At 39.5% G+C, this 57,671-nt stretch carries 53 protein-coding genes and 1 other RNA gene (2 of these 54 running past the window's edge); 11 read left to right on the forward strand and 43 right to left on the reverse strand.

Annotated features, from left to right (window positions below; translation table 11 throughout):
* The 16 genes from HCN_RS01995 to rnpB form a co-directional block, all read right to left on the reverse strand.
* Nucleotides 1-1,618, reverse strand: partial view of a M99 family carboxypeptidase catalytic domain-containing protein gene (locus tag HCN_RS01995; RefSeq protein ID WP_014666398.1) — the 5' portion only. It extends 482 nt beyond the left edge of the window; the window shows 1,618 of its 2,100 coding nt (coding positions 1-1,618); it begins with the start codon at nt 1,616-1,618; the stop codon falls past the left edge of the window.
* On the reverse strand, nt 1,618-2,505 hold the full coding sequence (glyQ, locus tag HCN_RS02000; RefSeq protein WP_002957099.1) for a glycine--tRNA ligase subunit alpha: 888 nt from the start codon (nt 2,503-2,505) through the stop codon (nt 1,618-1,620). The genes HCN_RS01995 and glyQ overlap by 1 nt, the downstream gene beginning before the upstream one ends.
* Nucleotide 2,506: 1 nt before the next feature.
* Entirely contained in the window at nt 2,507-3,469 is a 963-nt protein-coding gene (locus HCN_RS02005) for a damage-control phosphatase ARMT1 family protein (protein WP_014666399.1), read from the reverse strand.
* Nucleotides 3,466-3,951 (reverse strand): DUF3972 domain-containing protein, encoded by a 486-nt coding sequence (locus HCN_RS02010; protein ID WP_002957097.1) that lies wholly within the window; start codon nt 3,949-3,951, stop codon nt 3,466-3,468. Before HCN_RS02010 ends, HCN_RS02005 begins: the two co-directional genes overlap by 4 nt.
* 9 nt (nt 3,952-3,960) lie before the next feature.
* Nucleotides 3,961-4,455 carry a 5-(carboxyamino)imidazole ribonucleotide mutase gene (gene purE, locus HCN_RS02015; RefSeq protein ID WP_002957096.1) on the reverse strand — a complete coding sequence of 165 codons (495 nt, stop codon included), beginning with the start codon at nt 4,453-4,455 and terminating at the stop codon, nt 3,961-3,963.
* A 68-nt stretch (nt 4,456-4,523) separates the two neighbouring features.
* Complete coding sequence (gene thrC, locus HCN_RS02020) at nt 4,524-6,023, reverse strand: threonine synthase (RefSeq protein WP_014666400.1); 1,500 nt, start codon at nt 6,021-6,023, stop codon at nt 4,524-4,526.
* Nucleotides 6,024-6,115: 92 nt separating this feature from the next.
* A complete protein-coding gene (locus tag HCN_RS02025) occupies nt 6,116-6,958 on the reverse strand; it encodes a hypothetical protein (protein ID WP_002957094.1) in 843 nt (280 codons plus the stop codon).
* 11 nt (nt 6,959-6,969) lie between these two features.
* Nucleotides 6,970-7,578 carry a toxin-antitoxin system YwqK family antitoxin gene (locus tag HCN_RS02030; RefSeq protein WP_002957093.1) on the reverse strand — a complete coding sequence of 203 codons (609 nt, stop codon included), beginning with the start codon at nt 7,576-7,578 and terminating at the stop codon, nt 6,970-6,972.
* A gap of 35 nt (nt 7,579-7,613) precedes the next feature.
* Nucleotides 7,614-8,879 (reverse strand): UDP-N-acetylglucosamine 1-carboxyvinyltransferase, encoded by a 1,266-nt coding sequence (gene murA, locus HCN_RS02035; RefSeq protein WP_002957092.1) that lies wholly within the window; start codon nt 8,877-8,879, stop codon nt 7,614-7,616.
* Between the two features lie 21 nt (nt 8,880-8,900).
* Nucleotides 8,901-9,308 carry a hypothetical protein gene (locus HCN_RS02040; protein ID WP_002957091.1) on the reverse strand — a complete coding sequence of 136 codons (408 nt, stop codon included), beginning with the start codon at nt 9,306-9,308 and terminating at the stop codon, nt 8,901-8,903.
* 10 nt (nt 9,309-9,318) lie between these two features.
* Nucleotides 9,319-10,143, reverse strand: coding sequence for a UTP--glucose-1-phosphate uridylyltransferase GalU (galU, locus tag HCN_RS02045; RefSeq protein ID WP_002957090.1), 825 nt, complete (start codon nt 10,141-10,143; stop codon nt 9,319-9,321).
* 9 nt (nt 10,144-10,152) lie between these two features.
* A complete protein-coding gene (locus HCN_RS02050) occupies nt 10,153-11,781 on the reverse strand; it encodes a lytic transglycosylase domain-containing protein (RefSeq protein ID WP_002957089.1) in 1,629 nt (542 codons plus the stop codon).
* Nucleotides 11,782-11,789: 8 nt separating this feature from the next.
* Complete coding sequence (locus HCN_RS02055; RefSeq protein ID WP_002957088.1) at nt 11,790-12,089, reverse strand: YggT family protein; 300 nt, start codon at nt 12,087-12,089, stop codon at nt 11,790-11,792.
* Nucleotides 12,090-12,113: 24 nt separating this feature from the next.
* A complete protein-coding gene (gene gltX, locus HCN_RS02060; protein ID WP_014666401.1) occupies nt 12,114-13,496 on the reverse strand; it encodes a glutamate--tRNA ligase in 1,383 nt (460 codons plus the stop codon).
* A 2-nt stretch (nt 13,497-13,498) separates the two neighbouring features.
* The gene (locus HCN_RS02065) at nt 13,499-14,062 is read right to left on the reverse strand and encodes a flagellar FLiS export co-chaperone (protein ID WP_230197936.1); all 564 of its coding nucleotides are present in this window, start codon (nt 14,060-14,062) and stop codon (nt 13,499-13,501) included.
* A gap of 102 nt (nt 14,063-14,164) precedes the next feature.
* Nucleotides 14,165-14,490: RNase P RNA component class A (gene rnpB / locus HCN_RS10790), an RNA gene on the reverse strand.
* A 62-nt stretch (nt 14,491-14,552) separates the two neighbouring features.
* Between rnpB and HCN_RS02070 the strand changes: the two genes are divergently transcribed.
* On the forward strand, nt 14,553-14,993 hold the full coding sequence (locus HCN_RS02070) for a MarR family winged helix-turn-helix transcriptional regulator (protein WP_002957085.1): 441 nt from the start codon (nt 14,553-14,555) through the stop codon (nt 14,991-14,993).
* A 58-nt stretch (nt 14,994-15,051) separates the two neighbouring features.
* Here the strand turns inward: HCN_RS02070 and HCN_RS02075 are convergent, their stop codons facing one another.
* The 6 genes from HCN_RS02075 to tig are packed head-to-tail and all read right to left on the reverse strand — an operon-like array spanning nt 15,052 to nt 20,536.
* Nucleotides 15,052-15,324 (reverse strand): metal-sensing transcriptional repressor, encoded by a 273-nt coding sequence (locus tag HCN_RS02075; protein WP_002957084.1) that lies wholly within the window; start codon nt 15,322-15,324, stop codon nt 15,052-15,054.
* A 9-nt stretch (nt 15,325-15,333) separates the two neighbouring features.
* A complete protein-coding gene (locus HCN_RS02080) occupies nt 15,334-16,860 on the reverse strand; it encodes a YifB family Mg chelatase-like AAA ATPase (protein ID WP_002957083.1) in 1,527 nt (508 codons plus the stop codon).
* Nucleotides 16,860-17,399 (reverse strand): peptide deformylase, encoded by a 540-nt coding sequence (gene def / locus HCN_RS02085; RefSeq protein ID WP_002957082.1) that lies wholly within the window; start codon nt 17,397-17,399, stop codon nt 16,860-16,862. The genes HCN_RS02080 and def overlap by 1 nt, the downstream gene beginning before the upstream one ends.
* On the reverse strand, nt 17,350-18,537 hold the full coding sequence (locus HCN_RS02090) for a GGDEF domain-containing protein (protein ID WP_014666404.1): 1,188 nt from the start codon (nt 18,535-18,537) through the stop codon (nt 17,350-17,352). Before HCN_RS02090 ends, def begins: the two co-directional genes overlap by 50 nt.
* A gap of 16 nt (nt 18,538-18,553) precedes the next feature.
* Nucleotides 18,554-19,144 (reverse strand): ATP-dependent Clp endopeptidase proteolytic subunit ClpP, encoded by a 591-nt coding sequence (gene clpP / locus HCN_RS02095; protein ID WP_014667515.1) that lies wholly within the window; start codon nt 19,142-19,144, stop codon nt 18,554-18,556.
* Between the two features lie 9 nt (nt 19,145-19,153).
* On the reverse strand, nt 19,154-20,536 hold the full coding sequence (gene tig / locus HCN_RS02100; RefSeq protein ID WP_014666405.1) for a trigger factor: 1,383 nt from the start codon (nt 20,534-20,536) through the stop codon (nt 19,154-19,156).
* Nucleotides 20,537-20,608: 72 nt separating this feature from the next.
* Between tig and fliI the strand changes: the two genes are divergently transcribed.
* Entirely contained in the window at nt 20,609-22,027 is a 1,419-nt protein-coding gene (gene fliI, locus HCN_RS02105) for a flagellar protein export ATPase FliI (RefSeq protein WP_002957078.1), read from the forward strand.
* Between the two features lie 167 nt (nt 22,028-22,194).
* Here fliI and HCN_RS11850 read toward each other — a convergent pair whose 3' ends face one another.
* The 9 genes from HCN_RS11850 to HCN_RS02145 form a co-directional block, all read right to left on the reverse strand.
* On the reverse strand, nt 22,195-22,785 hold the full coding sequence (locus HCN_RS11850) for a methyl-accepting chemotaxis protein (RefSeq protein WP_014666406.1): 591 nt from the start codon (nt 22,783-22,785) through the stop codon (nt 22,195-22,197).
* Between the two features lie 55 nt (nt 22,786-22,840).
* On the reverse strand, nt 22,841-24,313 hold the full coding sequence (locus tag HCN_RS02110; protein WP_014666407.1) for a sensor histidine kinase: 1,473 nt from the start codon (nt 24,311-24,313) through the stop codon (nt 22,841-22,843).
* A gap of 87 nt (nt 24,314-24,400) precedes the next feature.
* On the reverse strand, nt 24,401-24,853 hold the full coding sequence (locus tag HCN_RS02115; RefSeq protein ID WP_004084412.1) for a hotdog domain-containing protein: 453 nt from the start codon (nt 24,851-24,853) through the stop codon (nt 24,401-24,403).
* Between the two features lie 2 nt (nt 24,854-24,855).
* Nucleotides 24,856-25,836 carry a tRNA 5-methoxyuridine(34)/uridine 5-oxyacetic acid(34) synthase CmoB gene (gene cmoB, locus HCN_RS02120; RefSeq protein ID WP_014666408.1) on the reverse strand — a complete coding sequence of 327 codons (981 nt, stop codon included), beginning with the start codon at nt 25,834-25,836 and terminating at the stop codon, nt 24,856-24,858.
* Nucleotides 25,833-26,882: a hypothetical protein gene (locus tag HCN_RS02125; protein WP_014666409.1), complete on the reverse strand. Its 1,050-nt coding sequence runs from the start codon at nt 26,880-26,882 to the stop codon at nt 25,833-25,835. The genes cmoB and HCN_RS02125 overlap by 4 nt, the downstream gene beginning before the upstream one ends.
* 23 nt (nt 26,883-26,905) lie before the next feature.
* Nucleotides 26,906-28,873 carry a methionine--tRNA ligase gene (metG, locus tag HCN_RS02130; RefSeq protein WP_014666410.1) on the reverse strand — a complete coding sequence of 656 codons (1,968 nt, stop codon included), beginning with the start codon at nt 28,871-28,873 and terminating at the stop codon, nt 26,906-26,908.
* 45 nt (nt 28,874-28,918) lie between these two features.
* Complete coding sequence (locus HCN_RS02135; RefSeq protein WP_014666411.1) at nt 28,919-29,137, reverse strand: hypothetical protein; 219 nt, start codon at nt 29,135-29,137, stop codon at nt 28,919-28,921.
* The gene (locus HCN_RS02140) at nt 29,130-29,969 is read right to left on the reverse strand and encodes a class 1 fructose-bisphosphatase (protein WP_002957071.1); all 840 of its coding nucleotides are present in this window, start codon (nt 29,967-29,969) and stop codon (nt 29,130-29,132) included. The genes HCN_RS02135 and HCN_RS02140 overlap by 8 nt, the downstream gene beginning before the upstream one ends.
* A 44-nt stretch (nt 29,970-30,013) precedes the next feature.
* Nucleotides 30,014-30,787: a hypothetical protein gene (locus HCN_RS02145; protein WP_014666412.1), complete on the reverse strand. Its 774-nt coding sequence runs from the start codon at nt 30,785-30,787 to the stop codon at nt 30,014-30,016.
* Between the two features lie 93 nt (nt 30,788-30,880).
* On the opposite strand from HCN_RS02145, the gene rpe reads away from it, so the two are divergent.
* Both rpe and HCN_RS02155 read left to right on the forward strand, forming a co-directional pair.
* On the forward strand, nt 30,881-31,555 hold the full coding sequence (gene rpe, locus HCN_RS02150) for a ribulose-phosphate 3-epimerase (protein WP_002957069.1): 675 nt from the start codon (nt 30,881-30,883) through the stop codon (nt 31,553-31,555).
* An 11-nt stretch (nt 31,556-31,566) separates the two neighbouring features.
* Nucleotides 31,567-32,331 (forward strand): 3'-5' exonuclease, encoded by a 765-nt coding sequence (locus HCN_RS02155; protein WP_014666413.1) that lies wholly within the window; start codon nt 31,567-31,569, stop codon nt 32,329-32,331.
* A 227-nt stretch (nt 32,332-32,558) separates the two neighbouring features.
* Here the strand turns inward: HCN_RS02155 and prmC are convergent, their stop codons facing one another.
* Nucleotides 32,559-33,395, reverse strand: a complete 837-nt coding sequence (prmC, locus tag HCN_RS02160) for a peptide chain release factor N(5)-glutamine methyltransferase (RefSeq protein WP_232501874.1) — start codon at nt 33,393-33,395, stop codon at nt 32,559-32,561.
* Nucleotides 33,379-34,599, reverse strand: coding sequence for a M48 family metallopeptidase (locus HCN_RS02165; RefSeq protein ID WP_014666415.1), 1,221 nt, complete (start codon nt 34,597-34,599; stop codon nt 33,379-33,381). Before HCN_RS02165 ends, prmC begins: the two co-directional genes overlap by 17 nt.
* A 130-nt stretch (nt 34,600-34,729) precedes the next feature.
* Between HCN_RS02165 and pyrG the strand changes: the two genes are divergently transcribed.
* Nucleotides 34,730-36,352, forward strand: coding sequence for a glutamine hydrolyzing CTP synthase (gene pyrG / locus HCN_RS02170; RefSeq protein WP_002957065.1), 1,623 nt, complete (start codon nt 34,730-34,732; stop codon nt 36,350-36,352).
* 20 nt (nt 36,353-36,372) lie between these two features.
* Nucleotides 36,373-37,965 (forward strand): single-stranded-DNA-specific exonuclease RecJ, encoded by a 1,593-nt coding sequence (recJ, locus tag HCN_RS02175; RefSeq protein ID WP_014666416.1) that lies wholly within the window; start codon nt 36,373-36,375, stop codon nt 37,963-37,965.
* 119 nt (nt 37,966-38,084) lie between these two features.
* On the opposite strand, the gene HCN_RS02180 is transcribed toward recJ, so the two are convergent.
* The 10 genes from HCN_RS02180 to HCN_RS02225 all read right to left on the reverse strand — a co-directional run bounded on the left by HCN_RS02180 (nt 38,085) and on the right by HCN_RS02225 (nt 53,347).
* Nucleotides 38,085-38,912 carry a cysteine ABC transporter substrate-binding protein gene (locus tag HCN_RS02180; protein WP_014667516.1) on the reverse strand — a complete coding sequence of 276 codons (828 nt, stop codon included), beginning with the start codon at nt 38,910-38,912 and terminating at the stop codon, nt 38,085-38,087.
* 172 nt (nt 38,913-39,084) lie between these two features.
* Complete coding sequence (gene accA, locus HCN_RS02185) at nt 39,085-40,029, reverse strand: acetyl-CoA carboxylase carboxyl transferase subunit alpha (protein ID WP_014667517.1); 945 nt, start codon at nt 40,027-40,029, stop codon at nt 39,085-39,087.
* 8 nt (nt 40,030-40,037) lie between these two features.
* Nucleotides 40,038-41,273, reverse strand: a complete 1,236-nt coding sequence (locus HCN_RS02190; RefSeq protein ID WP_014666417.1) for a beta-ketoacyl-ACP synthase II — start codon at nt 41,271-41,273, stop codon at nt 40,038-40,040.
* 124 nt (nt 41,274-41,397) lie between these two features.
* Entirely contained in the window at nt 41,398-41,628 is a 231-nt protein-coding gene (gene acpP, locus HCN_RS02195) for an acyl carrier protein (protein ID WP_002957060.1), read from the reverse strand.
* Nucleotides 41,629-41,694: 66 nt separating this feature from the next.
* The gene (gene fabG, locus HCN_RS02200) at nt 41,695-42,438 is read right to left on the reverse strand and encodes a 3-oxoacyl-ACP reductase FabG (protein WP_002957059.1); all 744 of its coding nucleotides are present in this window, start codon (nt 42,436-42,438) and stop codon (nt 41,695-41,697) included.
* A gap of 57 nt (nt 42,439-42,495) precedes the next feature.
* Nucleotides 42,496-44,802 (reverse strand): penicillin-binding protein 1C, encoded by a 2,307-nt coding sequence (pbpC, locus tag HCN_RS02205; protein ID WP_014666418.1) that lies wholly within the window; start codon nt 44,800-44,802, stop codon nt 42,496-42,498.
* Between the two features lie 36 nt (nt 44,803-44,838).
* The gene (locus HCN_RS02210; RefSeq protein ID WP_014666419.1) at nt 44,839-50,274 is read right to left on the reverse strand and encodes an alpha-2-macroglobulin family protein; all 5,436 of its coding nucleotides are present in this window, start codon (nt 50,272-50,274) and stop codon (nt 44,839-44,841) included.
* 93 nt (nt 50,275-50,367) lie between these two features.
* Complete coding sequence (locus HCN_RS02215) at nt 50,368-51,300, reverse strand: RluA family pseudouridine synthase (protein ID WP_002957056.1); 933 nt, start codon at nt 51,298-51,300, stop codon at nt 50,368-50,370.
* On the reverse strand, nt 51,300-52,793 hold the full coding sequence (locus HCN_RS02220; protein WP_014666420.1) for a 1-acyl-sn-glycerol-3-phosphate acyltransferase: 1,494 nt from the start codon (nt 52,791-52,793) through the stop codon (nt 51,300-51,302). Before HCN_RS02220 ends, HCN_RS02215 begins: the two co-directional genes overlap by 1 nt.
* Before the next feature lie 98 nt (nt 52,794-52,891).
* Nucleotides 52,892-53,347, reverse strand: coding sequence for a CoA-binding protein (locus HCN_RS02225; protein ID WP_002957054.1), 456 nt, complete (start codon nt 53,345-53,347; stop codon nt 52,892-52,894).
* 211 nt (nt 53,348-53,558) lie between these two features.
* Here HCN_RS02225 and HCN_RS02230 point away from each other — a divergent pair, with 211 nt between their 5' ends.
* From HCN_RS02230 to HCN_RS02250, 5 genes are all read left to right on the forward strand, one after another.
* Nucleotides 53,559-54,416: a substrate-binding domain-containing protein gene (locus tag HCN_RS02230; protein ID WP_002957053.1), complete on the forward strand. Its 858-nt coding sequence runs from the start codon at nt 53,559-53,561 to the stop codon at nt 54,414-54,416.
* Nucleotides 54,417-54,680: 264 nt separating this feature from the next.
* On the forward strand, nt 54,681-55,556 hold the full coding sequence (gene pstC, locus HCN_RS02235; protein ID WP_002957052.1) for a phosphate ABC transporter permease subunit PstC: 876 nt from the start codon (nt 54,681-54,683) through the stop codon (nt 55,554-55,556).
* On the forward strand, nt 55,556-56,476 hold the full coding sequence (pstA, locus tag HCN_RS02240; RefSeq protein ID WP_014667518.1) for a phosphate ABC transporter permease PstA: 921 nt from the start codon (nt 55,556-55,558) through the stop codon (nt 56,474-56,476). Before pstC ends, pstA begins: the two co-directional genes overlap by 1 nt.
* A gap of 9 nt (nt 56,477-56,485) precedes the next feature.
* Nucleotides 56,486-57,241 (forward strand): phosphate ABC transporter ATP-binding protein PstB, encoded by a 756-nt coding sequence (pstB, locus tag HCN_RS02245; protein WP_014666421.1) that lies wholly within the window; start codon nt 56,486-56,488, stop codon nt 57,239-57,241.
* Nucleotides 57,241-57,671, forward strand: partial view of a phosphate signaling complex PhoU family protein gene (locus HCN_RS02250; RefSeq protein WP_002957049.1) — the 5' portion only. It continues 142 nt past the right edge of the window; the window shows 431 of its 573 coding nt (coding positions 1-431); the start codon lies at nt 57,241-57,243; the stop codon falls past the right edge of the window. The genes pstB and HCN_RS02250 overlap by 1 nt, the downstream gene beginning before the upstream one ends.

Here is a 57,671-nt window from a genome sequence, read left to right on the forward strand (position 1 = left end):
TGGCGATGATAGTAGAATCTGTGCTAGGCTTTGCTCTTAAATTTAGCCCGAGATTTGATTTGACAGCAAGTATTGCGGGGGCTGTGTTTGTAGATTCAGATTCTATTATTTTTGGCTTGGGTTTTAAAGTCGCTTGTGAATCTGTTGTTTTTAAATCTATTGTCTTTGCTTGGGTTTGTTTTGAATCTGCAATTTTTGCTGTTTGCGTGGCTTTGGCAGTTTTAGAATGCGGAGCTGGCGTGTAATGCACTTGCCGAAAGGTTGAAACTCTTTTCTCTCTAGGCTTGGCAAAAGAGATGATAATCATACCGCTAAAGGCATTATCGCGGTAAAACTCCGCACGAAAATGTAAAGCATTAGTATCAAGGCTATATTGGGGCTTAAAGTCTTTTTTGTAGATTGTTACACCGCTTTCATTAGGCAGGGGATTATTATCATTAGGCAAGACAAAACCGATAACATTTACTCTATGATTGGCTAAAGGCTCAAACTCAACGCTTTGCTTAGCATAGACTATTGAGCCTATTGGTGCGGATTGTAGCTCTCCATCAACCTTGATATTGACATTTTCAAGTGAATGTTCAAACTCATACCATTGTGGGGAAAGTGTGCTAAGTTTGCGTGAGCCATAGTGTAAATTGAGCTTGCCATTTTTGCCCGGAACTATACCAATCAGATAGCTTGGGCTTTCAATCTTTAGCTGTTTTGGGCTGTTTTGCTTTGGCAGTGGAAAATAGGCAAGGTTAGTCCGCAAGGAATCTAGGGGCAAAAAGATAGAATCTTCAATCTTTGCGTATAAATCTGTTGTGTTAAGAAGCGTTTTAATCGTAGCGACATTCAGCTCAAAATCCCGCTCAAAAGTAATACCTAGCTGTCCTAGCAGAGATTCAATAGCTAAAAGATGATAAAACACACGCGTTGGCACATCAAGCTCTTTGCTTGTCTCATTTGTAAGGGCGGGTTTATTTAAAGAGAGTGAAAAGAAAGTGAGAGCTTTGAGTTGCCCAACATCATTTTTGGCTTTTGTTTGGGTATTATGCACGTGGAAGCGATGAATGGGATTTAAAATCCGCAGATTAATATCAGCCACCATTTGAGCCACAAAGGATTCTAATTCCCCATATTTTCCATCAATGCGTATTTGATCCACAACCGAGCAGTTGCCCCATTTATGTGGATTTAAAAGATTGCTTTCATACTTTGGACGCCAATATCCACTCCCATCGTGCAAGTGCATAGAGATGTCAATTTCCGGGTTGGCAAGGAGCTTTTTAATTTTTTGGATACTCTCATAATCTGGGTCATTGTGGCTCAAAGCAGCAAACTTGCGATTCATATCGCCATACACGCCACGCATATTGGCAAACATTCCGTGCGGATTCACCACAGGCACAACCCACACGCTCCCCTTTGTTATCTTATAATGTCGCAAAAATAAATCTGTGGAATAATACGCCCCGGGTTCATCGCCGTGAATCCCGCCCATAAGCAATAAAGTCGGTGCGTTTTTATCGCCATAATTAAGCTTGTAAAGCTCAAAATCCCGCACGAGATTCTCCGCATAAAGCAGATGTGTAAAGGTGCTAAAAGTAAGAAAAAAAGTAAGGATAAAACGCATTATAGCCCTTTTGCCTTTGTGATTCTATGCTCCCTTTCACTCTCCATTTCTTTATAGAGTAAGGCACAGGATTTGGCTAAATCTCTAATTTGCAAAATGTAGTTTTGCCTTTGAGCTACCGAAATGGCTTTTCTGGCATCAAGGACATTAAAGCAATGGCTTGCAAGCATTGTGTAGTCATAAGCAACAAGGGGGATTTTCTGCTCCAAGCAGTTTTTGACTTCATTAGCGTATTGATTAAAAATGCTACAAAGCATTTGTGTATCTGCCACTTCAAAGTGATATTTTGAAAACTCATATTCCCCTTGCAAATGCACATCGGCATAGAGCATTGGCGGATTAGTATTCCACACAATGTCAAAAATATTTTCCTTGCCTTGAATATACATTGCTAGTCTTTCCACACCATAGGTGATTTCTACTGCCACAGGGCGACAGGGGATACCGCCTACTTGCTGAAAATATGTAAATTGCGTTACTTCCATACCATCTAGCCATACTTCCCAGCCTAGCCCCCACGCTCCAAGTGTTGGGGATTCCCAATTATCTTCTACAAAACGCACATCGTGAGCCTTTATATCTAGTCCCAAAGATTCAAGACTACGCAAATACAGCTCTTGTATATTATCGGGGCTAGGCTTTATAAGCACCTGGAATTGATAGTAGCTCCCTAGGCGGTTTGGATTTTCCCCATAGCGTCCATCTGTGGGGCGGCGAGATGGGGCGACATAGGCTACACTCCACGGCTTTGAATCTAGGCTTCTTAATAAAGTCGCAGGGTGGAATGTCCCCGCTCCTGCGGGAATATCATAGGGCTGCACGATAAGGCAACCTTGATTTTTCCAAAACTCCTGCAATTGTAATAAAATATCTGAAAAACTAAGCATATCACTCCTTTATATAATGTGTATTGTGTAAAAACATCATCGTGCCTTTGGCTTTGTTGCAAAACTTTGCCACAACATCGCATTTAATCTTAAAAAGCAAAAAAAGTCGTTCATCTTTATAAGATTCTAAACATTCAAAATTCCCCATACCTTTGGCTAGAATCATATCCGCAGAATCATAAAGGCTTTGCGTTTGAGTATTCGCATCAGCATACACAAAGCCCGGACTTCTCACACCTGAGCTTAAAACTTCACAAGATTCTGCCAAAGGCTGTGCTAATGGGTGAAGCATATCCTGCAATGTCAAATCATTAATAATCGCCCTGCCACGCACCGCATAGCTTATGCTAAGATGTGGATAAATAGCTTTAAGCGTGGCAATAAGTAGAGTATCAAAGATATTTTCCCCCGCATTATCCGCAATATATAAAAGACTTCTAGCAGATTCTAATTTTGAGATAAAAGGCTTTAAGTCATACGCCCCAAAGTGCAAAGATTTAAAATCAAAATCTGCATTGTCAAAGCTAAAGCTATGCTGTGAGCCATAGTCAATAACATTGCCTAAAATAGCCATTCTAACTGCCCAATCTAGCCGAGCAAAGATAGAATCTTCACCCCATACTATTTTTTCATTATGTATTGTTGGCTCAAGCTTTGGGGCAGGGTAGCGTGAGATAAGCTCTTGGCAGATATGAAAGGCTTTTTGTATGCTCTCTTGCTTGATGTGTGCGTATGGGTCATCATTTTGTAGCGTGGTGGATAAATCTTTATAAATATCAATAGCAATTTGTGGGGGTGTGAGAAGATTATCTTGCTTATTTGGTGTGATATAGCTTTGTTTAAGAGGTGAAAGTTTTTTTTCAACGCATTCTTGCAAGGGTTGTAAATTATGCGTTGGAAGCATTTTTGAAAAGTTTTTAATCTGCCTTTGTAAGCAGTCAAAACACATCTCTTGTGCTATCATTTTGTCTCTGTCATATTGGAGACTTTGCCCCACATCAAGCGATATTTGCGTTTCATAAATTCAATTTCTTCCCTTGAACGCTCTAATTCCAAACGCAAAGTCTCCATTGTCTTTTTATCATCATCATACACTTCCTGCATAGAAATAAGCGCATCTTTTAGAAATGAGTTTTCATTTTTAAAAGCACTGATGGTTTCATCTTTTGCTGAAATAACTTTATCGTGCAGCCCAAGGATAGTGGAAATTGTCTTTTCTACAAAGACAGGATCAAGCTCCTTGCCATTCATATCCGCAGACACTAGCCCAGATTCTACCTTTTTCACAAGGGCGGAAGTCCCAGAAGTCGCATCAACAAAAATCTTATTTTCCTCTTCCTTGCTTTTAATACTCCCCTCATTGATTAAGTCCATAATCTTTGTTTCATCAAGCCCAGAGAGCTTAATAAACTCGTGGAGTTCTAGCCAAGTTGTCGTATTTTCCATAAATCCCCCTTAGATTCTCACTTCAATCTCTGCCGAATCTAGCTCTACCTTTTTGGCTTTCATCACGCGATCTTCAATGAGTTTCCCCGCTAGCTCATCATTTTTAAGACTTAGAATCTGCATAGCTAAATACGCCGCATTAATTGCCCCAGCTTTACCGATACTCACCGTTGCCACAGGCATAGAGCTAGGCATTTGCACCGTTGAAAGCAAGGCATCAAGTCCGTCCATTGCCCCACCACTTAAAGGCACACCAATCACAGGCCTACAAGTTTGAGAGGCAATCGCCCCGGCTAGATGTGCTGCCATTCCCGCTGCACCGATAAAAACTTGTGCGCCACGAGATTGTGCGTCTTTGACATATTCTTTTGTGCGTTCCGGTGAGCGATGAGCCGAGCTTATAATCACCTCATAAGCCACATCAAATTTTTTAAATACTTCTATACATTCACTCATCACACTCCAATCGCTCTTGCTCCCCATAATCACGCTAACAAAGTCCATTTTCACTCCTTTTGGCTCTTTTAAAATGTGCGGATTCTAGCATATTTGTATTAATTCCTTGTGTGCCTTTAGAATGTCTTTAGCCACTCTATAATGCAAGATTCTAGCTTTGCCACATCAAGCACATCTTTTTGCACTTCATCTTTGCTAAAAAGATCTGTGATTTGTTTTGAGATTGTGCAGTTGGCTTTGGCACAGATTGTTTTAATGGCTTCTTCATCACAAATATTTTGGGAAGATTCTAGAATCTGCCCTTGTGTTAGAGCGGTATTCACACTTGGGGCGAATTTACTCCATTCCGCTGTGGCTAGGATAATGCTTTTATCTATCACGCCTTTTTCCTGCAATGTCTTTGCTACATAATAGCCAATAGCCGTGTGTGGGTCAAGCACATAGCCATTTTTAAAGCATTCTGCGATACTTTGCAGACATTGTGTATCATCGCAACTCATCGCACTAAAATCTTCTCTCACAAGAGCAAGTTCAGAATCTAAAAGGCTATATTTGCCTTGCGTTGAGAGATTCTCCATTAGCTCCTTTGTGCGTTTAGCCCCAAAGTAAAAATACAGCATTCGCTCTACATTTGAGCTTTTTAGAATATCCATTGCTGGGGATTTTGACTTGATAAGATGACGAAAAGAAATATCATATACACCCGTATTTATAAAATCGCTTAAAATAGTATTGACATTAGAGGCAACCACAAGCTTGTGTATGGGTAAGCCCATTTTTTTAGCAAAAAATGCCCCTAAAATATTGCCAAAATTCCCACTAGGCACGACAATGGATAGCTTCTCTCCAAAGGTGATATTGCCATTTTTTACCGCACTCATATACGCCCAAAAATGATACACAATTTGAAAAACAATGCGTCCTATATTCACAGAATTAGCAGCGGAGAGCGAGATTCCAAGATTGTTAAGCTTATGGATAAAATCTTTGTTGGCAAGGAGATGTTTTAACGCACTTTGAGCATCATCAAAATCCCCCTTAATGCCAATAACCTTGCAATTTTTAGATTCTTGTGTTGTCATTTGCAGTCTTTGCACATCACTTGTGCCGCCACTTGGGTAGAGACATACAACTTTTATATATTCTTTATTCGCAAAACTTTGCAGTGTCGCAGGACCGGTATCACCACTTGTAGCAGCTAGAATCATAAAAGGGGTTTTATTTGTTTTGGCAAAGGAAGAGAGTAAAACACCAAAGGGTTGCAAAGCCATATCCTTAAAAGCTCGTGTAGGACCAGAATAGAGATTGAGCATAAAGAGATTTTTGCTTAAAGTGTGGAGCGGGGCGGGATTTGTAGGATTATCAAAGCTATCATAGCTTTGCAGGGCTTGTTGCAAAAGATTTGGGTTAAGATTGAGATTCAAAGAAGAAAAGAGCCTTTCGCATAATTGTTTATATGAGAGATTTTGAAAACTTTGTAGCATTTCTTGACTAAACAAAGGAAGTTTAAAAAATGTATAAAGTCCGCCTTGTGGGGCATTTGGATTAAGTATTGCGTGTTGAAAAGTAACGCCTAAATCTTTATTATCATCTCGCGTAGAAATAAACATACTCATTGTAGAATCCTTTATATGTTGTGATAATTTTTGTAAAAATCTTTACTTGTGAAAATTCTTGTAGCAATCCCCGCATTCTAGCATATTTTGTTTTAACGCTTTATTTCCATATCTTGGTTGTAAAACACTTCACGCACAATCTTGCCGGATTCATCAAACCCTACTGCCTTGCCTTCTTTTTTGCCTTGTTTGTAGTGGAGCTGATGCCAAAGTTTGCCATTTTTTATGTCATAAATATTCATCTGTCCTTCTTGCAAACCATAGGCAAAGTTCATCTCACTTTTAATCTTGCCACTTGTTACATCAAAAAGTCTGCAAGGTCCGTGAAGTAGCCCATTACGATAATGGGCTTCATAAATCAGCACACCTTTTTGGCTAAACATTTGAAATAACCCCTCCATTTTGCCATCAATATAAAATGCTCTCTGTGCCACTCCGCCATCAAGGTAGTATAGAATCTCTTTGCCGTGCTTGATTTTTGTGCCATTTTTGTAAGTGATTTGGGCGTTATATGTGCGTCCATCTTCTTGTATTTGCTCGTTTTTTTCCTCTCCTGTGATGTTTTCAAGCATTTCTTGCGTGTAGGTTTTTTTGTGAGTTTGGCTTTCTTGTGGAGATAAAGGCTCTGTGGAAGCTACAAAATCTTGCTCTTTTTGACTGCTTGGAGTGCTTGTGTTTGGCTCATTTATGGGGCTTTGGGCAGGGTTTGAGATAGAATCTTTGATAGCATTTTTAGCAGAAGTTTGAGTAGGTTTTTGAGTGGGCTTTTGCTTAGGCTTTGTATTTTCGTTTTGTTTGTGTGTGGGTGTTTTTGCGGGGGTTGAAATTGTGGTTTCTTGCGGTGTTGGCTCTCGTTGGCAGGCGGTCAAAAACCCTAACACATAGCAAAAGATAAGAAAGCTACAAGCTTTTGTTATTATTTTGCCCTTTGTCATTTTCCCTCCTTTTAGTAGCACGGATTCCAGCGACAGCTTGTTTCATTAATGACATTACCTTTTGTGTCGTATTGCTTAATCCATTGCTTCTTGCCTTGTTTATACATTGTCTCAAAAGTGAGCTTTTCATACTTGTCAAATTCCTGCCTTACGCCCTCACGCATATCATTTTTGTAAAAAAACTGTTCTTTTATTTTGCCAGATTCATAGTATTTTTTGCCCTCGCCCTCGCGTTTATTATCCACATACATTTGTGAGCTTTCAATCTTGCCATTTTCATAATAAAGTGTGCGGGTATTTGTCTCTTTGCCCTCAATATATTCTCGGGATTCTTTAAGTTTGCCGCTTAAGTAATATGAGCGGACAAGTCCATCGTATTTATCATTAATGTAATTTGCACGGAAAATCACAACGCCATTTGGTGCGATTTTAATTTGTTTGCCACATTTGAGCGTTGTGCCTTTGCAGTATTGTGTCTTTATGGTGATAGGTGAATCTTTGCTTCCTGTGTAGGAGATTCTTAATTCCAGCTCATTTACTTCACTCTGTGTTGCAAGTGCTGTGAAAGCAAAGACTACGCTTAAGACTAAAAAGATTCTTTTTATCACATTTTTTATCACTTGTCCCCCTTAGATTTTCCCCATAGACTTAGAATCTAGCTCTTTAGGCGTGTGATATTGACACCTAGATTAAGAAGCTTTTTTTCAATTTGTTCATAGCCTCTATCAAGGTGGTAGATTCTGTGGATATTTGTTACCCCTTCACTCACAAGGGCAGCAACGATGAGGGCGGAACTTGCCCTTAAGTCTGTCGCCATTACATCGGCTCCAACAAGGGGGCTAATGCCCTTTATCGTGGCGTGATTGCCTTTGAGTGAAATATCTGCACCCAAGCGTTGCAATTCACTCACATGCATAAAGCGATTTTCAAATAATCGCTCTTCAATCACGCTTGTGCCTTCACATTGTGTCGCTAGAGCCATAAATTGTGCTTGCATATCGGTTGGGAATCCGGGATATTCAGTGGTAATAATCTCAAAAGGTTTTAGCTTCTGTGCTGGAAGCAAAGTGAGTGAAGAATCGTGCCTGTTAAAACTAAAGCCAATCTCTTCTAGCTTATCAGTAATCGCTCCAAGATGAGCATTTTGCACCCTTTCAAGCGTGATAGAAGAGTTTGTGATTGCCGCAACACATAGATAGGTCCCAGCTTCAATTCTATCAGGTATAACTTCAATAGGATTAAAATCAAGTAATTCTCCGCCACTGCCTGTAATAGTTAGCTCATTTGTCCCAATACCTATAATCTCAACGCCACTTTGGGCTAGAATCTCGCATAGTTGCACGACTTCAGGCTCTTTAGCAGCATTAATAATACGCGTTGTGCCTTGAGCTAAGGCGGCTGCCATAATGACATTTTCACTGCCTGTAACGGTGATCTTATCAAATAAAATATCAGCCCCTTTTAGTCCGCCTTTGGCTTCAGCAATAATATATCCACCCTTAATTTGAATTGTTGCACCCATTTTTTCCATAGCCTTGATATGCAAATCCACAGGACGCGCACCAATAGCACAGCCACCGGGCAAACTCACCTCGCAATGTCCAAATCGCGCTAAAAGCGGTCCAAGCACAAGAATAGAAGCACGCATTTTTCGCACAATATCATAAATGGCTTTAGTATGCACGATATTTTGGGCTTGAGCTTTGAGTGTGTTAGGATTACACCACTCAAGATTCACGCCTAGATGTTCTAAAAGTTTAGCTAGAGTTTTGACATCAGCTACATTAGGCAGATTGCTGATTGTTACTTCGTTTTTACTAAGAAGTGTGGCTGCAAGTATGGGTAGGGCGGAGTTTTTCGCACCAGAAATGCTAATGCTTCCTTGAATCTTTGGAGTTTTGTGTATTTGTAAAAAATCCATTTCTTATCCTTTTGTTTGTGCTTATTTGCTTTCGCGTTTTTGTAAGGCTCTGCCAATTGCCTCTTTGATATTTGCTTTGCTTTCAGGGTTGGCAGATTCAAGGCTATCTTGAAAATTCACTACTTCATCAACCTCCATAAGATTCATATTTACAGCAAAGGCAGAAATAAGCTCAATCCACAAGCCATACTCTTCGCCATTCTTTGGATAAGTCTTAAAAGAGCGTAAAAACTCATCAAGCAATGGCTTAAGTTTAGCTTTGTCATTTGCAAACTCATTGAGTTCTTTAAACAGGATACTCAAGCGACTTTCTTGTATCTCTGTCTTATCATTTTCAAGTGCAACAGCCAAAAGCCCAGCAAAGATAACAGGTAAGCATAGCAGAAAAAATACCAACCAACAAACAACATAAAAGCTAATATTAAACATTTAAGGGCTTCTAGTGCTTAAAATGCTCATAAAAATCAATTGTTGCTTTTACATAGCCATCAATACTTCCGCAGTCATAGCGTTTGCCTTGAAATTTATAGGCTAATACTCTGCCTTGCTTGGCTTGCTCCAAAAGGGCATCGGTGATTTGAATCTCCCCTTTTTTGCCCGGCTTTGTAACACGCAGAATATCAAAAATATCAGGCGTTAAAATATAGCGACCAATAATGGCAAGATTGCTAGGGGCTTTATCAATGCTTGGTTTTTCTATCATATCGCTTACACGATACACGCCAGATTCTATCTCTTCACCTTGGATAATGCCGTATTTATTCACTTCATTCTTATCCACTTCTTCAATAGCCACAATGGAGCAACGATATTTTTTGTATAAAGCTACCATTTGGTTAAGCACCCCTGCACCTTTTGCATTATGACACAAGTCATCAGCAAGGATTACGGCAAAGGCTTCATTACCAATGAGTGTTTCGCCTGTCAAAATAGCGTGTCCTAAGCCTTTCATTTCATTTTGCCTTGTGTAAGAAAAGGTGCAAGAATCTGTGAGTTTCCTAATGCTAGAGAGTAGTTCTTCTTTATCTGTGCCAGAGATTTGATGTTCTAGCTCATAATTTATATCAAAATGATCTTCAATACTGCGTTTGCCCCGCCCTGTAACAATGCCGATATTGTGGCAACCAGATTCTAAAGCTTCTTCTACACCATATTGAATAAGGGGCTTTGTAAGAATAGGGAGCATTTCTTTTGGCATAGCTTTTGTTGCGGGTAAAAATCGTGTGCCATACCCAGCGGCGGGAAATAAGCATTTATGTATCATAGAATCTCCTTAATTGATAAGTGTTTGCTTGAGATATTCTTCAAGATTGATAGTATTGCCAAAACTCTCTTGATAAACAATATAATTTGCTAAAACTCTAAAGCCATAATCACGGGATTCTTTATAGGGGATAAGTTCCATAGAGAGCCACGGCTCGTAGTTGCGATTTTTCAAAAAGAATTTTTTTGTTTTTAATGTGCGGCGTAAAAAGCCCGGACCACCATTGTAAGCATAAGATACAAAAAGCGGATGTTTAAACTCCCTGCCCAAATCATTAAGATAGAATGTCCCAAATTCTAGGGCGGTTATGGGGTTAAACATATCTTCAAGCGTGATATTGTCGCGTTTTAAGCTTTTGGCAAAAGGCTCTACATTAAAAGGCATAATTTGCATCATACCCAAAGCATAAGAAGTCGAGACAAGAGCGGGCAAAAGGGTGCTTTCCTGCTTGGCAATAGCATAGGTAAAGGCTTTTTCGTGATCACTTTTCCACTTAAGCTTGTCGCTAAAAGGCGTGATAAAATAGTGAATCTTAAATTTATTGAGCTGATTTAAAACATACGCAAGATGTGCGCTTGTATCTTCATAGGTGAAATGTTTGCTTAACTCTTCTAAGTCTTTATCACTCTTAACTTGCGAGAGATTATCTTTTAAAAGTTGCCATTGGAATGGGTCTTTAATGTCAAAATCAGGCTTTTTAGGTGAGAGTTTGCCTAAATCTGTTACTACTTCGTAGCTTGGTTTTACGCCTAACTTTTGATTAGCATAAATGGTGTAGAGATCCACATTTGTGCTTGAAGCAAGATTCTCTAAGACTTTGTTATCGTGGCTTAGGGAGTATTCCCAAAACAAAGCACGATTTTTTTGCATAGCTGTTGGGGCATTTTTACTTGAAAGTCTAAAATATTCTAATGCCGCTTTGGGCTTTTGATGTAAAATCTCATTAAGCCCTAGCAAAAAAAGTGTGTAAGAATCTGCTCCTGTAATTTTTGCACCGATAAGCGATTTTTTAAACTTTGCATAGCTGTTATCGTGGGTAACGATGATTTTTTGTAGCATATTGTTAAAAGATTTATTATTTTCATCAGCAAATTTTTTAAGGGCTTGGGGTTTAATGGTTTGATTGATAATCTGTAAGCGTTGGTTATCTCTTAGTGTATAATACAAGGCTGCAAAAGTCGCCGCATCGCTATTTAGCATACCTGTTAGGATATTTGGTTTGCTTAGAATCTCAATGCGTTTTTTGTATGTAGGATCATTTTGAAAGGTTTTGAGCAAAAAGTCTTTATTTTTCTGTGGCATTGTGGGGACATTAGCGAGATTTAGCCCTGATTTTATACAATCTTTGTCTTGCTTTTTTAGACTTTCAAAGCTCAAGCGTTGGCAATAAAGTTTGCGTGGGAGTTCGCTGACTTTTCCTTTGGCACTCATAAGGCTATCAAGCTTTGAAGTTTTGCGGTGGATAAGCTCATAGGCTTTGAGTGCATCTTGCAATGAAGTATGCTCATTTGATAAAAATTGCCAGATGTAAAAATCCCTTGCCAAGCCTTTTGGCTTAGATTCTAAAAATTCAAGTATAATATCCGTTTTGGCAAAACCAATACAAAGGGCTAAAAGCAGTAAGATTAAGCTTCTCATTTTTATCCTTAAATTTGCAAAGTTTTAGCGTAGTTGGCTAGAATCTGCACGAGAGATAAATCAATAAATTTAAGTAGCACCGCCACAATAAGTGGGGCAAAGTCAATACCATTTATCGCTGTTGGTATAATGGAGCGTAGCCTAGCATAAAGGGGCTGTGTTAGGCGATTTAGCACTTGCACGATGGGGTTGTATGGATCAGGTCTTACCCAGCTTACAAGTGCGGCAATCACAATCACCCACACATAAAGATTTATAAGCATACTCAAAATCATAGCAACCGCATTTAAGAGAGTGCCTACTACCATCATCTCCTCCTAGTCTTTTGTAGCTTAGTCTTTTATAGCTTGTGTTGAATCTGCATTTGAATCCGCAATGGCATTTCTATCTAATCGCACAATATCTTTTAGGAAAAATCGCAAATAGGGGTAAATCTCGCTTAATTCTAAGCCGTGCGTTTGTCCGGTGAGCAGAATCCTTAAAGGCTTAAAGAATTTTTTGCCCTTTAAGTTTGAGCGTTGCATTAGGGCATTTTTCAAGCTTTCATAATCTTGCAAATTTAAGTCCTTAGATTCTATCATCTCGCATAAAATCGCATATAAAATTTTACATTCCTCCACATAGTTTTCTCCGCTCTCTCCATTTTCAGCAGTCTCTATACACTTTGGAGCAAAAATCTTATCTAGCTTTTCTCTTATCTCATTAAGTGTGCTTGCCTCTTGCAAATGTAGCTTTGCTAATGCCCCCACACTTGAATCTTTGCTATCAACAAGCAGAGCAAATTCCTGCTCGTTTAGTATTTTTAAATGTTCTCTATTTAAGAATCTTAATCGCTTGATGTCAAACTTCACAGGCGATCTAGCGATATTTTTTATATCAAACCACGCAAAGCTTTCTTGCAGTTTAAACACTTCTTGGGGCGTATGATTCCCCATTGAGATGAGATAGTTGATAATCGCTTGTGGTAAAAAGCCCTGCTCTAACAGCCACGCCACAGATGAGGCACTATCTCGCTTACTCATCTTACTACCGCTTTCTCCCAAAATAATAGGCAAATGTGCGTAGCCTAAGACTTTTTCATAGCCCAAAGCACGATGGATTAGAATCTGCCGTGGAGTGTTGCTTGTATGATCTTCTCCACGCACTACAAAGCTTACATCATAGAGCATATCATCTACCGCACAAGCGAAGTTATAGGTTGGGATTCCATCTTCTTTGATAATCACAAAGCTATCAATCTCGTGGGGTTCAAAGCTTAGATGTCCTTTGATTGAATCTTCAAAGCTAATGGTGGAGCTTGCTCCTTTAATGCGGATAACGGGATTTTTATTTGTATGTTTTTCAAGCTCCGCCCACTGCATATCGTAGCGAAAAGGCTTTTTTTGTGCTTTTGCCTCTTCTCGCTTAGATTCTAAAAACTCCTTAGAGCAGTAGCAGTAAAAGGCTAAATCTTTTTCTATGAGATATTGTGCGAGTTGGCGGTGCTTGTCAAAATTATGACTTTGATAGATAAGATTATCCCACAATAAGCCAAAAAGATTTAAAAGAGAGAGAATCTCCTTATCTTTGCCTTCAATATTTCTTGCTAAGTCTGTATCTTCAATGCGGATAAGGAACTTTTGGTTAGTTTGTTTGGCAATAATGTAGTTAAAAATCGCAGCCCGCAGGTTGCCTATATGTATATCACCTGTGGGAGATGGAGCAAAACGCAACATTTCTATCCTTTAAGCATTTGGCTAAACGCCTTGGCGTTAAACTCATTAAAGTTGTAATTCTCGCTTGATGTGCTAGGTGTGCTAGATTCTATTAACGCATCGCTAAGAGTTAGAAGCATCTGCGTGATTTCCTGTGATTTTTCCTCTATGTAGGCAATAAGGGCTTGTGTATTTGAATCTGCTTGAAGCAGTGGCATAGGATTATCAATACAAAATATGTAAGAAGTCGCATTGAGTGTCGTGCTAAGCTGTGTGTTAAAGAGCTTTACCCCCATAAAAGCGGTGTTTTCTATAATGTCCTGCAAGTCTTGCGAATCTTGTGAAAGGCTGTTTGCACCCAAATCTTTTGCTAGTTTCAAAATCTTTCTACACGCTACATTCGCCGTTTGCAATGCTCCTATAAACTCATTTGCCCCTTTCATATCCTCGCTAAATTTATGTATGCTTTGCGTATTAGAATCTTGGCTAAATTGCTTTTCTATGTCCTTTTGGTGCTTTTGCATCATGGCGATTATATTTTGCATATTTACCTCTTCACTTTGGAATCTTGTTGATTGTTTAAGCATATTTTGTTCCATATAATGCGTTCTCTTTGTAATTTAGTTCTAAGCGGTTTTAGCGAGTTTGGATTCTAGCTTGAAAGAATGTATAGTCATTAAATATGCGTCAAACTAGGCATAGCGATAAGCCGAGTTCTGTCGTGGGTGGCTATTTATCTAGGGCATATTTCACAATATGTCTCAAGCGAAGAGTTTGAAGTGTAAGACGATAACCATACTCTTCTTGCTACGGATTGGGTTTGCATTGACATTTTGCATTGCTGCAAAATCGGTAGGCTCTTACCCCACCTTTTCACCCTTACTTTCTTGCAAAAGCGGTTGTTTTCTGTTGCACTTTCCCTTAAGTTACCTTAGCCATTTGTTAAATGGAATCCTGTCTTTGTAGCTCGGACTTTCCTCTTTTGTTAAACAAAAGCAACCACCTACTATGCCTAAGTGCAAATTATAGCAAAATTTGTTACAATACCCACAATCTAACTTTAAAAAGGCTTAAATTTTGCAGAATGATACGCAATATCTCATCGGGCATCACATCGGTAGAACGGCTAGAAGTTTTCAGGAATTTTTCATTAAAGAGCTTAAGGCTCATAATCTTAGCTTTGAGCAAGGTGTGATACTTTTTATGGTATCAGAAAATCCCAAAATTCACATTAGCCATATCGCAAGGGAGCTGCATAAGGATAAGGCGACTATTTCACGCGAGGCTAATTCCCTTGTCAATAAGGGCTTGTTTGTAAAAACTCAAGATTCTTGTGATAAACGCACTACACTCCTTGTGCTTACCCCAAATGGTGAAAATGCACTTAATCTTATTAAAGATAAAATCAAAAAATTAGAATCTTTGCTTTTTTCGCGTTTTTCACAAGATGAGATTAACACCTGCCTAAATGTGCTTGAAAATATGCGTTTGGCGATTAAGGAAAGTTTGCAAGAGTAGAGGCTTTTTTTTAAGATTCTGCTTAACACACTTTGTTTATTAAGCAATAGAGATGCTTCTAACTCATACGACCAAAATGCTCTAGGGCTTTGGCAAGATCACTAAGTGCCGTGTCAATATCGCTTTTAGAATCTGCGATACTATCTCGCACACAATGATTAATATGCCCCTCAAGCACAATCTGCCCCACTTTGTGAATGGCACTTTTTGCGGCATTAAGCTGGATAAGCACATCAGGGCAGGGAGCGTCTTCACTTATCATCTTATCAATGCCATTAAGCTGACCTATGATTTTTTTTAAACGGCGATGCAGGGCTTGTTTATCGTGCATAGTCTCTCCTTAGATTTTCCTATAACTCAACGCTTCTAGGATATGGGCTTTTTGTATCTCCTGCTCCCCTGCTAAATCGGCAATGGTTCGTGCGACTTTTTTAATCTTATTTAGCCCACGATATGAGAGTGAGAAACGCTCACTTGCTTGGGTAAGTAAGGCAAGTGATTGTGAATCTAGCTTGCAATATGTCTCAATCTCTTTTTCATTTAACTTGCCATTGAAGGCGTTTTGCCCCCTTTGCTTTTGCATTGTAAAGGCTTGAAATACAAGCTCTTGCATACTCTTAGAATCTAGCCCTTTTGGTAGATTCCTATCTTTTTCATACTCATTCATCTGCACGAATAAATCAATCCTATCTAAAAATGGCTGGGATAATCGCCCACGATAGAGACTAATCTCTCGTTCTTGACAGCGGCATTCCTTTGTTTTACTAAGCAGATTCCCGCACGGGCAGGGATTGAGTGCGGCGACAAATAGGAAGTTTGTATCATATTCAAGCTTTGAATGCACGCGTGAAATGCTAAGTTTATTATTTTCAAGTGGCTCACGCAGAGATTCTAAAATATCTTTTTTAAAATGCGGTAATTCATCAAAAAATAAAATGCCATTATGGGCTAATGCCACTTCCCCGGGCTTGACTTCATACTGCGTAGCAGAGCCTAGGATACTTGATTTACTCGCACTTTGATGGGGATTGCGGAATGGGCGAAGTGGCGTATAAGTGGCAGTTTGCTTGTTTAGGGACTGATATTTTATGGTTTCTATCATCTCTTGCAGTGAGCTAGGCGGGAGAATATAGGGCAAACGCTTGGCTATCATACTTTTGCCACTACCCGGTGAGCCTTCCATAATGAAGTTATGAAGCCCAGCAGCAGCAATAAGGGCAACACGCTTAGCAATATCCTGCCCCTGCACTTCGCTAAAATCAAAGTCAAAATTTTCATTATAAAAATATTTCTCCCCTTGCACTTCAAAGTTTGCAAAGCCAAAATGCGAGATAGAATCTATGCTATGGGGCGTTGTGCTATGCGGATTAGATTCTAGATTATTCAAAATATCTATGGCTTCTTGCAGGTGCGAGACAAAATAAAATTGCAAATGCGGAATGGGGGATAGAAGCTCTTTTGCAGACAAGGGGACAATGACTTTTGCGTCCTTATGCAAAAGGGTAATGTCAAGCAGGAGTGGATAAATAGAATCTGTGTATTTCACACTCCCATCAAGCCCTAGCTCCCCAAAGGCAAAAATATCCTTGAGCTGCGTTTTTTGCAGTGCTAGGGCGATTGGCAAGTCAAAATGCCCTCCATTTTTGGGAATATCTGAGGGGGAGAGATTGATATTAATTTTTTGCGGTGGCAGGGTGATACCGATATTGGCAAGTGCAGCTTGGACGCGTTGTTTGGATTCTTGGATAGAGCTATGGGCTAGACCTGTGATATTAAAGCTAGGCAGTCCCCTAATGAAAGTGGCTTCTACCTGAATGATTTTTGCACTCGTGCCAAAGCTTGTCGCACTAAGGATTGTATTAACCATTATGTTTTTTGATTTTTTAGTTTTTTGAGTTCTTTTTCAAACTTCTTGCGTCTAAGAATGGGGAGCTTATCTACAAATAAGATTCCATTTAAATGATCTATCTCGTGTTGTAATGCCACGGCTAAAAAGCCCTCTGCTTGGAGAATCTTATCATTGCCAAATCTATCTTTATAAGCGACTGACACTTTATTAAATCGCTTCACACTTTCATAAAACTCCGGCACAGACAGACAGCCCTCCTCCCACTCTATATCATCTTCTTGGGTTAAAAAAGTGGGATTAATTACTTCTAGTAAATCTTCTTTGTATTGTTGCTTATCCTCATCTCGTGGGAGATTGATAACAAGAATCCGCTTGGCAATGCCGACTTGAATTGCCGCCAGTCCCACACCGCCACTTTCTATCATCGTCTCATACATATCATCAAGTAGGGTATGTAGAGATTCATCAAAAGATTCTACTTTTGTAGATTTTTGACGCAAAATGGGGTTAGGATATTTCAAAATCGCCAAAGTCGCCAAAATCATCTCCAAAGCCATCTTTAGATATATCTAAATCATCTGAATCTGCACTGCCAAATGTCCCGCCCCCGCTGCTATTTTCTGCTTGTTTAAATTGCAAGTGTTTGTTTTCGCTCAATGCTTCATCAAGTGCGGCTTTTGCCTCTTCTAGCATAGATTCAGGCGTTTTATTGACATCAAATACAATCCCGCCCATAACGATATGCAAATGCAAATCCAAATCACCGATAAAAATATTGGTCGTCTTGCATTTTTTAATCACTTCTTCGCACAAGTCTATCGCACCTTGGGCTTGAACATTTTTAAGCAACATTCCAAATCGCCCACCGCCAAGATAGCTGACAAGGTCCTTTGTGCCGATATTCTTTGAAACGATTTTAGCGATATTTTTAAAAGTCGTAACAAGCTTTGTTTGGTCTGTGAGTTGTGCGCCAAGCTCCTTTGACGGAGAAAACACTACAAGTGCAGAGTGGCGTGGAAACTCTTTGCCATTTTTACATTCAAGTTCCAAAGATTGCAGGAAAAAGCTTTTGCTGTGGATTCCAAGTGTTGTGTCATACATAGCACTTGTTTTGGCTGTGGAGGACTTTGCATACATATCTCGATATGAGCGAGAGATACTATCAGCTTGTGTAATAAACTGCTTGTGAAAGCCCTTAATCTCGTTTAGCAACACCTTAATGGCATTCTGTGTGCCAAGGGGATTTGTGATAGCAGCAATTTCAGCAAGGCGTTTGTTTGTATTGCTCTCCATTGATGAGAGTTGCTTACAAAGGGTAAGGAGCTGCTCCAAAACGGATTTAAGCGTTGTAAAATTATCATTGAAAGTTTTTTCAAGGGCAATAAGCCTAGAATCGTGATTTGCACTCTCTACCATCGCCTTAATCTTTTCTCGCACATTTTCCTCTTGTTCTTGTGAGAGTATTTTTTCAAAATAAGCTTCAAAGTTTTCGGGTAAAGGCAAAATGTCATCTTTTTCAAGGGCTTCCATTGTCTGTTTGGAAATAGAGCTGAGCTTTTGTGTCGTATCTGTCGGGGTTATGGACACAGAGGGGATAGACTGCGTTTTTGCTTTACCGCCTTCTAGCCCCACGACATCAAGATTCCCAAAAAAATCATTATTGCCAATATCTAAGTCTAATCCACTTAAATCCATAAAATACCTCCAAAACCTATTTCAAACTTTTTGTAAGAATCTTATCAACCAATCCGTAATCTTTCGCTTCTTCTCCACTCATAAAAAAATCTCGTTCCGTATCTTGTGTGATCTTTTCCACACTCTGCCCTGTGTTTTCCGCCATAATCTCATTAAGAATCTTTTTCAAACGCAAAATCTCTTTAGCCTGAATCTCAATGTCTGTGGCTTGTCCTTGTGCGCCACCAAGTGGTTGGTGAATCATAATGCGAGAGTTTGGCAGAGAGAAACGCTTACCCTTTGTGCCAGAGCTAAGTAAGAATGCTCCAGCAGACGCAGCTTGTCCAATGCAAATGGTGCTTATATCAGAGCGGATATAATTCATCGTATCATAAATGCTAAACGCACTTGTGATAACCCCACCGGGCGAGTTGATATAAAAGTTAATATCCTTATCCGGGTCTTCAGCTTCTAAGAATAGCAGTTGGGCTACGATTGAAGAAGCGATATGGTCATTTATCTCGCCACTTAGCAAAATAATGCGGTCTTTAAGCAAACGCGAGTAAATATCATAACTTCGCTCACCTCGCCCCGTGCGTTCTATAACAAAAGGAATATATCCACTCATTGCTTATCCTTATTTAGTTTTTTTGCTAGATTCCGTTTTGCCTGAATCCGCCTTAGATTCTGCTTTGGAATCCGCTTTTGAAGTTGTGCCTTTTTCTTTGCTTTTTGCAAACTTTTCATCAAGCAAATAATGTAACACCCTATCTTCAATCATTGTCATTTTAATAGCAGGGACAAGGTTATTTTGTTGATAGTATTCTAAAACTTCTTTTGGATTCTGCCCCATCATCATCGCTTCATAATAAATCGTTTGTAAAACTTCATTATCTTGGATAACGATATTATATTGTTTTGCTAATTTATCCATAATGAAAGTGATTTGCACACTTTTACACGCTTCATCTCGGTGTGTTTCACGCACCTTTTTTGCCTCTTCTTGATTGTTTTTCATTTTTTCAATCTCTTCTGGGGCAAGTTGAGATAGGGCATTTCTAAATAAAATATCCATTTCCTGCTCTACAATAAGCTCGGGCAGGTCAAAAGAGATATTTTTAAGCAATGCTTCCACAAGCTTTTCTTTAAGCTCTTTATTATAAAGCTCGGTTTTTTGCTCCATTTCAAGCTGTTCTTTAATCATATCTTTTAAGGATTCAAGGCTAGATTCAGCTCCGGCGATACTCTTTGCAAACTCATCATCAATTTTAGTTGAATCTTTTTGCAAAATCTTGTGAAGTGTTACATCAAACTTCGCCTTTTTACCCGCAAGATGTGTGGCTTGATAATTTTCTGGGAAAGTAACATCAATACTTCGCTTTTCACCCTTTTTCATACCAATAAGGGTATCTTCAAAGCCGGGGATAAACTGATTTGAGCCAATGACAAGGTTGAAATTCTCTCCCTTACCACCCTCAAACGCCTTGCCATCAACAAAGCCTTCAAAGTCAATATTTGCCGTATCGTCTTTTGCTAAAGCCCTATTTTCTGTAATTTCACTAAGCGGAGCGCGACTTTTAGCAATCTCTGCTAATCGCTCATCAATTTGAGCTTTTGTAATAGCTTCAAGCTGCACTTCAGGGACATATTTTTCTACATTATCGGTTTCAAAGCTTGGTGCAATGCTAATTTTTATCTCTAAATCAATCTTATCTTCATTCTTATCAAACTTTAGAATCATAGGATTCCCAATAAGCGAGTTTGGAGCGACATTTAACTCCTTAAGTGCCAAGTCAAGTAAATCTTGTATCGCCTCTTGCTGTGCGTCTTGCTCTACTTGATCCTTGTATCTTGCTTTGATGACTTGTGCGGGGACCTTGCCTTTTCTAAACCCATCAATTTTCACGCTTTGAGCGATTTTTTTGATGACTTTGTCAAACTTTTCCTCAAGTTTGGATTGAGCAATACTACCATTAATGATGGCATTAGCGTTGTTTGTGCGTTTTGTTGTGAAATTCATAGTGGTCCTTAATGAAATAAAAAAGTATAATTTGGTATTCTATAAAAAAAAATCTTAAAAGTAGGTTTTGTAATGCCATTATCTCACATCAAAGAAAAATTAAAACATAATATGAATCTTTCTCCAAGCTACGGGCAGCTTATAAAAGTTATGCAAAATATGTTTGTAGCTAATGGTGTGAAGCCTTCAGTTGGCGATATTGTAAAAATTATCCCAAGTAGGCAGAATCTAAACGCACAAAATCGTAATGGGAGACTTAATGGGGAGCTTTGTGGCAAATTTGATAAAGAATTTGATAAAGAAGATGAAAGCGAGATTCACACACAGGGTGAAAAAAAGCAAAGTTTGGGTATGGTGATAGCCATTGAGGGGGAGAAATTTTTTATTAGCCCATTTTCCTTTGTAGAGGGGCATAAATGTGGTGATAAGGTGGAGATTCTAAACCACGGGTTAAATATTCCTGTGGGGGAGGCTATGCTGGGGCGAGTGGTGAATCCTTTGGGAGAGCCTATTGATGATAAGGGGAGTTTGCATACTCAAGCGACAACGCCGCTTATGCGTTCGCCGCTAAGTGCGTTAAAGCGAGGGCTTATAGATGAAGTCTTTGAGGTGGGGGTAAAATCCATTGATAGTATTCTTACTTGTGGCAAAGGGCAAAAAATGGGAATCTTTGCTGGAAGTGGCGTAGGCAAATCCACGCTTATGGGTATGATAGTGCGTGGGGCAAAAGCACCCATTAAGGTTATTGCATTGATAGGGGAGCGGGGCAGGGAAGTGCCGGAGTTTATCTATAAGAATCTTAACAATGATTTGACAAATACCATTCTTGTGGTGGCTACAAGCGATGATTCGCCACTTATGCGTAAATATGGGGCATTTAGTGCAATGGCTATTGCTGAATATTTTAAATCGCTTGGCAATGATGTGCTGTTTATTATGGATTCTGTTACGCGTTTTGCTATGGCTCAGCGAGAGATAGGACTAGCCCTAGGAGAGCCACCTACGAGTAAGGGCTATCCCCCATCAGTCTTAACGCTCCTGCCACAGCTTATGGAAAGGGCGGGGAAAGAAGATAGCGTAGGCTCTATCACAGCGTTTTTTACCGTGCTTGTTGAGGGCGATGACTTGAGCGATCCTATTGCAGACCAAAGCAGAAGTATCCTAGATGGGCATATTGTGCTTAATCGTGATTTGACAGATATGGGAATCTACCCACCGATAAATATTCTAAACTCTGCTTCAAGGATTATTAATGATATTATTAGCCCGGAGCATTTAGGCTATGTGCGGAAGTTTCGGCGGTTGTATTCATTGATTAAAGAAAATGAAGTGCTTATCCGCATTGGAGCGTATCAAAGGGGGGCAGATATAGAACTTGATGAGGCGATAAATAAACGCACAGCAATGGAAGCATTTTTAAAACAAGAGATTGATGAAAAGTGGGACTTTCAACGCTCTCTTGATGAGCTATGCAAGATTATGCAGGAGTAGTTTGAAGCTAGGAAATGAATCTAAAATTTAAGCAGATTAGAATATAAAAATTCTACAAACTACAAAAGCATAAAAACACACACAACAAGAATAAAGGCTATAAGTATAAGGAGTCTAGATTCTCCTACGACATATAGAATCTAGACTCCACTTACCTAACACAAATCCTAAAACCTCTTCTTATTCACATCATCTAATATATCTTTAGCTACTCTATCTACTCTTTGACTTATTTCAGCACTAGAGTTAGCTATCTCTACATTTTCTTGTGTTACAGATTCTAAATGAGATATGGCTTCATTGATTTGAGTTACACCTGTTGTTTGTTCTCTTATAGATTCACCCATATCATTAATACTTTGCACTAAGAGATTCGTATTAGCTTCAATCTCACCTAAAGATTTTTGTGTTCTCTCCGCTAGTTTTCTCACTTCATCAGCAACAACAGCAAATCCTCTTCCGTGTTCTCCAGCACGAGCTGCTTCAATAGCAGCATTAAGAGCTAGTAGATTTGTTTGGTCTGCTATATCTCTAATAATGCCTATAACATTTTTAATATCTTCACTTTGCTGTATAACTTCACTTGTCTTGCCACTAACATTTTGCATAGATGAAGTAATCTCTTCTACGGCTTGAGCTGTTTGTTCTAGGCTACTTGCTTGAGAGTTAGTAAGATTTGTAAGATTATTTACTGCTTCTGCTAATGCTTTTGCCTCTTCACTTAGATTTTGAGCAAAGTTAGAGCTTGTATGAAGCATTTTTCTAATCTCTTCTCCTAGAGTATTTGTAACTACTTCTACTCTACCACTTGCATTATTTACTTCTGTGGTGTAAGTCTAAGCTTACATAAGATTCAAATACACGATTAATCTCATTTAAATCTTTTCCCACACCTGTCATTAAGAGTTTAAGCAGTTCATTTACAGAATCTCTTAGATTATTAAGCTGTGGATTACTGCCTTTAGATTCTATAAGGCTATCAATATAACCTTGTTTTGCTTTGTCTATGACTTGAAGAGATTGTGCCACAAGGGCTTGGTCGGATTCTAAGCCTAGCTTTGTTTTTTCTATGTTTTCGTTAATCTCAATTCCCATTTGTCCTAATTCATCTTGAGCGATAATCTTTAAAGGATTAGGAGCATCTTTTCTTTGATGATTAAGGTATTTAAAAAATTCAAAGAGAGCGTTGGAGATATTGCGGATACGATTTACTATTGTTGTGCGGATGAAGATAAACACGATAAGAGAAATCAAAGCAATGGCTACAATACCAATTGATATTACAACAAGCTGTAATGTGGATAGTGGCTCTTCAATAGCTTCAAAAGGGGCAAATGAGATAACGCTCCAAGTCTCTCCTATGTTTTCCCACACTTCAAATGTCGAAACAGCTGCCTTTGCAGATTCGCCACTCAAGGTGTGGTATGTGTAGATTCCATCTTTTTTACTCATCACTGCTTGTATGAGCTCTTTTGCACTTGGATGGGCATTTAGCTCATCTAGCCTTTTGAGACGAGTTTTCAAAGTGTATTCTTTACTGGAGTTAAAAATCATTATTCCATTCTGATCAATAATAAATCGTCTTGCCCCATTAAAAACATCTAGTTTAGGGTTACCAAGTCGCACCTCTATACTTACTAAATCAAGCAAATTCCCGATAATTCCCACAACCTTTCCATTTTCAAATACGGGAGCAAAAATTGTCTTATAGTAGTAATCTTTGCCGTCAATTTTTGTTTGTTGGGAGAGAAGAACGCTTAGAGTTTTCACTTCATTATTTTGAAGTTTGCTAAGAAGCCGAGGACTCGCATCTAATAGCTCATTTGGTCTAATACCCCTTATACCGCCACTTTCGGCTGGTTTATCATCTATAAAGGCTAAAACAAGCTCACCAGAGCTAATTTTGTTTTTTGAAACAATTTGATGCTTTTCTGTGTAGTCCTTTGATAGAATGATAAAGCTCCCTACGGAGTAACTTGTAGAATCTAGCATAGAAGATAAATATGTGCTTAGCATTTTTTCATCAATTTTTGCCCCATCATCAATCAAACCCGAGAGTATCTTGCTACTGCTAAGTGTGTTTCCAAAGGTTTCAGTCGCAACGTTTTGAACGAAATTTTGATAACGCTTAGCCGTGTTAGTAAGTAGTTTATCACTCTCAGTTGAGAGAATGCTTGAAGCGGTTTGGGATATTATAAATACCACTACTGCCATACAAATGGCAACGATGAAAGAGATAACAAAGACAAGTTTTGCACCTATACTGAGACGATTAAAAAAGCTCATAACAACTCCTTAAGGCAAGAATAAAAATATAAGCTGATATTATAAAAAAAAAAAAAAAACAAACAAACGATAGCAAACAAGTGGTATTTACTCATTTTTGAAGCGAAGTTTAAATATTTTTTTATCAAAAACGGCGATGTGGAAAAGTGAATCAAAAATCTTAATATCCAGCAAAAAGCCTTCAACTTTCACTTCGCACTTTTTGGTATCGCTTTGAATGGCTTGAGCTTTAAAGGTTATCTCGTGTCCAAGCTCAATGGGTGCTAGGAACTTCACATCTGAAGCGATAAGCACGCTATATTTTTTATTAATCGCTGCCATTGCAGCAAAACTTGCAGCATTAAACACAAATCCGGCGTGAATCATCTTACTCTCATCCATAATCATACGCTCATTTGGGCGAAACCGCACGATTGCTTTGTTTCTATATAGCTCAACAAGCTCCCCAACAATGCTAGGGGACATAGAGGTGCAAACTTGCAAATCGTCATTTTCTAAGGGAATATGGGCATTTTCTTCATTTAAGCCATCATCTGTCATTTTTACTCCTTTTTAAGCTTGAAATATCCTCGCACAGGTGCTTGATAGCCTTCTATGGTAAGGCTTTTATCTTGTTGCAAAAAACTTTCAAGACTTTGAGAATCTACCCACGGCGTTTGGCGTTGCTCTTGTGTGGTGGTAGGCATAAGGGCTAGGACTTCAAAATGTTTAAACTTTGCCCTCTCACACCAACCCTGCAAAGTAGGGATACTTGGGATAAAATAAACATTTGACATTTTAGCATAACTTTTTGCAGGGCTTAGGCATAACTCTTGGCTAGTTTCATAAATAAGCGTATCTAGGATAAGCTCCCCGCCACGATTTAAGCATTGAGAGAGGGACTTTAGCGTTTCTATGGGGCTAAGGCGGTGGTATAGCACACCAAGACAGAAAATTACATCAAAAGCTCTCTTGCGTGATTGACAATACAAGGGTAAATCTTCCACGCCTAAAAGCTCAAAATCAATGGGAGCTTTGATAAAGTGATTTAAAAAATCAAATTGAGCTTTAAAAATCCCGCTTGGGTCAAAGCCGGTAATTGACTTTGGCAAAGTATCAGGCAGCTTAGAATATTCATAAAAATTTAGCATTTTTTGCTTATGCAAAAGCATTTCAAACATATAATAGCCATTATTACAGCCTATATCGGCAATATGTTTGCCACTTAGCTTACAATGCGGAGCAAGAAGCTGCCATTTAATGAAGCTTTGCCATTCACTATCAATATGCAAATCAAAAAGATAGAATCCCCCCTTACGCCACGGCTTAAGCTGTGTAGCAAGAGAGTGTAGCATTTGGCTATGTTGCGAGCTAGAATCTAAAGTAAAAGCAGAATCTAAAGCGGTAATGTGGATTCCATTATCACTCCGTATGCGTGAAGGGATATGGGGCAAGGTAGCAATAGATTCTAATAATGGAGCAATGTTTTTGGCTTTTAGTATGCTTGTAGCCTTAGCTTTAGCATACTCTTCAAACTCATTCATAGAGAATCTTCTTTCTCTGTATGTGCTTCTTGCTCCCATAGGTTTGAAAATAAATCTGGCTCTTGTATTTGCTTGTGGTTTGTATTGAGTGCATTTGTAAGTGTATCATCATTAATGCCTAGCACAAGGGCAAAGTTAAAATTTTGTGTGCGGATATATTCACATAGCTCCTCTTGTGTGCTGTAAGCAAAAGTTTGAGCTATTTGGTTAAAAAGCTCTAAATATACTAAAGGCACGAGAAAAAGGAATTTCCCCCACGCTGCGTTATTGGCGATATAAGCCATATATTTTTTAAATTGCTCTATATCCTCTTCGGCAATGGCGACTTTTGATGCCTGTCCGTATTCAATAACTTTACCAAAGGCGTTAAGGAAATTTGGCTTAAAGTAAGGGATATGCTTAAAGCGACTCATATCGTGGCTGATTTGGCGATTTTCACAAAGGCTTAATACCGAGCTTAACTCATTAAAAAATATCTTTGGTAAGTTTATGCGGTAATGGGTGCTTTTATAAAAAATCGTGCTATCAAAAAGTGTGTGAGAAAGGAGCAAAAAAGGACGCTGTGAAGGCATACTAGAGCTAATCACTTCAAAGCTAATATCAAGAACATTTTGATTATGCGTGATGATAAAGCTCACTTCATCATTAAGTAGCTCAATAATATCTTCTAGGCTGTGTGAAGAAAACTTCACGGATACATCATCAATAATTTCTTTGGCAATAGCCTCTTCAATGGGGTTTAGCGAAATGGTCGCAATATTTTTAGCAAGGAGTTTATAGCGGATAAGGCGGATAAGAGAATCTGCTACATTTTCTACAAGAATCCACGCAATCTCACTATCAATCATCTCCATTTGTGGATTATCATAAATAATCCCATAAGCCCCAGATTCAATGGCTTTAGGGATTTGCGTAGAGTCATTTGCGATAAATACATCTCCCCTTTGAATCTGCTCTATATGGCAGATAATGCGTGAAAACTCCGCAATGGAAGGCGAGTTAAGCAATTTTCCTTGAGTGATTTCTGCAACTTCATTTACTCTCACAAAATGTCCTTATAGACTAGAATCTAGCTTATCTTACTCCCATTTTCACGCGGAGTGTCTAGGCAGAGCAAGGATAAGCCATTTTCATCTTTACTAGCAAGTATCATTCCTTCACTCAAAAGCCCCATCAGTTTGGCAGGTTTGAGATTAGCAATAATACATACTTGCTTGTTAATTAGCTCACTAGGCGTATAGTATTGTGCGATTCCAGAGATGATTTGGCGGGGTTTTGGCTCATTAATATCCACCATAAGCTTTAGGAGTTTTTGGCTTTTTTCCACAGCGGAGCATTCTATGACTTTGCCAACGCGTATGTCAATCTTGCTAAAGTCTTTAATATCAATAAGGCTTAGGGTGTTTGTGGATTCTAGTTTGGAATCTATGGATTTAGAATCTTTGAGTGTTTGAGATTCTTTAGATTCTGCTCCGCTTTGTGTAGATTCAGGCATAAGGGGTGAATCTATGCGGGGAAAGAGTGGAGGGATTTTGGTAAGGGTGAGATCATCAAGCAGGGCGTGTTGCTTGATAAGTCTATCAAAAGAATTTGGGCTAATGCTAAGGGATAGGGCTTTAGCGATTTTATGAGCAGATTCAGGCATTATGGGATAAAGCAACAATGCCGCTTTTGCTAAAATATTGGCAATAAGCCCTAGCAGTGCCATTGCCTTATCTTGCTCTGCGTTTTTCATAAGATTCCAAGGCTCGTATTTTGTAATCACACCATTGCCTAGGCTAAAGGCAGCCCATAGCTCTTCAATGTAGCGTTGAGGCTGCATAGTCTGCATTTTCTCTTGCGTGCGATTGATGATATGTTCTAGCTCGTTTAACTCTGTGGCATAAAACTTTTTGACATCTTTAGAATCTACTTGCAGTGAAAAGTATTTCTCACTCATACCTAAAAGGCGATTAAGCAGATTGCCCACATCATTGCCTAGCTCACTATTAATCCGCTCAATCAAAGCCTTTTGACTAAAATCTCCATCTTGTCCAAAGGGCATTTCACGCATTAGAAAATACCGCAAAGATTCTATGCCATAGGCTTGTGCGACTGCTTTTGGGTCTATAACATTGCCGATACTTTTACTCATCTTTGCCCCATCTTTAGTCCACCAGCCGTGTGCGTAAATATGCTTTGGCAGGGGTAAATCAAGGCTCATCAAAAAGGCTATCCAATACACAGCGTGAAATCGCAAAATATCCTTGCCTACAAAGTGCAGCGCATTCTCCCAATACTCCATTTTATGAGAATCTTGCATATAGCCAAGTGGGCTAATGTAGCTAAGCAAGGCATCAAGCCATACATATATGGTATGCTTTTTATTATCATTGCGTTTGGGGTTTTCTAGCAGTGGGATTCCCCACTCAAAACTTGTGCGTGTGATGGATAAATCATTCAAGCCTTCACTTATAAATTTCACTACTTCATTTTGGCGAAAGGCGGGAGCTATCATATTTGGGTTTTGTTTGTAAAACTCTAGGAGTTTGTCTTGGTATTTACTCAAGGCAAAAAAGTAGCTCTCTTCTTGCACGATTTGCGTTTGCTTCCCACAATCTGGACAGCTTAGATTCTCCCCTAACTGACTTTGGGTAAAAAAGCTTTCACACGAAACGCAGTAGTTCCCTTCATAGCTTCCCTTGTAAATATCACCCTTTTCAAACATTATCTCAAAGGCTTTCTGCACGCTTTGGCAGTGTTTAGAATCTGTGGTGCGGACAAAAATATCATAATCAAGTTGAAATTCATTCCATAATTCCTTAAACTTCACACTCACGCTATCAGCGTAAGCTTGTGGAGTTTGATTATGCTTTTGTGCGGATTGCTCTATTTTTTGCCCATGCTCATCTGTGCCGGTAAGAAATAGCACATCTTCACCTTGCAAGATTCTAAATTTTTTTAGCATATCGCATAAAATAGTTGTATAAGCGTGTCCTATATGGGGAATGTCATTGACATAATAAATGGGGGAGGTGATGAAAGTTTTTTGCTGCATTGTTATCCTTTTGTGTCAAGTTAGAAACTAAATATTAAGAACATATTAGTTAAAATCAAAGCTACCTTGCTGTCCTTTTGACATACTCTCATACGCTGCTTTGACATATTCCTGCCGTGTTTGACAGGAGAGAAAACTCTCGCATTTAGAGCAAGATGTAAAAGATTTGCTTTGTTGGCATTGCTGTAAAATGCGACTTTTTTCTTCAAGCCTTTGTGTGAAAATATCCATATTTAAAGTATCTGTGCTTGGTGCTTCATTCATAGACTTCCTTTACAAGATTCATCTCATAAGTGCTACCAAAAAAGCAAGGCGTGGTGTCGTGCAGGTTTTCAGTGCCAAGCTCTAAAAGCCTTTTTTTACCATTTGTGGCTACCCCACCGGCTTTTTCATAGATAAAAGCAAAGGGGAACACTTCAAAGAGTTTGCGTAATTTGCCTTTTGGAGCGTCGCTTGTGGCGGGATAGCTAAATAGCCCTCCACCTTTTATGAGAATCTGATGTAAATCCGGCACCATTCCACCGGAATATCGCAAACGATAGCCTTGTGCAAAAAGGGATTCCACCATTGCCTTATGTTTGCTCTCCCAATTTTTTTGTGTGCCACCGGGTGCGTTGAGTTTGCCTTTTGATTGTAGTTGCAATGCATCTAGATTTTTCCAAACCTTGCCATTGTAGCGAGAATGCAGGACTTGCTCTTGGGCTATAACCATTTCAAGCCTTACCCCATAGATGATGTATCCACTTGCGATAAGTGAATCTGCTTTAAGCTCTTCATTGTAAATTCCAAAGATTGTGCCAATGCTAAGGTTGCTATCAAACAACGATGAGCCATCAAGGGGGTCATAGGCGATAAGATAGGGGGCTTGTGTGTTTTTAGAATACACTATTTCTGTTTGCTCCTCACTGCAAATGCCCTTTACGCAAGGCAGCTGTAAAAGCATTTCTTGCAAAAGCTTATCGGCTTCCACATCTACTTCAAGCTGTGAATCTCCACTGGCATTTGTGCTTTGTAGGTAGCTTGTGGAGGTGTCTTTTAAAAGCGTATCAATACGCAGGGCAGCTTCCCTTAAGGTTTCAATAATCACGCTTATCATTCAAATCCTTTTGTTTAAAATCGTGGGATTATAACATTTTAGCTTTAAGCTTTGATGATATTGTGGAGTTCTTTCATAAAATGCGAGGCTTGTATCATTTGGTGAATACTTGCGTGATGACAAGCAAAATCTAACAAAGTAGAATCTAAAGAAGTAGAATCTAAAAAGGCGTTGTAATCACTGATTGCAACTTCATTCCAAGGGTGTCCTATAAGAGCTATGATATTTGGTCTGCGGGGATTTTTAGACTTGTTTTTGATATAGATATTTTCCCATAGCCTTATGCCATTAGGGCGGTGCGTATGCGGGGTAAATCCCACAGGATCAAGGGTTAAAAGATAATGCAGGGCGATAGGACAAGAGTTTTGTATATCGCATAAGGCTTTATAAAAATTACTCGCACCCCACGAATGCGTGATGACAAAAAGGGGTAGATTCTGCTTCATAAGCACGGGAAGCCACGAGGCAAAAAGGGTGCGAGATTTAAAACTTGCATAGATTTTTAGGCAAGATTCTGCCTTAAAACTTGCAAACTCCCTAAATACCGCACGCATAATCGTATCGCAAAATCCACCGATAAAAATCACAATGGCTTTGGGGTTAGCAATATGCTGCAAGGCATTAAAGCCCATAGCGTGGGGAATCTTTAGCCCACAAGGATTGTAGGGAATCTTTGGGGCAGGGAGAGAATGAGCGGGATAAAAAAGTGTAGGGGATAAAGGGTGTAAATACGCATAAAGGCGTGAAGTAGGCTTATTTTGAATCTGTGAAGTCTTGTGAATTTGTGAATTATTGTGAATCTGCGAATTGTGGGGCATTCTATGTCCTTAAAATATATCCTTAAAGTGTAGGCGAGTTTGAATGTGTTACAATAGCACAAAGATTTTAATATTTAAGTTATAAGGATAGAGATGCAAACAAAGGGAAATAAAGAGCGACATAAAAAGATTCTGGTCGCCCCAAGTGTGTTATCAGCGGATTTTTCAAAGCTTGGCGAAGAGGTTAGGGCAATATGTGATGCGGAGTGTGATTATGTGCATATTGATGTGATGGATGGGCATTTTGTGCCAAATCTCACTATGGGTCCTATGATTGTAAAAAGCATTGCAAAGGCTTCAAGTAAGCCACTAGATATTCATCTTATGGTAAAAAATGTGCCATTTTTTGTGGAGCTATTTGCTCCGTTGAAACCAGCCTTTATGAGTGTGCATATTGAAGAGGTGCAGCATTTGCACCGCGTGATTTGGCAGATTAAGGATTTAGGCATTAAAGCTGGTGTGGTGCTAAACCCCCATACAAACGAGCAGGATTTAGAATATATTTTGCCTGATATTGATTTGGTGTTGCTTATGAGTGTGAATCCGGGCTTTGGCGGACAGAGTTTTATCCCTAGCTCTCTTAAAAAATTAAAAAATCTTAAGCAACTCCGCGATAGGCTCAATCCCAACTGCCTTTTAGAGATTGATGGTGGGGTAAGTGATAAAAATATTATGGATTTAAAAAATGCGGGGATTGATATGGTGGTGGCTGGGAGCTATATCTTTGGCTCAAATGATTATAGACAAGCTATATTATCTTTGCGATAAATTTTGCTTCAATGACTTACACGCAACTTTTTGAAAAACTGCGACAAGCCCCGATGAGTGAAAAGCAGTTTTATATGTATGTAAAAAATATAGGTGGATTATATGCTGATGTGGATTCTGAAATAGAGCTGCTCAAAGGTGCTGGTGGGGCATTGCATATAGAAAAGCAAAATGGGGAATTATGCTTTACTTTAGCGACATTTTTTCAAGCGTGGCAGGAGGGGGAGTTTGTCTTTGTGGATATTGAAACAAATGGTGCAAAGCCCCAAAGCAGTGAGATTATAGAAATCGGTGCATTGAGAGTGAAAAATTCGCAGATTCTAGAAAGCTTTGAAAGCTATGTGTATGCTCCCTTTGTGCCTGAAAACATCACAGAGCTAACAGGCATAAGGCAAGAAGATATACAAAATGCCCCACAGAGCAAGGAAGTGCTAAGGGCTTTTAGGGAGTTTTTGGGTGGTGGTGTGTTTGTGGCTCATAATGTGAATTTTGATTTTAGCTTTTTAGATTATCATTTGCGACAAAATGGACTTTTTGGACTGCTTAATCCTAAGCTTTGCACGATTGATTTAGCTAAAAAAACTATTCTCTCAAAGCGTTATGCCCTGTCGTATTTGAATGAATTTTTGGGTATTAATACCGCTATGAGCCATCGTGCCTATGCTGATGCACTCACAAGTTTTAGAATCTTTGAAATCGCCATAAGTATGTTGCCTTTAAATGTCAAAAGTGTGCAGGATATCATTGACTTTAGTAGGGGGAGATTCAAGCGTTAGGGCTGATTAAGGGATATTGAGTGAGATTCTAGAATCTCAACCATTTGGGTGGTGTGTGGGGTTTAGGGAGCAATTTTAGAATCTAGCACATTTCAAAACGCCCTGCGGAAGTATTTTTAAGTTAGAATCGGGGCTTTATGAGCCGAGTGCAAGGAGTTTATTAGGCATAAATGACGAAGCACGAGGCGAAGTAATCGCCGATTCTAGCTAAAAAGACAACGCAGAATCTAGAATCTGCACCAAAAGCCTCTATCTAATCCGCTTAAGTCTTTGTAAAACTCAATGTCCTTTGCGTTATGCTGGGTTAGAATCTGTTCTAGGGCGTTTTTTTGGTCATAGCCTATTTCACACAACAAAAAAGCTTTGCGATTTTTAGCCTCTACAATCAAGGCTTTGAGTATGTCTAGCCCATCTTTTCCGCCAAAAAGGGCAATGCTAGGCTCATAAGTCAAAGGCAGACTGATAGGATAATCATCGCAAATATAAGGTGGATTGCTGATGATGAGTTCAATATCTTGCCACGAGCTTGGGAGTAAGGAGCAGTGTTTAAGCGTGATGTTAGAATCTGGGGCAAGGGAGTGAATATTTTTTTGCGTAACTTCTAGGGCTTTTTGGCTAATATCAGTGGCAAAAAAGCGACATTGTGGGTGCAAAAGTGAAAGCGTAATGCTTAGAATGCCCGATCCTATGCCGACTTCGGCAATGGATTCTATATTATGCCTTGTTATAATTTCACTCGCTTTTTGGATAAGAATCTCACTCTCCGGTCGTGGAATCAGCACAGAATCATTGACATAAAAAGTATGCTCATAAAAGCTTGCACTTTGTGTGATGTATTCAATAGGTTTGCCCTTGGCTCGCTCTTCAACAAGGGATAGAAAATGCTTGGCTTGAATAGGATTCACACTTTGGGTGCTATGTGTATGGAGATAGATACGCTCTACTTTAAGCACAAAGCTAAGCAAAAGCTCACTTTCAAATCGTGGCTTAAGATGTAAAGATTGCGCTACTTGTGAGAGTGTGGAAGTAGCAGAATCTAAAAGAGCTTTAATGTTGCAAGTCATAATCAAGGGCTTTTAGCCTTTGTAAAAGTGGCGGGTGTGTGTAATAAAAGAAAATATAGGCTGGGTGGGAGCTAGGGAAGCTTTTATTTTCATTCACTAACCGCACAAGGGCGTTAGCAAGGCAGTTTTTGCTTGAGAGACTAGCACCAAACTCATCAGCCTTATACTCCGCTTTGCGACTAAAATATCCCATAATAGGCAAAAAGAAAAAGGCAATCATCGGCGAGATAAGCAGCATAATCAGTAGCACTCCTGCTCCATTTTGCACTAAGCCTAACGCACTAAATAGGCTTTGTGGCAAATGCCCCACGATGAAAAATAGCACAAAAAGCATACAGGACATAAGAATGATGTTTTTAAGAATATCTTTGTGCTTAAAATGCCCTAGCTCGTGTCCAAGTATGGCTATAAGTCCATCGGCACTAATCTTATCAAGCAGCGTGTCAAAAAGCACAACGCGTTTGCTTTTGCCAAGCCCTCCAAAATACGCATTCAATCGTCCATCTCGCCTTGAAGCGTCAATGACAAAGATTCCATTACTCTTAAAACCGATGGTATTCATTAAAGATTCTATGCGGGATTTGAGATTTTCATCATTGAGCGGGGTAAATTTATTAAATAAGGGTGCGATGAGTGTAGGATAAATGAGATTTGCCAAAATCACAATACCAAGTAAGGCTAAAAAGCCCACAAACCACCATAACGCGACATTTTCAATAATCAGCACAAGCAAACATACAATAATCCCGCCAATGACTATGCTTAAAGCTAGGTTTTTAAGTGTGTCAATGATAAAAAGGCTGGGCGTTTGCTTAGAAAATCCAAACTTCTTATCAAGAAAAAAAGTCTTATAGATTGAAAAAGGCATTTCAATAATACTGCCAATAATCATAAAGCCTAACACAAGGGCAATCTCACGCCACAAAGGCGAGAAAGCTCCAAGTGTGCTTTCAAGCCATAGTGATAAAAAATGTAGCCCAAAAATAACCCACAGGCTAAAGGTTAGAATCTCAAAAAGATGTGTCAAAATATCTAATCGCAATGAGGCGATGGCATAATCCCCGGCTTGCTTATAGTCTTCGGATTCAAGTAAAATAGCTGGTTTTTGTAGTTCTAGCTTAATATGTTTAATTTGTAAAAATGCTAGAATAATGCTTGGCAGGGCATAAAGACAGATAAATAAACAAATAAAAGCAATAAGCATAAAAATCTCCTTTGTGAAATAAACACGCACAATCATAAGCGAGAAAATACAAAAAAAGGTAAATTAACAAGCTTTTAACCACTGATTTATTATGATTGCACCAAAATTTTAAAACTAAGGCGGTTATATTGTGGCAGTAAAATATATTTTTGTAACAGGCGGTGTGTTAAGCTCTCTTGGCAAGGGCATTACCTCTTCATCAATAGCGACATTACTTCAACATAGCGGATTTGATGTGTCAATTTTAAAAATTGATCCCTACATCAATGTAGATCCGGGCACAATGAGTCCTCTAGAACACGGCGAAGTGTTTGTAACCTGCGATGGAGCCGAAACGGACTTAGACATTGGGCATTATGAGCGATTTTTAAATAAAGATTTTCATAAGACAAATAACTTTACAACTGGACAGGTCTATATGTCTGTGATTGAAAAGGAACGCAAAGGAAAATATCTAGGCAAGACTATTCAAATCGTGCCGCATATCGTTGATGAGATAAAATCGCGTATCAAACTTGCTGGAGAGGGAAGCGATTTTCTCATCGTGGAGCTTGGCGGGACGGTTGGCGATATTGAGGGTATGCCTTATCTTGAGGCGATGAGACAGATGAAGCACGAGCTAGGCAGTAAGCAGGTTATTTCCATACATGTAACACTTATTCCCCTTGTGCGCGCCGCTGGGGAGCTAAAGACAAAGCCCACGCAACATTCCGTCCAAGAGCTTAGACGCATAGGCATTTCACCGCAGATTCTCGTAGCACGATGTGAAAGAAGCCTTGATAAAGAGCTAAAAAGAAAGCTTGCAATGAGCTGTGATGTAGATGATGATAGCGTGATTGTGGCTGAAGATACGGAGAGCATTTATAAATGTCCTTTAAATTTCTTAGATGAAGGGATTCTAACGCCTATTGCTAGGCATTTGGAGTTAAAAGAATTAAAGCCAAAAATGGATAATTGGGATATGCTTGTTAAAAAAATCATCGCTCCCAAATCAAGCATAACTATTGGCTTTGTGGGTAAATATTTAAGCCTAAAAGAATCCTATAAATCTTTGATTGAATCGCTTATCCACGCTGGAGCAAATACGGACACAAAGGTTAATATCAAGTGGATAGATAGTGAATCTGTGGAGGAAAACCCTGCCTTGCTTTATGATGTAGATTCTATTTTGGTGCCCGGTGGCTTTGGGGAAAGGGGGATTCAAGGTAAGCTAGAAGCAATACGCTACGCAAGGGAAAAAAAGATTCCATTTCTTGGAATCTGCTTGGGAATGCAGCTTTCACTCATTGAGTTTGCGAGAAATGTGCTTGGGATTAAGGATGCAGATTCTGTGGAGTTTAATCCGCAGAGTAAAGAGCCTATTATATATTTGATAGAGGATTTTATTGATACACAGGGCAAGAAGCAGCTTAGGACGCATACTTCACCTATGGGTGGGACTATGCGACTAGGCGAGTATGAATGCCATATCAAAAAAGGCACAAAGCTCTATGAAGCTTATGGACAAAAAAGTCTTATTAAAGAGCGTCATCGCCATAGGTATGAGGCAAATCCAAAGTATAGAGAGCTTTTTGCTAATAATGGTATGATAATTAGCGGAGAGTGTAATGGGCTTATAGAATCTATTGAGCTAGAAAATCACCCGTGGTTTGTAGCTGTGCAGTTCCACCCGGAATTTACTTCAAGGCTACAGAATCCAAACCCGATTATTTTAGCATTTGTTAAGCAGACATTAGCTTGTAAAAAGCAGTAGTGTTGGGATTTTAGTTTGCTATGAGAAAAGATGAATGTAAAAGCCACACAAAGCAAGACATTCTTCATTTTCTACAATCTCGTGATCTTGAGTGTGGTATCCGCACCCTGCGAGACTTGCCCACGCCACAGAATCTAAACAACACTGAATCTGGAGCAAAAATCATCACTCAAGCTATGGAAAGAAATAATGAGATTCTTGTCGTTGGGGATTATGATGCAGATGGTGTGTGTGCAAGTGCGATTATAAGCCTTTTTTTTAAGGCATTGGAGTATCAGCATTTTAGGCTTATTATTCCACATCGCTTTGAAGATGGCTATGGCGTGAGTGCCGCCCTTTTAGAGAAGAACGCTCAAAATGCCGCTGTGGTTGTGAGCGTAGATAATGGTATTACCGCATTTTGTGCAGGGCAGTGGTGCAAGGCAAAGGGCATTCCTTTTATCATCACAGATCATCACACACCCACAGATACGCTTCCGCAGGCAGATGTCATCATTAATCCAATGCTGCAAGATTCTACTTTTGCCCAAAAAAGCATTTGTGGAGCAGTGGTGGCGTGGTATTTTTGTGCGGCGATAAAGCAAAATCTCAAAGCAAATATTGATATGGGAATGTTTTTAGAATACCTTGCCATTGCCACAATCGCCGATGTTATGCCCCTTACAGGGATAAATCGCATTCTTGTGAAAAAGGGCTTAGAATCGCTTCGCACCTCTTCTAATGTGCTTGCCACACTTTTGCGTGAGAGTTTTGCTAGATTCAAAAAGCCCATAACCGCAGAGAATCTTGCCTTTGATTTTATTCCATTGCTGAATTGTGCTGGGCGTATGGAGAGTGCAAATAAGGCTTTAGAGCTTTTGCTTAGTCCTAGTTTAGCCCACGCTACACACATTTACACAGAGCTACAAAATCTCAATAATAAACGCAAAGAGATTCAGCAAGACATTCTCCAAAAGGCACAGGAGCATATTATCCAAACAGATGATTTTGTCCTAAGCTATGGGGATTCTTGGCACGAGGGGGTGCTTGGCATTGTGGCGGCAAAACTTGCGAGAATCTACAAAAAAAGTGCTTTTGTGTTGAGCCAAAATGCTGATGTGCTAAAGGGGAGCGGACGCTCTTATGGTGGGGCAAATTTGATTGCAAGTATCACGCCATTGCAACAATATTGCCTTGGGTTAGGTGGGCATAGCGGAGCTGTGGGGCTAAGTTTAGAATCTTGTCAGCTTGGGACATTGATAGAAAAATTGCAGGAAACTATGGTGTATGAAGAATGCGATGAAAATGAGACATTTTTCACACTTGGGGTGGAAAGCGTTGATATGGAGCTTTTTGAGATTTTAGAATCTTTTGAGCCTTTTGGGGAGGGGAATCCTAAGCCTACATTTTTGCTAGAAAATCTTACCATACAAGAGATAAAGCCACTGGGCAGGGAGGGGAAGCATTTTGAATATACTTTGGCGGATTCTAATGGAATGTGTCTGGCGGGACTAGAGTTTTTAGCACCAACTAGGCGGGAGGTGGGGCAGTGTGTGGATATACACATTGAGCTTATGCGTGATTATTATAAGAACTGCATTAAAGCAAAAATCCTTGAAGTATTTGTAAGGTAGGTATTTTATCATTGATGTGGCTGTATGATAGAATCAGTTAATGTATAGCTACTATGTCGTTTGTCGTGGGTTTTAGGAGATTTTGTTTGGGCTATGGAGTTTAGCCATAGCCCAAGAGATTAGTTAGAAAAAATCACAGAATCTGCTTTTTCTTCTCCAAAAATGGGGGCAAGTGTCTTATCATAAGCTTCTTTGATAAAGCCTTCACTTGTGAGTTTTGTGATTTCCTCATCAAGCCAAGTTTTAAGCTCAACATTACCCTTTTTCACGGCAGGGGCAATGACATCTTCTTCGCCAAGTGTTGGGATTCCAACGCCAAAGCCCGGATTTTCCATAGCCCACGCAAGGACAAGTGTATTATCGTGTGCGAGTGCATCGCCCCTTTTATCTTTCAAAGCAAGGAAAGCTTGAGTGTTTTGCTCATATTTTAATAGCTCAATATCCGGGTGATTTTTACTAAAATACACATCTGCAGTCGTGCCTTTGTTGACAATAAGTTTTTTGCCCTTTAGGTCTTCAACGCTTTTGATCTCGCCATTTGGGGAGACAACACCAAGAGAGACTTTCATATAAGGCTTAGCAAAATCAACCGCCTCTTCACGCTCTTTAGTTTGAGTGAAGTTTGCCATAATGATATCTACTTTGTTTGAGCGTAAAAACTCAACGCGTGAAGCTGCTTCAGTTAGGATAAACTCAATTTTACTTTCATCGCCAAGCAAGTCTTTAGCAAGTCTTTTTGCGATATAAATGTCAAATCCTGCATTTTTGCCATTTTCATCAATAAAGCCAAAAGGTGGCTTATCACCAAATACGCCCACGCGTAACACGCCATTTTGTTTGATTTGCTCTACACCTCTTGAAGTTTGGGCTTGAGCTTTGTCATCACCACACGCACTTAGCCAAATCACGCATATAGTAGCAAGGAATGCCACAATCCATTTTTTCATTTTTTGCTCCTTTAAAGTAATGTAGGGAAGCAACGATTTTGCCACAAAAAATATAATGGAAGTAAATATGTGGGGTAAAATGCCTAGCGTGGAGTTAAGCAAAAGACAGAGAAGCTTTTGATACCCCACCCACAAGCTTAGAATCTATGTAGGGCTAGAGATAAGCACAAAGCTAAAGGGTAGTGGTTTCTTGCGTGAAAGCTCCATAGCTCATTAGCTTATTGTAACGCTTAGAGAGATATTTATCATCTTGTGAGAGTTCTTCAAGCGATTTAAGGAAGTAAGATTCAATAGCCTTAGCTGCATTTTCTTTATCTCTATGTGCGCCGATAAGTGGTTCATCTATCACATCATCAATAAGCCCACATTTTTTAAGCTCAATAGGTGTGATTTTAAGTGCTTTTGTCGCAGATTCTATTTTTGAAGGATCATTCCACAAAATTGCCGCACAGCCCTCTGGAGATATAACACTAAAGACAGAATATTGCATCATCGCAAGTTTATCAGCCACAGCAATAGCTAATGCCCCACCGCTTCCGCCCTCGCCAATCACAACGGCAATTGTTGGGGTTTTAAGTTTGGCAAATTCTTGTAGATTCTTAGCTATGGCTTCACTTTGCCCACGCTCTTCAGCACCAAGTCCGGGATACGCACCTTGTGTATCTACAAGCATTAAAATGGGGATATTAAACTTTTCAGCAAGTTTTGCGGCACGCAAGGCTTTGCGATAGCCTTCGGGGCTTGGCATACCAAAATTCCTTGCGAGTTTGTTTTTTGTGCCTCTTCCTTTTTCTTCACCGATAATCATTGCGGTTTGCTCACCAACCTTGCCAATAAAACACACAATCGCCTTATCATCTTTAAAATGCCTATCCCCGCTAATTTCATACGCGTCTTTGCAAATCAGCTCAATATAGTCCATAGCATAAGGGCGATCTGGGTGGCGAGCAAGCTGGAGCTTTTGATAATCGCTTATATTTGAATATACACTGCATACTTCTTTTTCAAGCTCTTTTTCAAGGATGAGTCTTGCGTCATTATCACTACGAACAACAGCAGATTCTATATCATCTTGAAGATTCTTAATCTTTTGCTCAAAATCAAGATAGGCTGCCATTTTTTACCCTAGATTCTGCCAAATATAACAACACCATTTGTGCCACCAAAGCCAAATGAGTTGCTCATAACCGCATTGACTTTTGCTTGTCGTGCAGTGTTTGGGATATAATCAAGGTCGCACTCGGGATCTTTAGATTCTTGATTGATTGTCGGAGGCAAGATTCCTTCCTGCATAGCCATAATGGAAATAACTGCTTCAATCGCACCCGCCGCACCTAAACAATGTCCAATCTGCCCCTTCGTAGAGCTTACCGGTGGGATAGAATCTTTGCCACCAAATGCAACTTTGAGTGCCATAGTTTCATACAAGTCATTGTAGGCTGTGCTTGTGCCGTGTGCGTTGATATAATCCACTGAAGTATTTGCCATTTTAAGTGCGGCTTTCATCGCACGCAAAGCCCCTTCGCCTTGGGGAGCTGGGGTTGTGATATGATTTGCATCGCCACTTTCGCCAAAGCCGATAAGCTCGGCATAAATCTTAGCTCCACGCTTTTTGGCACTCTCATACTCTTCTAGCACCAATGCCCCAGCACCTTCCCCCATAACAAAGCCATTGCGTTCTTTATCAAATGGGCGTGAGGCTTTAAGTGGCTCATCATTCCTATCACTTAAAGCTTTCATCGCAGCAAACCCGCCAATACCCACAGGACAGATTGAAGATTCAGAGCCGATGACAAGCATCGCATCAGCACCATTTAACATAATGGTCTTTGCCGCCTCAATAATGGCGTGAGTGCCTGCCGCACAGGCTGTAACACTTGCAAGGTTTGGTCCTTTAAGTGCATATTCAATGGATATAAATCCGCCAAGCATATTCACAAGGGCTGAAGGGATAAAGAATGGATTAATGCGTCTTGGTCCCTTTTGCTCACAAGCTATGGAGTTTTTTTCAATATTCCCTAGTCCGCCGATACCAGCAGCCGAACTCACACCAAATCGCTCTCCAAGAGCAGGGCTAATAACACCATTTTCAAGCAATCCACTTTCATTCATTGCCTCTTTTGCTGCCTTTAAGCCAAGCTGGATAAAGCGGTCTGCCTTTTTAACTTCGCGAGGATCAAGGACTTCTTCAGGGTTGAAATCCACAATTTCACCAGCAATTTTTACAGGAAAATTTTCTACATCAAAGCAAGAAATTCTTTTAATTCCACATTTTCCTTCTACAATAGCCTTAAAAGAGTCGCTTTTGTTTAAGCCTAATGAGTTAATCATTCCCAAACCGGTTACTACTACGCGTCGCATACCATTCCTTTATAACTAAAATTTTAATTCAATTTAGAATCTGCCCATGCATTAGAATGCAGTGCCTACAAGATTCTAAGCACTTTTTTACAACATTATAAGCATAGGTTTAGGTGAAGTGATGTTATTTATTTGCGTCAATATAAGCTACAACATCATTTACGGTTTTAATTTTTTCTGCATCTTCATCGGGGATTTCAATAGAAAACTTCTCTTCTAAAGCCATGACAAGCTCTACAACATCAAGAGAATCCGCATTCAAATCTTCAATAAAGCGAGATTCTGGCTTTACCTCATCAGCATTAACGCTAAGTTGCTCTACTACGACTGCCTTTACATCTTCAAATGTGCTCATTTTTTCTCCTTAGTTTTAAACTTAAACTTCGCATTATAGCAAAGATTTGTTAAATGGCAAGTGCCCTTACATATAAAGCCCGCCATTGACTTTTAGCACTTCTCCTGTGATATATGATGAAGCATTTGAAAGCAAAAATGCCACTGCTTCAGCCACATCATTTGCTTCCCCAAAACGCGCCAAAGGAATATTTTTGAGATAAGATTCTACGGCTTCAGGCTTTAGCTCATCTGTCATATCGCTTTTAATGAATCCGGGCGTAACGCAGTTAAAGCGGATATTGCGAGGAGCACCCTCATAGGCAAAAGATTTGCTCATAGCAATCATACCGCCCTTACTTGCTGCATAGTTTGTCTGCCCCATATTGCCACGCTCACCGATAATAGAGGCGATATTTACCACACTTCCAAATCGTTGTTTGCCCATAATTTTTAATGCTTCCCTACAACCGATAAAGCAGGATTTGAGATTAGCTTCAATCACGCTATCAAAATCGCCCACACTCATACGCAAGGCAAGTTTATCATTTGTAATCCCTGCATTATTGACTAGATAGCTTAAAGCCCCATCACTTTCAGTAATCGCCTTTAGCCCAGCGACAAACTCTTCTTCAACACTCGCATCAAACTTAATCACCGCCGCCTTGCCACCGCTAGATTCTATTTCATTTTTTAGATTATCGGCAAGTTCAGGCTTTGAGCGGTAGTTTATCCACACTTTTAGCCCATATCCTGCTAAAGTTTTGGCAATCTGTGCACCAATGCCTTTGCTTGCTCCTGTAATCAGCACATTACTTCCACTAAATGTCATTTTTTCTCCTTATGTTTTTTTGACAAGACAAAATCTTAGCCTATTTTTGCTAATGCCTTAGTTTTCTACACTGAATCTCACGCTGTCAATATCCCCATCTTTGCCTACAATGCTTAAATAATGAGTGCCTTTAGGAAGAAAAATTTTGAGTGTGGCAGAGTTTGAGCTATGGATTAGATTTTTATCCAAATACCACGAGACATTTTGATTTTTAAGATTAGCAATGCGGATAATCAGCTCCTGCTGTCCGCTAAAATCTTTAGGTTGGATAATCTTAAGATTCTGCGTGGGATAGATGATTTTAAGCGTTTTTTCCTGCTTGGTAAGGTGCTTTTCAACATTGACATTTTGAAGTTTGTAATAAGTTAGCACATTAAGCGGGAGATTGAGCGTGAGCTGTGGCGTGGCGTAAATAAAGTTCTCATCTTGTGAATCTAGCTCTTTGCCATCATACATAAAGACTTTTTTATAAAAAGGCGAGGTGCGTAAGATTCTAGAATCTAGCGGAAAGAGAATGCTTTGCGTAGCGTCTTTTGTGGCATTATCGGGTAAAAGTGCCTTCATATCTTCAGTTAGCCTATATCCACTGAATTTATCTGCTTCAATGTAGGTGAGCTTGGAAGTTGGCAGAGTGAAATTGACATTATTATGTGGAAGTTCTTCTAAAAGCTCAAAAAGCAAAGTTCCTGCGGTTTTGACACCAAAAATATTAGGATTTGGTTTGCCTGTAAAGTTCCCCGCCCAAACAACAATGGTATATTGTGGGCTACACCCAGCTGCCCACGCGTCTTTTCTCCCATAGCTTGTGCCACTTTTCCACGAAAAAGCCATTTTTTCTTTGTGATAGTCTAGCTCCCCCTCGCGTTTTAGCTCTTTGAGCGAATGCAATGTGAGATAGGCACTGCCTTGCGTAATATAGGACTTTTCTTGCTTTTTCTCATAAGGTAATGTCGCGTATAAATCGCCAAAAGAGCCATAATTCCCTAGCCCTCTATACAATCTTGCGATTTGAAGCATACTCATCTCCTTTGAGCCAAGTATGAGAGAAAGCCCATATCGCGAAGCATTGCTAGGCTTAAGCCCTGCCATATCTTGCAAGGAAAAGAAAAACTTCTCATACCCATAGTTTTGTAAAAGTCTCACAAAAGGGACATTGAGCGATTTTTGCAGGGCAGATTCAGCGGTGATTAACCCTTGAAAAGTTTTATTAGCATTTTGGGGCTTGAAGTTAGAAAAAAACATCGGCACATCAACAAGCAAACTTTGTGGAGCAATAAGCCCAGAATCAATGCTAAGTGCGTATAGAAATGGCTTGAGTAAGGAGCCGGGCGAACGCAGGGCAACCACGCCATCAATCTGTCCAAAATTCTCTATGTCCAAAAAATCCTGCGAACCGATATAGCTTAGAATCTCGCCACTTTTGGTATCCACAACAAGGGCGGAGAGATTTAAAATCCCAAGTGAAAGAAGCTTTTTGTGATAGGCTTTGATTTTAGATTCTAATTTTGCTTGAATCTGCTTATCAATTGTGCTTGTAATATTGCCTTGTGTGCTTTGTTGGATAAGTTTTAGGCTTAGGTGTGGGGCTAGATTTTGAATAGGCTTTTTGCCTTGCGGTATTGGCTCTTTCAGGGAAAGCTCAAGGATTGTCTCATCAAAATAGCCAAGCGTATGGAGCTTATGCAAAAGTAAATCGCGTTTATTTTTTAGAATCTGCGGATTTTTGTTAAGATTTAATAATCCGGGTGCATTTGGCAAAATAGCAAGGAGGGCAGATTCAGCCCAAGTGAGCTGTGTAGAATTTTTACCAAAATATAATAATGATGCGGAGTGATAGCCGATGACATTGCCACCATAAGGGGCGTTATTAAGATACATTGCTAGAATCTCATCTTTGTTATAGGCAGTTTCAAGGGCTAGGGCTTGAAATATTTCATTGATTTTGTTGCTATATGTCCGCTTGGGCTTGAGATAGAGCTTGACTACCTGCATACTTATGGTGCTACCGCCAGTGCGTTTTGTTTGAGTGAAGTTATTTTTCACACTTCTTAAAAGGGCTAAAATATCAACGCCAAAATGCTTATTAAATCGCTTGTCCTCATAAGTCAGCACGGCAATTTTTAGTTTATTTGGAATGGGTGTTGGGGATTTGAGATGCCACTGCTCTGCTTGATTTAAAAAAACGCTTAAGATTCTGCCCTGCCTATCAAGTACACTTTTGCTATAAGCAGATTCAAAAAGATCAGCCTTTGGCAAGGTGTGTAAAAACTGCACATACACACCTAGCCCATACAGACAAAAAAGCACAAGGCAAAGCAAACAAAGCAATAGCCCTTGCTTAAAAGTAGCCCCTAGTTTTTTCACGGCTTACAAGCTACTTTACCACACTGCTTCGCCACATTACTTCACCACAACAGGCATAGCAGTCGTATTTGCCCTAAAGCTATTATCATACATTGCTTCCGCAGTAGCAGGAGGCAGAAGGTAGTTTCCGGGTGTAATGGTGTTAATCTTTACAAACATCTTGCGAGATTGGCTATTAAAATCTAAAAACCACATTATCTTATCATCGCGAATGTCCGTGTAAGTGATACTATCATTACGGACAAAATCAGGCAGATTATCATCATTTAGCCTTATGTTTTCAATCTCCCAGCCGCTTGGGAGATTCTGCGTAATAGCTACATTTCTCACACTCACAGGTGTGTTCTCATCGGCATTTTTAAGCCTTAGCACGAGATAAAAGCTTTTTACTGAATCTAGGGTGCTGACATCAAGAGCCTTGCCATTTTCATCTAAAAATTCCCTTTCAAGGGCGATTTTTTCCGCCCTTGCGGCAATGTCTTTTTCAAGCAAGATTCCATCCCATATATGATTAATATAAAGTGGAAAATCACTTGTAGAGCTAAACTTCGCTTTTTGGCTATCAAAAGGCAGTTTTATAGAATCTGCACTCTCATAGCTCTTACCATCAAATTTAAAGCTAAAGTTTTTTACCTCTGTTTGCTCTTGTGGAATGGTGTTAGCAATGGCAAGGAGTGAGTAGCCAAGCGTTTGAGTGCTATACCATTTATCGCTTTCAAGCTGCCCTAAGATATGGGATAAAAGCTCTTTGTGTGGAGCTTTGTAAATCTCACTAAACGCATTTAAAATCATCGCATCATCACGCAAGGTTGAACCATAGCTAAAATCATAATATGAGTTATTGCGTTTTGTTGCCTTTGTGGGTAAATCTTTTGTAATTTTTTTGGCAATTTCGTCCATTCCTGCAAGGCTATAAGCCGCAGCGAGCAGCCATTTATCACTCACTTCAAGCTTTGAAAGATGATGCTCATATATGTTATTAAGCAGTCCAATTTGTGGCTTACCAGCAAGGGAGAGCAAGTAGAGCAAATACACGCTACCGTTGCCTTGAGCGTCATAAGTCGCGTAACTTATCCATTTTTTTAGCACACTTTCAGGCACATAATAGCCCTGCTTCTTAGCTAAAAGCAAGAAATGCCCTGCATACGCACTGCCCCAAAAATTTGATTGAGATTCACCCTGCCAATATGCAAAGCCTCCATCGCTTGTTTGGAATGTGCTAATGCGTGCGATTCCAGCATTGATATTTTTGACAATGCTTGGCTTATCTATAAAGTCTGCGTTGCTTAATGTGCTTAAAAAGAGTTGGGGCATAACGCTTGAAGTAGTTTGCTCAATACAGCCATAAGGATAGCGGATAAGCCATTTTAAGCGATGATCTATACTCATAATGGGCTTTTGACTGACCACAATATAGCTAGATTCTGAATCTTTGACATAATTTTTGGGATTTTCTAGGCTTAGTGTTTTTTTAGATTCAAGCGTGTGTTTTTGACTGATAGTCGTGTAGGGATTATTTGGTAATACATCAATATGTGTTACATCACTCATTGTAAAATCCCCATTTGCTAGGCTAATCTCTATAAAATCCTGCCCTATGCTCTCTTCACTCACTTTTGCATTGATTTTTACGATTTGAGATTTTTTATCTTTCAAGTCTAAAGTAAGGCTAGTTTTTTCAAGCTTGATTTTTTCCCCACTCTTAAGCTTTAGCGTTGTTTTGCCGACATTTTCTTGTGTGGGCAAAACCTCAATAGCAAGCTCAAAGCTATCGCCAATTTTTAAAGAACGCGGCAGGGTTGGGAGCAGGACCACAGGAGCGGTTATTTTCATATTTTGGGATTTAGAGCCATAGGCTTTTTCATTTACACCCACCGCCATAATACGCACACTTCCCATATATGCGGACATTGTGTAGCTAAACTCTGCATTGCCATTTTCATCACTCATCACAGGTTTAGAGTAGAATACCACAGGCTTAAATCTCTCTGCTTGGTTTAAATCCTTGCGATTTGATGAGGTGGCTAACTCGTCGCCACCAATTTTTAGAATCTGGTGCATTTTGCCAATGTCTCTGCCGATGATAAGATCATAATTATCAAAGACTGAAAGCATAAATGCCATTTTTTGATAGAAATACGCCCACGGATTTGGCGAGATAAAATCCGTGAGATTAAGCAATCCTTCATCAACAATGGCAAGTGTGTAGGCACTCTTTTGCTTTTGTGTGTTTGAAAGTTTGACTTTAAAATCTGTATTTGGACGAATGGAATCAGGGGCTTGTATCTCTAAGCTAAGCTTAGATTCTGGATTTTCCACCATAATGGGCAAAACGCCATAAAGTCGCTGTGAGCGATCGTTATCAAGTGTTGTGTAATTTTGTAATAGTGCAATGGCGACATACACATTTGGAGCAAAGCTCTCTTTGAGTGCTAACTCAAAGCTTGTCTGCCTCTCTTGCGTGTCAAGCCAAAATCTCTGTAAAATCTTATTGCCCCCCACAACACTCACAAGGGCTTTAGAATCTTTAGGGCTTTCAAAGCTGATTTTTGCCTTTTCATTAGCAGAGTAGCTTTGTTTATCGCTTTTAACTTGAAGTTGAGTGAGCTTTGGTGCGTCTGTTGGCTCTCCATTTTCACTCGCATACATAAACACCGCACTTTTTTGATGATTGCTCTCATCTTCCACTTCTATGAAAAGCTCTCCATTTTGATGTGGGTTAAAACGCAGTAAAGTAGGCTTGTCGCCCGAAGTGAGTGAGCCTTGTTTAATAAGCTTAGTGTTTCTATCTTTTTTAAAAGAGCGTGAAAATTCATTATAACTATCATAATCCCACCACCACGAGTAGCTATTGTGATAGATTCTATAAGTGAGTTTGCGATTTGGCAGGGGCTTTTGCGTATCATTTGATAGAACAATAACAGATAGGGCAATCTCATCTCCAGCATTCACATATCGTGTAGGCGTTTTTATCCCTACAAAGCTATCATACAAGGCAATGTTAATGGCTTTTCTTGCATTGACATAACGACCGCCATTTTCAAAGACTTTTGTGTGGATAAGGACGCGGAGATTCTTATTTATATCTTCTAGGTTATCTAGGCTAAAGGCATTAGATGTAAAGCCCTTTTCATCTAATGTGCCTGTCTGCTTGTCATTAAAGCTGTATTGTAAAGATGAAGGGTGGCTAAAAGTGTAGTTTGGATATGCCTTAGCGTAAAAATTCACTCCCTGCACATAAAGATTGCTTTCAAACTTTAAATCCGCCGCAGGGGTGCCAAAAAGATAATGTGCGTTGATGTCATAAGGAAGTGTTTTGTTGTTTTTTTTTAAGCTTTGAAGTGAAAGTGTATCAGGGCTTAGAATCTCTGCTTTTATGCGATCTGGCACGATACTTTCTATTGAGAGATTATGCCAAAACTCCGCATCGCCAACTTTGACTTTCACTCTCCAGATTCCCGTCTGTGCGGATTTTTCACTTTTAAAATCATAATGATACAGCCCAAAAAGCTGCTCTTTTAGCATAAAGTCTTCAAGCACAACCTTGCCTTGCGGAGAAGTGATAGATATGCTGATAGGGTGAGTTATGCTTTTGTTATTAGCACGAGCGATAATATTAATATGAGCGGTATCGCCGGGACGATATACGCCTCTATCGGTATAAATATACGCATTGACATTGCTTGTAGATTCTAATCCTTGCGTGTCAAAGCCCTCCAAGCTTAAAGGTGAATTAAGTCGCAAAATAGTTGTGTCTTTGCCATTTGTTGCGTTAAGATACATAATCTTATTAGCATTTTCAAATGTGCTTAAGCCTTGAGCGTTGCTTGTAGATTTAGCAATGACTTGATTTTTTGGATTAATCGCATTGATTTGCACTTGTGGCAGGGGCTTATTGCTCGCAATATCAAGGGCTAGGACTTCAAGTTTGTTATCAATCTGCTGTGCTAAGAGAGCAATATTTGAAAAAATGAGATGCTTTTGAATCTTGCCAAATTTATTAAAAAACTGCTCCTTTCTCCAATCGGCAGTATCTTGTGGGAAGTCATAATCCACCCCATCTTTATCAAAACTGAGTTCAAGGATAAAAATGCCTTCACTTGCTTTGAGACTAGAAAAATCAAGCTGTGTTTGAATCCACTGATTTTTCTGCATATCTAGTGTGAAGTCTTTTTCAAGCACCACATCGCCAAGCCTTTCAAAATCCGCATAGATTCCAGAATCTTCATAGTCATCATAGTAGTCATAATCTGTGTTGTCTGCATATTTTGTGTTGCCGATGAGATTTTGCTTGTGCAGATAGGCTGTGATGTTATTTGGATAAATTTTGCTTATTTTGAGTTTGACTTTTTTGACATTCATACTTTTAAAGGCGATTTTTTTCTCCGCTTGACTTGGGAGAAAGACACCTTGTTGTGAAAACACAATAGAAGGGGGGATTTGATTAAAAACAATCTGCTCTTCTTTAGAATCTTTTAAACGCGATTTATCCACCGCAGCAATGCCTTCTTTTATTTTCAAAGTGTAGCTTTGTGTGATATTAAATGGGGCATAGATTTGCAGGATATTGCCCTGCAAAATGGTGCTTGTCTTAAGACTTGGGCTTAAGGAGATAAAATCTTGTATGTCTTTATTATCCGCTAGGGGCTGTGAAAAATGCACCTGAATATGGGGCTTTTCACTTGAAATAGCCTGTATATCTACAATCTCTAAGCCTTCACTCACGCGTTCATATCGCAAAATCTCATCTTTTTGCAATCCAAAATAATCCGCCTTTAATGTCAGTATGTAGCGTGTGGGCTTATCTGTAAGGGTGAGATTTTGAGATTGGACAAGCAAAGAGCTATCATAAGTATTAAAACCTATGCTAAATTCTAGCTCCTTGCCGTCCTCATCTTTTAGCGATATGGCTTTGCGTAATGTATCAAAGTCTTTTACTTCACTTGCTATACTAAGCGGTGTAATGACAATGGGCTGGGAAAAGCTCACATTGACATTAAAGTTAAAGATTGTGTCGTTTATGAAGCTTGGGGTAAATTGTGAAGTGTGAATCTGTGTAGGCAATGTGTGAAACAAAAGATTGAGCGTATCTTTAAGGCTGGAGCTTTCAAGCTTATCAAGTTTAAGTTCAAGTTTATATTTGGTATTTGGCTTTAAAGCCCCTTGTGGAAAAACTATTGTCAGCTCATAAGGGGAAAGATAGCTATATTGTGCAACAATAGATTCACCATTAAGAAAAATCTTTTTATCTCCTTCAGTGCTTGGTAGCACCGCCTTCAAGGCTTGTGTGCCATTTTCAAGTGTGGCATTTTCTTCTATAATAGGCTCATTAAAAGTGATTGTTATAGAATCATTAGTGCTTATCTCTTGGGAATAAGAGCTGACTGATTTATTATCCGAACACGCTAGGCTAAAAAGAGCAAAAAAACTGATAGCAAAAACAAGCACAATGTGGGAGATTCTACCTAACATACAAAGCTCCTAAATGTTGGGGTTATTTTGAGAATAGAGCTTGTATTATACAACAAAAAAACAGCGGCAAGGTTTGAATGAAAAAAAGCAAGGCTACAAGAAAGTATGACTTTGGAAAAAGCCCTGAAAATGTGGCATAAAGCTAAATGGAGCATTGCTCTTAAAATGATAATCACTCCCTTGAAAGCTAAAACGCAGAGCATAGGCATTAAGACATAAAAAAGGAGCATCAAAAAGGGCTTTATGCTCTTTTGGGCTAAGATTTGGTGCTTCAAGGTAGAATCTGCTTTTATCTTCACTCACGCCATAGAGTGGGTCGCCTAAGATTCTATGTCCTATGTAGGAGCAGTGCAGACGGATTTGATGTGTCCTGCCTGTAAGGGCTAGGGCGTGGATAAGTGTAGAATCTTTATAGTAAGCTAGTGGGCGGATAAGTGTGCGACTTTCTTTGCCTTTTTCACTCACGATACTTTTAATAGCTAAATCCCCCTTATGCTTTTGTGTCATTATCGGCTCATTGATAAGAATCTCCGCTTTTACTCTGCCTTCCACAATCGCACAATAGCTTTTAGCAATGCTACGACTTTGCATAAGCGATTCTAGGGCTTTCTTGCTTTTTGGGTTAATGGAGCATAGCACAAGCCCACCAGTTTGCTTATCAAGGCGGTGCAGGGCATTTGCCTGTATGCCAAAGCGGGATTTAAGAATGTCGTTCAGTGAATAGTGAAAAAAGCGTCCTTTGGGGTGGGTTAAAAGGTTATGCGGTTTGTCATAGATGGCAAAATCATCATTATAAAAAAGTGGCTCAATATCCGCTAGGTGCGGAATGGAGCTTGGCACAAACTCACTTAGCATAACATTCCCATAAATCTTTTCCGCTTTGCTTATGGGGCGATTATCTTGTGTTAAGCGGTGTTTATCAAGGGCTTTTTGGGCGTTGGCTTGGGTGTATCCACGCTCACGCATAAGCCACAAAAACGCTAAAATAGGCTCTTTAATATGATAGGGCGTATTGACAAAGGGCATTAGGCTAACATCTCTAAAAGTTTTGTTTTAAACTGCTTAAACATTGTGAATTTTTTGCGATGAAACATAGCATTATAAAGGGCAATGCCGTGCTTTTTAAACGCCCCATAGAGTTTAAGCCCCCATATCCCAAAAGAGTAGGCTATAAGACTAAGCAAGATTCCAAGCCCACAGCCGAGTATAGAATCTAAAAAAGCAGAATCTAGCCCTGCAAAAAATCCTATATGCAAGGTGGCAAGGAGCTTATCAAGGAGCTTATCAAACACGCCAAAAGCCCCGCAGATTCCACTTATAATACATATACTACCCCACCACAAAAAGCCCACGCCATAGCCTACTATGGCTTTCCATAAGCTTATGGTGTGTTTCTCTTTTGCAAAAAGTTTTGCCACAAGATTCCCACAAAGCAGGGGTGGGAGATTCAGTAAAAAGCTAAAGGCTACAATAGGCAGACAAATGCTAAAAGTCCATAGGCTAAGCAAAAAGTTTTGTGGATAGATGGGAGCGTTTTTATAAAGTGTAGGCAGGGGCGTTTTGCGGTAGGTTTGAGTGAGATGTATAAGCTTTGAAAGCTGTGAATCTTGGGCTTGTTGTAGGGAATGAAACCAAATGAGATTGCCATAATAGTCTGTAAAGGGCGTATTTGAGCTTAGGAAACTTGCTAGAAAATGTGCTGTTTCTTGAGATTCTTGGCTGTCATATTCAAGTAAAATCTGCTCTAACTTTTGGCTAAAAAGTGCGTGGAGATGTTCTGTATCCATATCCTGCGGACAGATAAAAGGCTCATTATATACTACAAACGCCCTGCCACCAAGTAATGTAGGATCATCATAAAAAACACTCATAGGCAGAATATAAAGGGGAGAGTGGAGCGATGCAACTTCTAAATGGACTTTTTGGGAAGCTTTTTGGCTCATCATCGCTAGTCTTGCAGCCCCTTGCTCAAAGGGCAGGTGCTTATGTCCTAGTGAGCTTGTGCCTTCGGGGAAAATGCAGAGAATCTGCCTATCTTGCAGGGCTTGAACGCAGGTTTTTAGTGCATTGAGATTAGCCTTTTTATAATGCAGTGGGTCATCTTTTTGCCGTGTTATGGCAATGCCCGGGAAAATCACTCTAAGCCACCAAATTTTATGCAGCTGCTTTGCCATCATAAAAACAAATCGCGGGATAAATCGCCCATATACCCACCCATCAAGCGCACCATTGCGATGAGAAAGCAAAGCAAGATAACGATGTGTGGAATCTAGCCTTATAGCTTTTGTATAGGGCAAGATTTTTGGGGCTTTTAGAATCTGTGAAGTTTGTGGGCTTTGTGGATTCTGCGTAGTTTGGCAATGTGTGGGATTAGAATCTTGCAATCTTAGTCTAGAATCTTGTGGCATAGAGTTAGAATCTTGCGGGAAAATATCACGCCACGCAATAAGCCTTGTCTCACGCAAATAAGTGAGATGGAAAAGCCAAATAAAAATCTTAGCAAATCTCTGTTGTTTCACCGCGTTTTGCCCCTTTGAGATAAAGCTTTAGGAAAATCTTTAAAAGCTGATAATTTTATAGAATCTTATCAGGTAAAAGCACAAAAACCACACACAATTTAAGATTCTATAATCCTAAGATACTCTAGCTTAATGCAGCTATCTTCTTCATAGGCGATGTGGTGTTCTCTAGCAAGGTTAGCAGATTCTGTGTTGTAAAGTCCTAGCTGCACCCACACGCAAAGATGATTTAAATCAAATGAGCTAAGATTTTGCAGGGTTAAGATTTCACGCATTACTTCGCCCAAAGCTTCGCTTTTTCTAAACACATTAATAATATCGCATTTCACGCCTTTTTCTGCTAGGGCTTCAAAAGCCTTTTGCAATGTGGGATAAGCCTTTCTGCCTAGAATTTCTCCGCCTTTTGGGTAGATTGGCACAATATCATAACCCTTTTGAAGCAAAAACTCGCCCACTTGGTAGCTAGGCTTACTTGAATCTGGGCTTAGCCCAACAATAACAATCACCTTTGCTTTTTGTAAAATCTCTTTTTTCTGCGTGTCGCTTAGTCGCATTGCTCTCTCCTTGTGTAGATTCTATTGTAAATTCTTATGCAATGTAGCATAGAATCTATAAAAACTTTCATAAAAACATATAAAAAGGCTTATTTGGGCTGTTTGCGTTTCTTTACATTTTTTTTACTTTGTAAAATGCTATTTTTTACATAGATTTTTTACACTGCCAGTGTCAAAACCTTTGACAGAAATCATTCCATAAAGGAAAACTATGAAAACTACACTAACAAATAAATTTTTGGCTTTGGGCTTTGTTGCTTTAGCTGGTCTTGGTATGGGCGTTAGCTCTGTAAGTGCTGATGATAATATTCATCCTATTTCACGCGAAGATGGCTCTGGCACAAGGGGTGCTTTTGTTGAGCTTTTTGAAGTATTTAATAAGGTGAAAGATAAAAAGGTAGATGCGATCTCTAAAAAAGCAGAGATTACAAACTCAACAGCCGTTATGCTAACAACGGTTTCAAAAGATGAAAATGCCATTGGATATGTTTCACTTGGCTCACTTAACAAATCTGTGAAAGCAGTTCAAATTAATGGTGTTGAAGCAAATGCAGCAAATGTAAAGAGTAAGAAATACCCTGTTTCTCGCCCTTTCAATGTTGTTACACTTAAAGATAATGCGTTAGCTGATGATTTTTTAGGCTTTGCGACTTCTAAAGAGGCACAAGATATCGTTACAAAAGCAGGATATATCCCAACTGATGCAAAAAGCTTTAAGCCTAAGAATCCTGAAGGCAAGATTGTTATTGCTGGATCAAGCTCTGTAACACCACTTATGGAGAAACTCAAAGAAGCCTATTTGAAACAAAACAAAAAAGCTAAAATTGAGATTCAACAATCAGATTCAACAACAGGTGTGAATGCTACGGTTGAAGGTATTGCAGATATTGGTATGGTAAGCCGAGAGCTTAAAGAGAGTGAGCTAAGCAAAGGCTTAAAAGCTAAAGTTCTTGCTATTGACGGACTTGCGGTGATTGTCAATCCAAAAAATGCTCTTAGCTCTCTTAAACCAGAGCAAGTAAAAGCCATTTTTGAAGGTAAAACAACAAAATGGAGCGAAGTAAAATAACTTCCCCTAACTTCTTTAGAATCTTGCTTGATTGAAAGTAAGATTCACACTTTTTCTCCCAACCCTTTAGAGACTTTACAAAACTCCAAAGGGTTAAACTCACATATTTTAGGCTATTTTCAAACTTTTCATTTTAAGTGATTTTTTGATTTTACATTTTCTTTACATTTGAATTTGCGTGATTTTACAAAATATTTTTATGATGCCAACACTAAAAAAGCATTTTAGAATCTATATAGAATCTAAAATGCAATAAGGAATAAAATGGAAAAGATTCAAGCAGCAAGTTTTAAGTCTGTGTTTATGGAGAGATCAATGCAAGGGCTTTTTGCCCTTTGTGCGTTTGGCTGTGTGTTGGCTGTTGGTATGATTTGTATCTTTTTGTTTGCTAATGCCATTCCTACAATCGCCGAGATTGGTTTTGTGGATTTTATCTTTGGGGATTTGTGGGAGCCAAATGCGGAGATTTTTGGTCTTGCTCCTATGATTATAGGCAGCCTTTATGTAACCGCACTTGCCATTGCCTTTGGTGTGCCTTGTGGGGTGCTATCAGCCATTTATCTTGCCTTTTTTGCAAGTAAGAAAGTTAAAATTGCTATCACTCCTGCGGTGGAGCTTTTAGCTGGGATTCCAAGTATTGTGTATGGATTTTTTGGACTTATAGTGATTGTGCCTTTTTTGGCACATATTCTTGGCACAAGCGGCAAAGGGCTACTTGCCGCTTCGCTTTTGCTAGGCATTATGATTTTGCCAACAATTGTGCTTGTGTCAAAAACAAGTCTTGAGGCTGTAAGTGAGACTTATTTAGAAGGGGGCTTAGCCCTTGGAGCGAGTAAGGAAAGGGTCGTGTTTTTTGTTATGCTAAAGGCGGCTCAAAGTGGGGTGCTTGCAAGTATTATTTTAGGTGTGGGAAGAGCTATTGGAGAGGCAATGGCGGTTATCGTCATTGCTGGGAATCAGCCCATATTCCCTGAATCTATAAGCGATGGCGTGAGAACGCTAACGACTAATATTGTGCTTGAGCTTGGGTATTCTGCGGATTTACATAGAGAGGCATTAATCGCTTCAAGCGTGGTGTTATTTGTATTTATCCTGCTTATCAATCTGTGTTTTAGCGTATTAAAAAGGGAGAAACACTAATGAGTGAAATAGCACTGAATCAAACACGGCAAAGCAGTTTGACACAACCAAAAAGTATTTTTTCACCTCTAAGCAAGGTATGGCAGGAGCTAAGGCAGAAAGATGGGCTTTCACTCTTTTTTTATATCATCGTGCGTTTAGCGATATTTGCGAGTGTGGCGACATTTGCCTTTATCATTGGCTACATTTTATATAATGGTGTGGGTTACCTTAGTCCAAAATTATTTGAGCTTACCTACACAAGTGAAAATGTCTCAATGATGCCAGCAATTATCAATACAATCACTATGGTTTTGCTCTCCCTTTTTATTGCTACACCCGTAGCGATTTTTGGAGCGATTTTCTTAGAAGAGTATGCAAACTCTCAATCTCGTGCCGTAAGACTTATCGTTGTAGCAGCTGAAACACTCACTGGGATTCCAAGCATTGTGTATGGGCTATTTGGCTATTTGGCGTTTGTTATTTATTTTGGCTTTGGCTTTAGTTTTTTGGCTGGGGCTTTGACACTTGCTATTATGGTATTGCCGCTTATTTTGCGAAATACACAAGAGGCGATAAAAGCAGTGCCGATTTTGTATAAGGAAGCATCTTTTGGGCTTGGGGCTGGGAGGCTTAGGACAATCTTTGTGATTATCTTACCTTGTGCGATAAGCGGGATTCTAGCTGGAGTGATTTTAAGCGTTGGGCGTATTGTTGGGGAGAGTGCGGCTTTGCTTTACACAGCGGGGACGGTGGCACAGGTAGCGGATATTGGAGATTCTGGGCGGACGCTAAGTGTGCATATGTATGCGCTTTTAAGTGAAGGGCAGTATATGGAGCAAGCCTACGCCACGGCTGTCATTTTGCTTGTCATCGTCATAGGGATAAATTTTATCTCTAATATGTTGGCACGATTTTTTGATCCTAATAAACTCAAATAAGGAACACAAATGAATAATGTAACTTTTGATATTAGCAATATGAATCTGCATTATGGGGATTTTCACGCGTTGAAAAATATTAATCTCACTTTGTTGCGTAATGAAGTGAGTGCGTTTATAGGACCTAGCGGTTGTGGTAAATCTACACTCCTAAAAAGCCTTAATCGTATGAATGACCTTATGCCAAGCTGTAAGATTACAGGTAAGATTTTGCTTGATGGGCAGGATATTTATCAAAACTGCGATGTGAATGCGTTAAGAAAACGCGTGGGTATGGTGTTTCAAAAGCCAAATCCATTTCCTATGAGTATTTATGATAATATCGCTTTTGGACCACGCACACACGGCATTAAGAAAAAGGCTGAACTTGATGAGATTATAGAATCTTGCTTAAGGGGGGCAAATATTTGGGAAGAGCTCAAAGATAGGCTTCATAAATCAGCCCTTGGGCTAAGTGGCGGACAACAGCAAAGACTATGTATCGCTAGGGCATTAGCCGTGCAGCCTGAAGTGATTTTGATGGACGAGCCAACTTCAGCATTAGACCCTATCTCTACGCTTAAGATTGAAGATCTCATCAATGAGTTAAAAACAAAATACACCATTATTATCGTTACGCACAATATGCAACAAGCCACGCGTATATCTGACAAGACGGCGTTTTTCCTTATGGGCGAGATTGTAGAGTTTGACACCACGGATAAGATTTTTAGCTCACCAAAAGAGCAGAAAACTCAAGATTATATTACAGGGAGGTTTGGATAATGCGAGATATTTACCTAGCACAGCTGAATGACTTAGAAGCACAATTTAATACAATGCTTACTCTCTCCTGCGATGCACTGCATTATGGAGCGGATTTTCAAAGCACAAAAAGTTTAGAAGAAATGGAGCTTATTGTGGAGCGATTAAACACGCTGGAGAAGGATATTTTTCACTCCTGTGAAATGTTGATTTTAAAGCAACAGCCCGTAGCACAGGATTTGGAGTTTATCACACGGACTATTAAGCAGATTCACGATTTGCGGCGTATGGGTGAGATTTCACTCAATAGTGCTAAGATTATCGCTCAAATGCCAAAGGAATGTATGCTTGACTTGCTAGAAAAAATGGCAAATTTACTTTTTGAGATGTTTGATGCGTTTAAGGATTCTAATATTCAACGCGTAGAAGAGATTGAAAATCTTATGGATTC

The organism is Helicobacter cinaedi PAGU611 (assembly GCF_000284635.1).
Lineage (GTDB): Bacteria > Campylobacterota > Campylobacteria > Campylobacterales > Helicobacteraceae > Helicobacter_C > Helicobacter_C cinaedi.

Excerpts from the sequence above, each read along its gene's own strand:
- glyQ (WP_002957099.1), bottom strand. The coding sequence starts at position 2,505 with ATGCTTAGTTTTTCAGATATTTTATTACAATTGCAGGAGTTTTGGAAA.
- HCN_RS02005 (WP_014666399.1), bottom strand. The coding sequence starts at position 3,469 with ATGATAGCACAAGAGATGTGTTTTGACTGCTTACAAAGGCAGATTAAA.
- HCN_RS02010 (WP_002957097.1), bottom strand. The coding sequence starts at position 3,951 with ATGGAAAATACGACAACTTGGCTAGAACTCCACGAGTTTATTAAGCTC.
- purE (WP_002957096.1), bottom strand. The coding sequence starts at position 4,455 with ATGGACTTTGTTAGCGTGATTATGGGGAGCAAGAGCGATTGGAGTGTG.
- thrC (WP_014666400.1), bottom strand. The coding sequence starts at position 6,023 with ATGAGTATGTTTATTTCTACGCGAGATGATAATAAAGATTTAGGCGTT.
- HCN_RS02025 (WP_002957094.1), bottom strand. The coding sequence starts at position 6,958 with ATGACAAAGGGCAAAATAATAACAAAAGCTTGTAGCTTTCTTATCTTT.
- murA (WP_002957092.1), bottom strand. The coding sequence starts at position 8,879 with ATGGATTTTTTACAAATACACAAAACTCCAAAGATTCAAGGAAGCATT.
- HCN_RS02040 (WP_002957091.1), bottom strand. The coding sequence starts at position 9,308 with ATGTTTAATATTAGCTTTTATGTTGTTTGTTGGTTGGTATTTTTTCTG.
- galU (WP_002957090.1), bottom strand. The coding sequence starts at position 10,143 with ATGATACATAAATGCTTATTTCCCGCCGCTGGGTATGGCACACGATTT.
- HCN_RS02050 (WP_002957089.1), bottom strand. The coding sequence starts at position 11,781 with ATGAGAAGCTTAATCTTACTGCTTTTAGCCCTTTGTATTGGTTTTGCC.
- HCN_RS02055 (WP_002957088.1), bottom strand. The coding sequence starts at position 12,089 with ATGGTAGTAGGCACTCTCTTAAATGCGGTTGCTATGATTTTGAGTATG.
- gltX (WP_014666401.1), bottom strand. The coding sequence starts at position 13,496 with ATGTTGCGTTTTGCTCCATCTCCCACAGGTGATATACATATAGGCAAC.
- HCN_RS02065 (WP_230197936.1), bottom strand. The coding sequence starts at position 14,062 with ATGCTTAAACAATCAACAAGATTCCAAAGTGAAGAGGTAAATATGCAA.
- HCN_RS02075 (WP_002957084.1), bottom strand. The coding sequence starts at position 15,324 with ATGCACGATAAACAAGCCCTGCATCGCCGTTTAAAAAAAATCATAGGT.
- HCN_RS02080 (WP_002957083.1), bottom strand. The coding sequence starts at position 16,860 with ATGGTTAATACAATCCTTAGTGCGACAAGCTTTGGCACGAGTGCAAAA.
- def (WP_002957082.1), bottom strand. The coding sequence starts at position 17,399 with ATGGCTTTGGAGATGATTTTGGCGACTTTGGCGATTTTGAAATATCCT.
- HCN_RS02090 (WP_014666404.1), bottom strand. The coding sequence starts at position 18,537 with ATGGATTTAAGTGGATTAGACTTAGATATTGGCAATAATGATTTTTTT.
- clpP (WP_014667515.1), bottom strand. The coding sequence starts at position 19,144 with ATGAGTGGATATATTCCTTTTGTTATAGAACGCACGGGGCGAGGTGAG.
- tig (WP_014666405.1), bottom strand. The coding sequence starts at position 20,536 with ATGAATTTCACAACAAAACGCACAAACAACGCTAATGCCATCATTAAT.
- fliI (WP_002957078.1), top strand. The coding sequence starts at position 20,609 with ATGCCATTATCTCACATCAAAGAAAAATTAAAACATAATATGAATCTT.
- HCN_RS11850 (WP_014666406.1), bottom strand. The coding sequence starts at position 22,785 with ATGCTTCATACAAGCTCTAACTTTGCTCAAAATCTAAGTGAAGAGGCA.
- HCN_RS02110 (WP_014666407.1), bottom strand. The coding sequence starts at position 24,313 with ATGAGCTTTTTTAATCGTCTCAGTATAGGTGCAAAACTTGTCTTTGTT.
- HCN_RS02115 (WP_004084412.1), bottom strand. The coding sequence starts at position 24,853 with ATGACAGATGATGGCTTAAATGAAGAAAATGCCCATATTCCCTTAGAA.
- cmoB (WP_014666408.1), bottom strand. The coding sequence starts at position 25,836 with ATGAATGAGTTTGAAGAGTATGCTAAAGCTAAGGCTACAAGCATACTA.
- metG (WP_014666410.1), bottom strand. The coding sequence starts at position 28,873 with ATGCAGCAAAAAACTTTCATCACCTCCCCCATTTATTATGTCAATGAC.
- HCN_RS02135 (WP_014666411.1), bottom strand. The coding sequence starts at position 29,137 with ATGAATGAAGCACCAAGCACAGATACTTTAAATATGGATATTTTCACA.
- HCN_RS02140 (WP_002957071.1), bottom strand. The coding sequence starts at position 29,969 with ATGATAAGCGTGATTATTGAAACCTTAAGGGAAGCTGCCCTGCGTATT.
- HCN_RS02145 (WP_014666412.1), bottom strand. The coding sequence starts at position 30,787 with ATGCCCCACAATTCGCAGATTCACAATAATTCACAAATTCACAAGACT.
- rpe (WP_002957069.1), top strand. The coding sequence starts at position 30,881 with ATGCAAACAAAGGGAAATAAAGAGCGACATAAAAAGATTCTGGTCGCC.
- HCN_RS02155 (WP_014666413.1), top strand. The coding sequence starts at position 31,567 with ATGACTTACACGCAACTTTTTGAAAAACTGCGACAAGCCCCGATGAGT.
- prmC (WP_232501874.1), bottom strand. The coding sequence starts at position 33,395 with ATGACTTGCAACATTAAAGCTCTTTTAGATTCTGCTACTTCCACACTC.
- HCN_RS02165 (WP_014666415.1), bottom strand. The coding sequence starts at position 34,599 with ATGCTTATTGCTTTTATTTGTTTATTTATCTGTCTTTATGCCCTGCCA.
- recJ (WP_014666416.1), top strand. The coding sequence starts at position 36,373 with ATGAGAAAAGATGAATGTAAAAGCCACACAAAGCAAGACATTCTTCAT.
- HCN_RS02180 (WP_014667516.1), bottom strand. The coding sequence starts at position 38,912 with ATGAAAAAATGGATTGTGGCATTCCTTGCTACTATATGCGTGATTTGG.
- accA (WP_014667517.1), bottom strand. The coding sequence starts at position 40,029 with ATGGCAGCCTATCTTGATTTTGAGCAAAAGATTAAGAATCTTCAAGAT.
- HCN_RS02190 (WP_014666417.1), bottom strand. The coding sequence starts at position 41,273 with ATGCGACGCGTAGTAGTAACCGGTTTGGGAATGATTAACTCATTAGGC.
- acpP (WP_002957060.1), bottom strand. The coding sequence starts at position 41,628 with ATGAGCACATTTGAAGATGTAAAGGCAGTCGTAGTAGAGCAACTTAGC.
- fabG (WP_002957059.1), bottom strand. The coding sequence starts at position 42,438 with ATGACATTTAGTGGAAGTAATGTGCTGATTACAGGAGCAAGCAAAGGC.
- HCN_RS02210 (WP_014666419.1), bottom strand. The coding sequence starts at position 50,274 with ATGTTAGGTAGAATCTCCCACATTGTGCTTGTTTTTGCTATCAGTTTT.
- HCN_RS02215 (WP_002957056.1), bottom strand. The coding sequence starts at position 51,300 with ATGCCCTTTGTCAATACGCCCTATCATATTAAAGAGCCTATTTTAGCG.
- HCN_RS02225 (WP_002957054.1), bottom strand. The coding sequence starts at position 53,347 with ATGCGACTAAGCGACACGCAGAAAAAAGAGATTTTACAAAAAGCAAAG.
- HCN_RS02230 (WP_002957053.1), top strand. The coding sequence starts at position 53,559 with ATGAAAACTACACTAACAAATAAATTTTTGGCTTTGGGCTTTGTTGCT.
- pstC (WP_002957052.1), top strand. The coding sequence starts at position 54,681 with ATGGAAAAGATTCAAGCAGCAAGTTTTAAGTCTGTGTTTATGGAGAGA.
- pstA (WP_014667518.1), top strand. The coding sequence starts at position 55,556 with ATGAGTGAAATAGCACTGAATCAAACACGGCAAAGCAGTTTGACACAA.
- pstB (WP_014666421.1), top strand. The coding sequence starts at position 56,486 with ATGAATAATGTAACTTTTGATATTAGCAATATGAATCTGCATTATGGG.